Here is a 56344-nt window from a genome sequence, read left to right as displayed (position 1 = left end):
GCCCCGGCCCGCATACCGTCTGTGTCAGCCTGATCCATGGGAATGAATTTGCGGGCGCGATCGTGCTGGACCGGCTGCTGCGTGAGCGCATCCGGCCCCGCAGCGGGCGGCTTTCGTTCATTTTCGCCAATCCGGAGGCCATGCACCAGTTCAATCCCGATGACCCCACGCGCGCACGCTGCGTGGATGAGGACATGAACCGTGTCTGGTCCCCCGCCATGCTGGAAAGTGAACGGACATCGCACGAGCTCGACCGTGCGCGTGCCCTGCTGCCGGTCATCCTGACGGCGGACAGGCTGCTGGACCTGCATTCCATGCTGTGGCCGGGTGAGCCGCTGTTACTGTCCGGCATGTCCGGCCCGGGGCGGAAAATGGCGCGGCAGATAAAGGGGGTTCCGCTCAGCGTGGCCGATAACGGGCACCGCAACGGATGCAGACTGATTGATCACCCCCGCTTCAACGGGGGGCCGCACCCTGCGGCAGCCTGCCTGCTTGAAGCTGGCCAGCACTGGCATGGGGATACCGTCACCCGCGCCATGCAGGCGGTCCTGTCCCTGATCGGGCCATGCTGCAGGTTGCCGGTCAAGGCCACGGGTGGCACGCTCCCGCGGCGGCATATGGTGGTGACGGATGTGGTTACCGCCCGCACGGGCATGTTCCGGTTCGTCACCCCTTTTCCCAGCGGGATGGTACTGCCCACGGGGGGAACACTGGTGGCGCATGACGGTAGCGATGAAATCCGCACGCCCTATGACAGGTGCATGCTGGTCATGCCCAACCTCCGCCCCGCGCGCGGGCACACGGCGGTCAGGTTCGCCCGCGCCGTTCCCGCTGAAAGCGACAGTCCGGCCACCGGTCAGTAACCGGGGCCGGACCATCCGTCCATATCAGGCGTAGATGGGGAAGCGCGCGCACAGCGCCTTGACGCGCTGGTGGACGGCCTGCTCGGTGGCGGTGCAGCCTTCTTCCTCGCCGGACTTGGCAAGCGCGGTCAGCACCTCGTCGATCATGAGGCCGACTTCCCTGAACTCCGCCGCGCCAAAGCCGCGCGCCGTCGCCGCCGGGCTGCCCAGGCGGATGCCCGAGGTAATGGCCGGCTTTTCGGGGTCGAAGGGAATGGCGTTCTTGTTGGCGGTAATGCCCGCACGCTCAAGGCTGCGCTCGGCCGCACGGCCGGTCACGCCCTTGGGCCGCAGGTCAACCAGCAGCAGGTGGCAGTCCGTGCCCCCGGTCACGATGTCAAAGCCGCTGCTGACCAGCGTCTCGGCCAGGATGCGGGCGTTGCTGGCCACGGCTTCCTGATAGGCGCGGAAGTCGGGGCGCAGGGCCTCGCCAAACGCGACGGCCTTGGCGGCGATCACATGCATGAGCGGACCGCCCTGCAGGCCGGGGAACACGGCGGAATTGATCTTCTTGGCCAGAGCAGCGTCATTGGTCAGGATCAGTCCGCCACGCGGCCCGCGCAGGGTCTTGTGCGTGGTGGAGGTCACGACATGGGCATGCCCCACGGGCGACGGATACAGCCCGGCGGCGACCAGCCCCGCGAAATGGGCCATGTCCACCATGAGGTAAGCGCCGACCTCATCGGCAATGGCGCGGAAGCGGGCGAAGTCGATGATGCGGGGATAGGCCGAACCACCTGCAACGATCAGCTTCGGCTTCTCGGCGCGGGCAAGGCGCTCCATTTCCTCATAATCCAGCAGGCCGTCTTCCTTGCGCACGCCGTACTGAACCGCCTTGAACCACTTGCCGGAATAGTTGGGGGCCGCACCATGGGTCAGGTGGCCACCTGCGGCAAGGCTCATGCCCATGACCGTATCACCCGGGCTGACCATGGCCATGAAGGCCGCCTGGTTGGCGTTGGCGCCGGAATGGGGCTGCACGTTGGCGAACTCGGCGCCAAACATCTTCTTGACGCGCTCGATGGCGAGGGTCTCGACCTTGTCCACTTCCACACAGCCGCCATAGTAGCGGCGGCCGGGATAGCCTTCGGCGTATTTGTTGGTCAGAACGCTGCCCTGCGCTGCCATGACGGCGGCCGAGACCATGTTCTCGCTGGCGATCAGTTCAATCCCGTCACGCTGACGCTCCAGTTCCGCGCCGATGATCGCGGCGACATCGGGGTCGGCTTCAGTCAGGGGGGCGCGGAAAAACTGCTTCAGGTCAGTCTGGCTCATGTGGTCCGGCACCGTTATGATTCTCCATTCATTGGATCAGCTGCCATATCCGGCTTGGCATGCGGAGATGACACGTATGGAAACAGGCCTGCTATGTGCGCCATATCGTGGTGGTTAGACAACGCCAAAATGACGGAGACCGGCTGATTTGACTGCAGTTCCTTTTCCCGCCCCCATGCGGAGCGGCATATGAGTGCAAACGGAACCACCAGCCTTGCGCACGCATTGCTGCGCAGGCTGCCCATCTCTCCCCCGGCGGACAATACCGGACTGAAGCGCGTGCTCGGCGCGGGCAGCCTCATGGCGCTGGGCGTGGGGGCTACGATCGGGGCGGGACTGTTCTCGCTTACCGGCATTGCGGCGGGCAGCAATGCGGGGCCGGCGGTGGTCATATCCTTTGCGCTGGCCGCCGTGGCCTGTGCGTTCGCGGGGCTGTGCTATGGCGAGCTTGCGGGGATGCTGCCATCGGCGGGCAGCGCCTATGTCTATGCCTATGCCACGCTGGGGGAACTGGCAGGCTGGATCATCGGCTGGGACCTGGTGCTGGAATACACGGTGGGCGCATCGGCGGTGTCCGTAAGCTGGGCGCGGTACATGCGTTCCCTGCTGGACGGGTGGGGCATCCATCTCGCGCCACGGCTCATGGCCTCCCCGTTCGAGGTTGTGGGCATGCGTAACGGCCAGCCCGTGCATGGACTGGCCAACCTGCCCGCCGTGTTCATCATCATGGCGCTCTCTGTGCTGCTCATGCGCGGGATTTCTGAATCCGCGCGGATGAACACCGTGGTGGTCGTGATCAAGCTTGCGGTCATCGCCGCCGTCATCGGGTGCGGCCTGCCCTATATCCGGGTGGAGAACTATACCCCCTTCATCCCGCCCAATACGGGCACGTTCGGGCAGTACGGGCTATCGGGCATCCTGCGCGCGGCGGGGACGGTGTTCTTTGCCTATCTGGGGTTTGACGCGGTCTCGACCGTGGCGCAGGAAACGCGCAATCCGGGCCGTGACATGCCCATCGGCCTCATGGGCAGCCTCGTGATCTGCACGGGGGTCTATATCACCTTTTCCTTCGTGCTGACCGGGCTGGTCAACTATCACGACATGATTGGCGATGCCGCCCCCGTGGCCACCGCCATTGACCACACGCCCTTTGACTGGCTGAAGCCCCTGGTCAAGCTGGGTGTCGTCTGCGGGTTCCTGTCGGTCATCCTTGTCTTGCTGCTGGGGCAGAGCCGGATTTTCTTCGCCATGGCGCGCGACGGGCTGCTGCCGCCCCTGTTCGGCCGGGTCCATGCGGGCTGGGGCACGCCGGTTGCCTGCCACCTGTTCTTCATGGCGCTGACCGGGGCGCTGGCCGCCTTCCTGCCCATCGAACAGCTTGCGCACATGACATCCATCGGCACGCTGCTCGCCTTTGTCATCGTGTGCGTGGGCGTGATGGTGCTGCGCGTGCGTGAACCCGAGCGCCCGCGCGCCTTCCGCGTGCCGGGCGGCAGGGTCATCCCCATTGCGGGCATAGTGTGCTGCCTTGTCATGATGGTCTCGCTCGACGGGCTGACCTGGCTGCGGCTGGTGGGGTGGCTTGCGGTGGGCATGGTGGTCTATGCCGCCTATGGCCTGCGGCACAGCCGGCTGGGGCGGGTCATACCTGCCATGCGGCACGAGCGCTGACCGCGCCGCATTACGGCATCATAATTTGGCGGTACGTGCCGGGCGGAGCATAGTCGCCCCTTCCTAACTGGAGTTGGATTGGACATGAGTATCGGTCAGTTTCCCCACGTAAGGCTGCGGCGTAACCGGCACGACCGGTTCACACGGCGGCTGGTATCCGAAAACACGCTTTCGACCGATAACCTGATCTGGCCCGTTTTCGTGACCGAGGGTACCAACTCGGTCACCGATGTCGCCTCCATGCCGGGTGTGCAGCGTGTCAGCCTCGACCGGCTGGCCGCGCATGTGGAACCCGCGGCAAACCTCGACATCCCGGCCATCGCCCTGTTCCCCATCACGCCCACCGACCTGCGTGATGAAAGCGGCACCGAGGCCACCAATCCCGACAACCTCATGTGCCGCGCGGCACGCCTGCTGAAAAAGGAATTTCCTGAAATCGGCCTGATCGGTGATGTCGCGCTCGACCCCTATACCAGCCACGGCCATGACGGGCTGATCGAGGATGATTACGTGGTCAATGACCCGTCGGTCGATATTCTGGTCACGCAGGCCGTAAACCAGGCGGCGGCCGGGATCGACATCATCGCCCCATCAGACATGATGGACGGGCGCGTGCGCGCCATACGCGAGGCACTGGACGCCACGGGCCTGCCCAACACCCGCATCATGTCCTACGCCGCCAAATACGCCAGCGCCTTCTACGGCCCGTTCCGTGACGCGCTGGGTTCGGGCGGATTGCTGAAGGGTGACAAGAAGACCTATCAGATGGACCCCGCCAACAGTGACGAGGCCCTGCGTGAGGTCGCCCTGGACCTGCAGGAAGGCGCCGACATGGTCATGGTCAAGCCCGGCATGCCCTATCTGGATGTGATCCAGCGCGTGCGGCAGACATTCTCGGTCCCGACCTTCGCCTATCAGGTCTCGGGCGAGTACGCGATGCTGATGGCCGCCATCCAGAACGGCTGGCTGGACCGTGAGCGCGCCATCATGGAAAGCCTCATGTCCTTCCGCCGCGCGGGCGCCAATGGTGTCCTGACCTATTTTGCCCCCGAGGCGGCACGCCTGCTGCGCGCGTGATCCGGGCCTGAAAACCACGCGAAAGCATGCGTTCATGGCCGGATAGTTGATGCCTGCAACAGGAAGAATATGGTATCCTTTGGGAACGGCCGTCCGTTTTTCCTGTTTGCAGGACTGCCGTTTCACGTTTCCGGCTGGTGAGAGCGCATGACATACACATCGCCACGGCATCCGCAGCTATTCTACACCACGGCGCCCATGCCCTGCCCCTACCTGCCGGGGCATCTGGAGCGCAAGGTGGTGACCGAAATCGGTGGGGCGGAAGCCGTGCCGTTCCACAACCGCCTCTCCCGTGCGGGTTTCCGCCGCAGCCACACCATCGCCTACGCCCCGGTCTGCGCCAACTGCACCGCCTGCACGCCCATCCGCGTGCCGGTGGAGCGTTTCAGCCCCAGCCGCACGCAGCTTCGCGTCATGCGCCGCAATGCCGGGCTGCACGGCTTTCCCGTCCCGCCACGCGCCACACCTGAGCAGTTCAGGCTGTTCAGCGCCTACCAGCATGTCCGTCATGATGGCGGGGACATGGCCTCCATGACCTTTCCCGACTACCGGGCCATGATAGAGGACACGCCGGTCGAGACCTTCATGATCGAGTTCCGTGATCCCGAAGGCGCCCTCGCCTGCGTGGCGCTGGTGGACCAGCTTGATGACGGGCTTTCCGCCGTTTACGATTTCTATGACCCGACATTGCAGCGCCAGTCGCTTGGCACGTTCGCCGTGATGCGTCTGGTCGAATATACGCGCTCGCTGGGTCTGCCCTACCTGTATCTGGGCTACTGGATCAGTGAGAGCCGGAAAATGGCCTACAAGGCACGTTTCCGTCCCGCCCAGATCATGACACGCGGCGTGTGGCATGACCTGGACCTGACGGAATATGCCAGACAGCAGGCACACCAGAGCGCCTTCCTGCCCGATGGGCTGTTCCCCGCGCCGCAGTAACCCCTAGCCGCGCGGCTTGCGGGTTGCCCATGCCGGGGCGTTCCGGCCTACATCCGCGCGTTTGCCCATGTAGTCGCGCAGGTCGGCAAAGGTGCGGCGGCGCGCCGGGTCGGGCCAGGACAGGCCATCCGCCGCCGTGAAGACCACCGCGTCACGCAGGCCGCCTTCCTTGTATTTCTGCAAGATCACGCCAAGGCCACGCCCCATTTCGGGCAACTGGTCGAGCGGGAAGACAAGCATGCGGCGGTTCTGGCCAAGGACAAGCACATGGTCGCCCACGGCAGGTGTGCAGATCAGGGCACTTTCCGCTTCCTTCAGGTTCAGTACCTGCTTGCCGGTGCGCTTTTCCGCCGTCATGGCCGTTTCCGCCACGATCATGCCCCGACCACTGCTTGAGGCCAGCAGGCGCTTGCGACTGTCATCGACCGGGAACATCGTGATGATGTCCTCGTCATTCGACAGGTCGATCATGAGGCGCAACGGCTGCCCGTCACCCCGGCCGCGTGGCAGGTCCCCTACGCGCAGCGTAAAGGCCCGGCCATCGGTCGCGAACACGCACAGGCGGTCATTGCTGTAACATTCGACCGACAGGCCGTGCGCGTCCCCTTCCTTGAACTTCATGGCCTGCAGATCCTGCCCGTGCCCACGCACGGTACGGACCCAGCCCTTTTCCGACAGGATGACCGTCACGGGATCACGCTCGACAGGCAGCGCCGCTTCCACATCAATTTCGACCGGCGCATCCGCCAGCATGCTGCGGCGCTTGCCCAGTGCACCACCGCCAAAGGTTTTCTGGATATCCCTGATCTCGGCGGCGATGCGTTTCCAGCGCAGCCCTTCCTGGTCCAGCAACCCCTGCAGCGCATCGCGTTCGGCACTCAGTGCGGCGTGTTCCTTGCGGATCTCCATTTCCTCAAGCCTGCGCAGGCTGCGAAGGCGCATGTTCAGCACGGAATCCGCCTGCAGTTCCGTCAGGCTGAACGCGGCCATGAGGGCGGCCTTCGCATCATCCTCCTCGCGGACAATGCGGATCACCTCGTCAAGGTTGAGATACACGGCCAGGAAGCCATCAAGAATTTCCAGCCGCCGGTTCACCGCCACCAGACGGTTGGCGCTGCGGCGGACCAGAACCTCGTGCCGGTGATCGAGCCACGCCTGCAGCACATCCTTCAGGCCACGCACGCCGGGCACCTGATCGGCGCCTAGCACGTTCATGTTCAGGCCGAAGCGGCTTTCAAACTGCGTGGCGCGGAACAGGGTCTCCATCAGCACCGCGGGTTCGATCCCACGGGACTTGGGCTCAAGCACCAGCCGGATGTCGGTGGTGCTTTCATCACGGATATCGGCCAGAAGCGGCAGTTTCTTCTGTTCCATGAGATCGGCCACCTGCTCGATCAGGCGGGATTTCTGCACCTGATACGGGATCTCGGTCACCACGATCTGCCATGTGCCAAAGCGGCCCTGCTCGACTTCCCACTTCGAACGAATGCGGAAGGAACCACGCCCCGTTTCATAGGCGCGGGCTATGGCGTCACTATCCTCCACAATACTGCCACCAGTGGGAAAATCCGGGCCCGGCATGTGCTGGAGCAGTTCCGCCGTGGTGGTGGACGGCTTGCGGATCAGCGCCAGCGCAGCAGCACAGATTTCGCCCACGTTATGGGGCGGGATGCTTGTGGCCATGCCCACGGCAATGCCCGCCGCCCCGTTTGCCAGCAGGTTGGGGAAAGCGGCAGGCAGCACGACAGGCTCCTGCTCCTCCCCATCATAGGTGGGGCGGAAGTCAACGCTGTCCTCGTCAATCCCTTCAAGCAGGGCCTTGGCAACGGCGGTCAGGCGGGATTCGGTGTAACGCATGGCCGCCGCGTTATCACCATCGATCGAGCCGAAATTGCCCTGCCCCTCGACCAGCGGGTAACGCACGGCAAAATCCTGCGCCAGACGCACCAGCGCCTCGTACACGGAGGCATCGCCATGGGGATGGTACTTACCGATCACATCGCCCACCACGCGGGCGCATTTCTTGAACCCGGCGGAAGGGTCAAGCTTGAGCTGCTGCATCGCGTATATCATGCGCCGGTGCACGGGTTTCAGCCCGTCACGCACATCGGGCAGCGAACGCGACATGATGGTTGACATGGCATAGGCCAGATAGCGCTCGCTCAGCGCGTCGGCCAGCTTGGTGTCTTCAATATGTCCGGCTGATGTATCCACAGGCATGCGATCTTCCTCCCGCAGGTGAACAGATAGCGAAACTTTGGGGTTTGTCCAATGGTTGTCTTGCGCAGTGGCACAAAAGCGCCAGGGCCGGATTGTTCACTCCACCACGGGGGGCTGCGCAGCCGCATCCCCATCCGGCGGGTCTATGTCGGCCAGGCGCGCAATCATGTCCGCCAGCCTGCCGCGTGCTTCCGGCACCGGGCGGTGGCGCTGCCCGAAGGCATCACGCCGCAGGAAATGACCGGACAGGCATAAGCCATCGTACCAGTCCCGTGGCGTGCCGGTCTGCTCGGGATGGCGCACGAAGGCGGGCAGCGGGAGCAGGCGTGAACGCCACTCCCCGACCCGCGCATCCGATACCGCGCGCCCCGTACGTGGCGAGACCCATGCCAGATCATCCTGCCCGCCCCCCAGGGCGCACCGACTCAGATCCAGCCCGAAACCAAGCTCGGACAGCAGCAGGAGTTCCCACTGCACGATTTCAGGCATGGCGGCCTCCGCCGCCCATTGCGGGTCAAGGCTGATCCGCGCCAGCAGGCTGGTCAGTCCCTGGAATATGGCAGGATGCGGCTCGCGCTCGGGCAGGCAGCCATCGGCCAGCGCGCATAACGAGGCCAGCATGGCCAGCGGCAGCGGATGATCGAGCAGCCGCGCGCCCGAGGCATGGACCGTCTCGGCCGTCATGTTGCCAAGCTGTTCGGGCAGGCGCACGGTCCAGCGCGCACGCACAAGGTTTCCCGTCTGCCATACAGCGCGGCCCCGGCTGGATGAGCCCCCACGGGCCAGGCCGTGATACAGCCCATATTCCCCCGTGAGCACATGCACGATCGCGCTGCCTTCCCCATACGGGGTGGCTGAAAGCACAAGGGCGGGTGCCTCCCATTCCATCAGGAAGCACCCGCCCTTGCAGCGATAAACCCGGAAACCGGCAACAGGATCAGTTGCCGGCCGCCTTTGCCACCTCGGCAGCAAAGTCGTTTTCTTCCTTCTCGATGCCTTCACCAAGCTGGAAGCGGTCAAAGCCGGTCAGCTTCGCGCCTGCCTTTTCCACGATCTTGCGCACGCGGCTTTCACCATCATGCACCCAGACCTGCTCCAGCAGCACCACTTCCTCGTAGAACTTGCGGATACGGCCATCGACCATCTTTTCGATGATCGCATCGGGCTTGCCCGAAGCCTTGGCCTGCTCCACCAGCACCGCGCGCTCACGCTCAAGCGCCTGCGGGTCAACGCTGTCCACATCCAGCGCAGCCGGGCGGGTTGCGGCAACATGCATGCCGATGCGACGGCCGAGGTCTTCCATCGCCTCGCTGGCGGTCGGGGCCTCAACAGCGGCCAGCACGCCAATCTTGCCCAGACCGGGGCTGACGGCGGAATGCACGTAGGTCGCGACCACACCCGAGGGCACGCTCAGCACGTGCGCACGGCGGATGGACATGTTCTCGCCAATGGTAGCGATCAGGTGCGTCAGTTCATCGGCAACGGTGCGACCGCTTTTCAGCACGGCGGCCTTCAGCTTTTCCAGATCGTCGCCAACGCTCAGGGCCGCATTGGCCACTTCGGAGACGAAGTTCTGGAAATGCTCGTTACGGGCCACGAAGTCGGTCTCGGCATTGACTTCGACCATGGCGGCCTTCTTGTCAGCCTGCGCCACGCCAACCAGACCTTCCGCCGTAACGCGGCCGGACTTCTTGGCGGCGGCCGAAAGGCCCTTCTTGCGCAGCCAGTCGATCGCGCCTTCGATGTCGCCTTCGGCCTCGTTAAGGGCCTTCTTGCAATCCATCATGCCTGCGCCGGTCTTCTCACGAAGTTCCTTGACGAGGGCTGCGGTAATTTGCGCCATTATCCTGATACTCCTCACGACAGGCGCACGCCCCGCATGACTGCAGGGCGTGTCCTTGCTGTGTCAGTTACGCCGGGGGCGTGTTCAGCCCATGCCGGCGTTCATTTTCATTCCGCGCTTGCGGCAGCTTCCGTCACGGCCGTTTCCACGGCGGGGTCGATCGGCAGTTCCTCGGACGCACCGAAGTCCTCGCCCGACGCACCCAGCTCGGCGGAGATACCGTCCAGAACAGCGGACGAAACCAGCTCGCAATACATGGCAATGGCGCGGATCGCGTCATCATTGCCCGGGATCGGATAGGTCACGCCACGCGGGTCGGAGTTGCTGTCCAGCACCGCCACGACCGGGATACCCAGCTTGTTGGCTTCTTCAACCGCCAGCTTTTCCTTGTTCGTGTCGATCACGAACAGGATGTCCGGCAGGCCGCCCATTTCCTTGATGCCGCCGAGCGAACGCTCCAGCTTCTCACGGTCACGGGTGATGTCCAGGACTTCCTTCTTGGTCAGGCCCTGGGTGCCGTTTTCCAGCATTTCGTCAATGCCGCGCAGGCGCTTGATCGAACCGGTGATGGTCTTCCAGTTCGTCAGCATGCCGCCCAGCCAGCGGTGGTTGACGTAATACTGGCCGCAACGCTTGGCGGCTTCGGCCACCTGATCGGCAGCCGCGCGCTTGGTGCCGACGAACAGCACGCGGCCACCACCGGCCACTGTGTCACGGATCGCCTTGAGCGCACGGTCCAGCATGGGAACGGTCTGCTGCAGGTCGATGATGTGGACCTGGTTGCGCACGCCGAACAGGAACGGCGCCATGCGCGGGTTCCAGCGACGGGTGTGGTGACCGAAATGCACGCCGGCTTCGAGGAGCTGGCGCATGGTGAATTCTGGCATTGCCATGTCGGATTCAATCCTTTGTCTGGTTCATCCTCCGTGAAGCACGCCCGTTTTTACGGACACCAGAGGTATTGGCTTCACGTGCGAATTGGCCCCACGCGCGGGGCCGTGGCGGGATATGGCCGGTTTTGGCGCGGATTGCAAGCACCGTAATGCAGGTGGCAGGTATCGTGATGCAACTTTCCCGCACAGCGCGCATTATGTGCCTTCACGAGCAAAGGACTGATTCGCAATGACAATTACGAAATTCGGCACGGCACACTGGTCTGGTGGACTGAAAGACGGCAAGGGCGAGGTCTCGACACAGAGCGGCGTGCTCGAACAGCAGCCCTATGGCTTCAACACCCGTTTTGAAGGCCGCCCCGGCACCAACCCCGAGGAACTGCTGGGCGCTGCCCATGCCGCCTGTTTCGCCATGGCGCTGTCGGGTATCCTGGGGGGCGCGGGGCTGACCGCCACATCACTGGAAGCAAAATCGGCCATCGTGCTGGAAAAGCAGGGCGAGGGATTCGCCATCACCAGCGCGCACCTGACGCTGGAGGCCGAAATCCCGAATGCGACGGAAGAACAGTTCAATGAACTGGCGCAGAAGGCGAAGGCCGGCTGCCCCGTCTCCAAACTGTTCAACGCCACGATCACGCTGGAAGCCCGGCTCAAGACCTGAGGAACGGGCGCAACGGGAGCCGCTACAGGCTCCCCACCTGCCCCCGGTGGCGCAGCAGGTGGTCAGCCAGCACGCAGGCCATCATCGCCTCGCCCACCGGCACGGCCCGGATGCCCACGCACGGGTCATGCCGCCCCTTGGTCATCACGTCCACATTCTCTCCCTCCCGCGTGACGGAGGGAACGGGTGTCAGGATCGAACTGGTCGGCTTGACCGCAAAACGGACGACAACAGGCTGTCCGGTCGAGATACCCCCCAGCACGCCACCGGCATGGTTCGAGCCAAAGCGCAGGCTACCGTCTTCCATGCGCATCGGGTCGGCATTTTCCTCACCCGTCAGGCTGGCGGCGGCAAAACCTTCCCCTATTTCCACGCCCTTGACGGCGTTGATGCTCATCATTGCCATGGCAAGATCGGAATCGAGCTTGCCATAAACCGGCGCGCCAAGGCCCGCGGGCACGCCTTCGGCCACGACCTCGATCACCGCACCGATGGACGATCCCTTTTTACGGATACCGGCCAGATATTCTTCCCATACCGGCAGCATTTCGGCATCGGGGCAGAACAGCGCGTTGGTGGCGGCCAGATCCCAGTCTAGCCGGTCGCGGTTGATGGCATGGGGACCAACCTGCACCAGTGCACCGCGAATACGCACGCCATCACCCAGCACCCGGCGCGCCACGGCACCGGCCGCCACGCGCATGGCCGTCTCACGCGCCGATGAGCGCCCGCCACCCCGATAGTCACGTATGCCGTATTTCATGTCATAGGCGACATCGGCATGACCGGGCCGGTAGCGGGTGGCGATATCGCCATAATCACGCGAACGCTGGTCGGTATTGTGAATGAGCAGGGAAATGGGGGTGCCGGTCGTCTGCCCCTCGAACACACCGGACAGGATCTCGACTTGGTCGGCCTCCTGCCGCTGGGTGGTGAACTGCGACTGGCCGGGCCTGCGGCGGTCCAGCCAGGGCTGGATGTCCGCCGCGTCCAGCGCGATGCGCGGCGGGCAGCCGTCAATCACGCAGCCAATGGCCGGGCCGTGGCTTTCGCCCCACGTGGTGACGCGGAACAGATGGCCGAAGGTATTGTACGACATGACGGCAGGTTTCCCGCGCTCAGTTACCCGCGACCGTAATGTCCGGTGCGGTGGGGTTTTTCATGCCGACAATGTGGTAGCCGGAATCGACGTGGTGGATTTCGCCCGTCACCCCGCCCGACAGGTCGGACAGCATGTACAGCCCCGCCCCGCCCACTTCTTCCAGCGACACATTGCGTTCCAGCGGGGAATTGTACTGGTTCCACTTCAGGATATAGCGGAAATCCCCGATCCCGTTGGCCGCCAGCGTCATGACCGGACCAGCCGAGATGCCGTTGACACGGATGCCCTCGCCACCAAGGTCCACCGCCATGTAGCGCACCGATGCCTCCAGCGCCGCCTTGGCCACGCCCATTACATTATAGTGCGGCATGACCCGCTCGGCGCCCAGATAGGTCAGCGTGAGCAGCGAGCCGCCGGGGTTCATGATGGCGGCAGCACGACGGGCGACGGCGGTGAAGGAATAGCAGGAGATGTCCAGCGCCTTGAGGAACGCCTCACGCGGGGTATCGACATAGCGCCCGCGCAGGAACTGCTTGTCCGCCCAGCCGATGGCGTGAACGAGGAAGTCGATCTTGCCCCATTCCTTTTCAATGGCGGCGAAGGTTGCGTCCATCGCGGCGTCATCGGTCACGTCGCACGGCAGGACCAGCGTTGACCCCACGGTCTCGGCCAGCGGGCGCACGCGCTTGCCCAGCGCCTCGCCCTGGTAAGTGAAGGCGAGTTCACCCCCCTGCTCGGCCACGGCGCGCGCGATGCCCCATGCAATCGAGCGGTCATTCGCAACCCCCATCACAAGTCCCCGCTTCCCTTTCATCAGTGTTCCCTTGACGGAGATTCTGGGCGCGCCGTCTGACATGCTGGTTTCCTTAATGATAAATGACGGATGAAATTTTGGCCTCGTGGTTGCACAAGCCGTCGTTTCGGACAAGATGCCGAATGCCGTAATTGTAGCGAATATTCGTCACGCGGTAACTTACCTTATGTTTCCATATGTTTCGTATGGCGGCCACGACGGGCTTGCGCGCCGCCGGTTACGAGACAGACAGCCATGCGGAACCTGAAGTTCATGACCCTTCCCCTTATCAACCCGGATGCGGACCCGTTTGACCTGTTCGATGCGTGGATGCGCGATGCGGTCGCGCATGAACCCAACGACCCGAACGCCATGGCGCTGGCCACGGCCACGGCGGATGGCAGGCCATCGGTGCGCATGATCCTGCTCAAGGGCGCGGACCGGCGGGGCTTCGTGTTCTACACCAACCTCAACAGCCGCAAGGCCGATGACCTGATGGCCAACCCGCATGCGGCACTCCTGTTCCACTGGAAGAGCATCCGCCGCCAGATCCGCATAGAAGGCCCGGTCGAGCCCGTCAGCGCGGCGGAGGCCGATGCCTATTTCGCCAGCCGCAGCCGCATCTCGCGCCTGGGCGCCATCGCTTCCAACCAGTCCCACCCGATGCCGGACCGTGCCGTGTTTGAAAAGGCCATCGCGGATCTGGAAGCCCGCTACCCCGAACCCGACGCGGTCATTCCGCGCCCCGCCAACTGGACCGGCTTCCGTGTCGTGCCCCGGCATTTCGAATTCTGGCAGGACCGCCCCTACCGCCTGCATGACCGGGTGGTCTGGGACCGCGACGGCGAAGGCTGGGACGCGCAGCGGCTTTATCCGTAAACCCAGAACTTAACGCCGCCTGATCCGTTTTCATATTTCAGGGGCGGGCTGTCCGCCTGCCCCTGCTGGATACAGGCAGGAGGTGTTTTGATGTGCGTGCGGAGTATATTGCTGCCACTTGGCAGTACGAACCACGCAGAAAGCGCGCTGGAAGTGGGTGGCCAGATCGCACGCATGTTCGACGCGCATCTTGCCGTGCTGCATGTCGGCACCGACATGCAGGAAATCGGCCCCCTGATGGGCGAGGGCCTGTCGGGCGCGATGATGGAGGACATGATCAGCGCGGCGCTGAAGGAAAGCGCCACCCACCTGAAGGCCGTGCGCAGGATGTTCCATGATTTCACCCGCCGCGCGCATATTCCCGTCCTGTCGGGCAACGCCCCGTCCGTGCTGCCCGACGCGCCACGCGGCCCGACCGCCAGTTTCATCACGCACAAGGGACACACACGCAGCGTAGTCGCCTTTCAGGCCCGCATGTCGGACATAGTGGTCGTGCGCCAGCCGGACCCGGAAGGTGATGTCGCCTCGTCCGACACATTGCACGCGGTCCTGTTTGAAAGTGGCCGTGGCGTCATCATCGTGCCGCCCGACGCGCCCGCCAGCATCGGGCAGCGCATCTGCATCGGCTGGAACGGCACGTGCGAGGCGGCATCCGCCGTGCATCACGCCATGCCGCTGCTCCGCCGGGCCGAAGCCGTCCAGATCCTGTTCAGCCCCGCCTACCAACGCCCCGGTCCGGAAGCCCGGGATGTGGCGGCCTATCTGGCCCTGCACGGCGTAAACGCCACTATTCACAAATTTGGGAGTGATTATCGCCCGGTGGGTGAGGACATGATGGCCGCGGCCCATGCCTTCGGGGCGGATATGGTGGTGATGGGCGCTTACTCCCACTCCCGCCTGCGGCAGATGATACTGGGGGGCGTGACCCGGCATGTGCTGGAAAACAGCACTATTGCGGCCCTCATGAGCCGCTGAACCCGCGTTGTTCCCCCATTGCGCGCAGGCCGTGGGGGACATGCCTGCAATATGCGCATAAAAGTGTATGAATGTGGCGCGGTCCCTTGATTTTACGACCGGCGGGGATTAGGTGTGCGGGGAAAGAACGCCGTAACCTAGTGTAAAACCCGACATAGGGAAGATTATGCGCATTAACGCGGATATTGTGGCCGAACTGAAGCAGGCAGGCGAGAACGCATCCGACGTGCTGCGTGTCGCCCTGACACGGCTGCGCGGGCGCATCGCGCTGGTTTCCTCCTTTGGTGCGGAATCCGCCGTCATGCTGGCGCTGGCGGCGGAAATCGACCCCGCCGTGCCGGTCCTGTTCCTCGAAACCGGACAGCATTTCCCCGAGACGCTGGCCTACCGGCAGGAACTGGCCCGCGTGCTGGGCCTGAGCGATGTGCGCGACCTGCACCCCGCGAAAAAGCAGGTCGAAAACCGCGACCCCGAGGGCCAGCTCTGGGCCTTCGACCCCGATGCCTGCTGCATGCTGCGCAAGGTCGAACCGCTGGATGAGGCGATCATTCCCTTTGACGCATGGATTACCGGGCGCAAGCGTTCACAGGCCGCAACACGGCAGAACCTGCCGGTGGTCGAGGACGGGGGGAACGGCAAGATCAAGATCAACCCCCTCATCACCTGGACCCCGCGCGAACTCGATGCGGAAATGACGCGCCGCAACCTGCCGCGCCACCCGCTTACGCTGCGGGGCTACCCCTCCATCGGGTGTGCGCCGTGCACGCGCCCCGTGGGCGAAGGCGAGGACCCGCGCCAGGGACGATGGGCCGGACAATCCAAGACGGAATGTGGTATCCACGTCCGGGAGATTGGCTGATACCGGGTTCACCATTTTCATCGGCCCGGGCCGGGCCGCCTGCTTTTCCTGTTTTCTTTCCTGTTATGGAAGGTGTGTAATTCCATGGACGATCTCGACCAACTTGAGGCCCAGAGTATCTTCATCCTGCGTGAGGCCTACCGGAAGCTGAAGCCGCTGGCGATGCTGTGGTCGCTGGGCAAGGATTCCAACGTCATGATCTGGCTGGCGCGCAAGGCCTTCCTTGGCCGCGTCCCCTTCCCGGTCATGCATGTGGATACCGGCAAGAAATTCCCGGAAATGTACAAGTTCCGCGATGAATACACCAAGAAATGGGATCTCGAGCTGCTGCTGGGCGACTGCCCGCCGGTTGAGGACATCGACCCCACCCTGCCGCCCGCAGCACGTTCCGCCGCGCGCAAGACGGCAGGCCTTGCCGCGATGATCGACAAATACAAGCTGGCGGGCGTGATCGCGGGCATCCGCCGTGACGAACAGGCCACCCGCGCCAAGGAACGCGTGTTCAGCCCCCGTGGCTCGGGCCACAAATGGGACGTGCGCAACCAGCCCCCCGAGTTCTGGGACCAGTACGCCACCCCGCATGAACCCGGCATGCACGTGCGTGTCCACCCCCTGCTGTCATGGCGCGAGATCGACATCTGGCGTTATATCGAGCGCGAGAACATCCCGCTGGTTGACCTGTATTTCGCGAAAGACGGCAAGCGTTACCGCTCGCTGGGCGATCAGGACATCACCAGCCCGGTCGAGAGCAACGCCGTAACGGTGGCGGAAGTGATCGCGGAGCTGGAAACATCCCGCACGTCCGAGCGCGCCGGTCGCGCCATGGACCATGAATCCGAGGATGCTTTCGAGCGCCTGCGCGTGGCTGGCTATCTCTGAGCGGACAGGACGGAGTTACAAGATAATGAGTACATCGATCCCTGCCCCGCAGGAAGCCGCCACCCCCATCGTGATCGTAGGCCATGTCGATCACGGCAAGTCCACGCTGATCGGCCGCCTGCTGTATGATACGGACAGCCTGCCCGAGGGGCGCGTGGCGCAGATCATCGAATCCAGCAAGAAGCGCGGCCTCACGATTGAATGGAGCTTCCTGCTCGACAGCCTCCAGATCGAGCGTGACCAGGGCGTTACGGTTGATTCCACCCGCATCCCCTTCCGTCTGGGTGAGCGTCAGTTCGTGATCGTGGACGCGCCGGGCCACCGGCAGTTCCTGCGCAACATGATCACCGGCGCGGCCGATGCCGAAGCCGCCGTGCTGGTCATTGATGCCAACGAAGGCGCGCAGGAACAGACCCGCCGCCACGCGATGCTGCTGCGCCTGATCGGCATCCGCCACGTGATCGTGCTGATGAACAAGGTCGATATCCTCGACTACGACCAGCACAAGATCGAGAAGGCCGAGCGCGAGGTCACCGAACTGCTGCGCCAGCTCGAGATCGAGCCGACCGTGTTCGTTCCCGCTTCCGCGCGTGAGGGCGACAACATCGCCAGCCGTTCGGACAGGATGGCATGGTACAAGGGGCCCACCCTGACCGAGGCGCTGGCCCAGGTGCCCGCGCCGTCTTCACGCGCCGACCTGCCGCTGCGCCTGCCGGTGCAGGATGTCTATCGCTTCGACAGCAAGCGCGTGGTGGTGGGACGCATCGAGCGTGGCCGCATCCGCGTGGGTGACGAGGTTGTGGTGGGCACCCACGGCGCACGTGCGCGCATCGCCACGATCGAAAGCTGGCACACCGCCCCGCAGGTCGCGGCCGTTGCCGGGCAGTCCGTGGCCGTAACGCTGGAGCCGGACGTGATTCCCGACCGTGGGGATTTCCTGTTCCCGGCATCCGATGCGCCGCTGCGGGCCGCGCGTATCCGCACGCGCCTGTTCTGGCTGCGCCAGGAACCGCTGCGCGTGGGTGAGAGCTTCAAGCTGCGCCTCGCCACGGCGGAGCATCAGGTCACCGTCGCCGCCATCGATTCCGTTGTACGACTGGAAGACCTGACCGAGCACCCCGCCGAGGAAGTGCCGCCCGAGGGCTTTGCCGAGATCACGCTCGCGGTTTCCGAAACCATGCTGTTCGACCCCTTCCTGCCGGGCACGGCGGATGGTCGCGGCGTGCTGGTTGACCGCAACCAGCAGATCGTGGGCGGTGCGCCGCTGGTGGGCGTGGCCGAAAGTGTCGCGGGCCGCAACGCCATCCACCCGACCGGCAGCGGTGTTTCGCTGTGGGACCGCGCGCAGGCCAAGGGCCACCGTGGCGGTGTGTTCTGGATGACGGGCCTGCCGGGTGCCGGCAAGAGCACGCTGGCGCGCGCGGCTGAAAACCGCCTGTTTGCCCGTGGCGTTGATGTGTCGGTGCTGGATGGGGATACGCTGCGTGCGGGCCTGTGCTCGGACCTTGGCTTTTCCGAGGCTGACCGGCGCGAGAACGTCCGCCGTGCGGCGGCGGTGGCACGGATACTGGCGGAAAGCGGTCAGGTCGTGATCGTGGCGCTGATCTCCCCCACCATTGCGGACCGTGAACTGGCACGCCAGATCGTGGGCGAAGGTTTCCATGAAATCTTCATCGACACCCCGCAGGCGACATGCGAACAGCGTGACCCCAAGGGTCTGTACGCGGCGGCCCGCGCTGGCAAGATTGCCGGGTTCACCGGCATCGACGCCCCGTACGAGGCCCCCGTGGACCCGGCCCTGCGGCTGGAGACAACACAGCAGGGCAGCGATGAAACCGCGGCCCGGCTTGCATCCTTCATCGGGGATGCGATCCGCATTGACAATGCGGCGGGACGCCAGCGCTCCTGAACATAAGGGCCTGCCCACGCAAGCGGGCAGGCCCCAGCAGGACAGGACCGCACGGGTGCGGGCGTTATAGGAACCAGTCGCGGCAGACCAAGCCTGCCGCCTGAATAGGAAACGGTTCAGAAGTGGATGTCAGGAACAACCGCCGGGATTTGACCGGTACAAGCGTCATTACGGCCAACCGGCTGCTTGATGGCCGTATCGTCTGGCTGACCGCAACCGGGTGGTCGGAGGCGATCAGTCATGCCCGCATCATTGACAACGCGGATGTGGAAGCAACCATAAAGCAGTGCCGCGCCGCACCCGATGCCCGGCAGGTTGTCGGCATTTACGGCGTGCAGCTTGACCCGGCGGCGGCGGGCATCACCCCCCTGACGGTGCGCGAGCGCATCCGCGCCTTCGGGCCGAGCGTCCACCCTGAATTCGCTCCCGTGGAGACATCCCATGTCCGCTAACACAGCGTCCCTGCCGGTCGGGCGGTATGCCTATGACCAGGTGGACCGCACCTTCCTGTCCCAGCGCGTGGCCCAGTTCCGCGAGCAGGTGAACCGCCGCATCGCGGGCCACCTGACCGAGGATGAATTCAAGCCGCTGCGCCTGATGAACGGGCTGTACCTCCAGCTCCATGCCTACATGCTGCGCGTGGCCATTCCCTATGGCATGCTTGGCGCGGACCAGATGCGCGCGCTGGCGCAGATCGCACGCACCTATGACCGTGATTACGGCCACTTCACCACCCGGCAGAACATGCAGTTCAACTGGATCAGGCTGGAGGACACGCCGGACATCCTCGAACGGCTGGCCGACGTGGACATGCACGCCATCCAGACCAGCGGCAACTGCATCCGCAACGTAACGTGCGATGAGTTTGCCGGTGCCGCCGCCGATGAACTGCTGGACCCGCGCATCCATGCCGAGATCCTGCGCCAGTGGTCCACGCTGCACCCTGAATTCACCTTCCTGCCGCGCAAGTTCAAGATCGCGATCAGCGGCAGCCCGCATGACCGCGTGGCCGCGCGTTTTCATGACATCGGGCTTGTCGCCCGTCCCGGCCCGCAGGGGCGGCCGGTATTTGACGTGTTCGTTGGCGGCGGGCTGGGCCGTACGCCCATCATCGGCGTGCTGCTGCGCGACAACCTGCCCGAGGAAGACCTCGTGGCGTATCTCGAGGCCATCGTGCGCGTCTATAACGCCTATGGCCGACGCGACAACATGTACAAGGCGCGTATCAAGATCCTCGTGCAGGCACTGGGGGTCGAGGCATTCCGTGAGAAGGTGGATGCCGAATTCGCGCTCATGAACCGGGCCGATTACCGTCTGGACCCCGCCATTGTTGATGGAATCAGGGCCAGGTTCGGAATCCCGGCACTTGAGGCCCCGGCGGATGCGGCGGACAGGCTTGCCGCCGACCGCAAGGCGGATGCGGCATTTGACCGCTGGGTGCGGACCAACACCCACCCCCACCGCCACCCCGGCTTCACCAGCGTGGTGATTTCCATCAAGCCCGATGGCGGCATCCCCGGTGATGTCACGGCGGACCAGATGGACGTGATCGCGGATCTGGCCGATGGCTGGTCGTTTGGCGAAATACGCGTCACCCACATGCAGAACGTGGTGCTGGGCCATGTGCGCAAGGACCGGCTGCGTGAACTGTGGCTCAAGCTGGTCGCCGCCGGTCTGGGCACGCCCAATATCGGGCTGGTGGGCGATATCATCGCCTGCCCCGGGCTGGATTACTGCTCACTGGCCAATGCGCGGTCCATCCCCATTGCGCAGAAACTGAGCGCACGCTTTGCCAATGCCGAACTGCAGGAGCGTATTGGCAAGCTGCACATCAACATCTCGGGCTGCATCAATGCCTGCGGGCATCATCATGCGGGGCATATCGGTATTCTGGGCGTGGACAAGCGCGGCGAGGAATTCTTCCAGCTCACGCTGGGCGGCTCGGCTAGCAATGACGTGGCCATCGGTCAGATCATCGGCCCGGCCCTGCCGGAAGATGAAACGGTTGACGCCATTGCCCGCCTGATTGACGCCTATCTGGTGCTGCGGACCGAAGGCGAGCAGTTTATCGACACATACCGGCGCCTTGGCGCCGCCAGCTTCAAGGACGCCGTTTATGCCCCTGCTTGAAAATGGCCGCATTACGGAAGACAGGTGGACAGAAGCGGTTGAGGGTGCGCCTCTGCCTGATGGCGCGGTGATCGTACCCCTCGACCGGCTTGAGGAAGGGCTGGCCCGCGCGGGTCAGGCCCCGCTGGGCGTCGCCATCGGGCCGGATGTGGATGTGCGCGAACTCCATCATGTCCTGCCCCGGCTGGAACTGGTGGCGGTCACGTTCGCCACGTTCCGCGATGGCCGGGCCTTTACGCAGGCACGTGCGCTGCGTGAACACCTGTCCTTCACTGGCGAGATCCGCGCAATCGGCAAGCCGCTGCCCGACCAGTACGAGTTCATGCTGCGCTGTGGCATCACCACCGTAAAAACCGAGCGGGCGGAAGATGTGTCGGTGTGGCAGCAGGCGCATGAAATCATTTCCATCGCCTACCAGCCCTCCACCCTGCATGAACGCAGGGAAGGCCCGGGCCTGCGCCGCTTCCTGGGCTGAAACCCGCAGGAAGGCCAGACCGGACATGCCGCGTGCATGCGCCGGTTTCCTTCCCGCCCGTGCCGGAAGACGGAATACATATCCTTTTCCGGCATCATGAGGCGTGTTACCGCAGGGTTATGCGCCTTCCTGTCTTTTCCCTGATACAGGCATGACCCGTTCCGCCCGACTGCGGCAGCGCGCGTGCGGTGCCATTCTTGGGGCCGGGTGGCGCGGTCTGGCCATGCTACTGGCCCCGGCGCTGCGCCTTAACCTGCGGCTGCGGGTACGGCGCGGCAAGGAAATCGCTGCCTGCCTGCCGCAGCGCCGCGGTTTTGCCCAATGCCCACGGCCATCCGGCCCGCTGGTCTGGCTGCATGCCGCAAGCGTGGGCGAGACGGTGGCGGTCGTGCCCGTTATCGCGCAGGTTCTCCTTACCCGCCCGTCACAGCATGTCCTGATCACGACCGGCACCATCTCGGGTGCGGAAATCCTGCATGCCCGCCTGCGTGACCTGCCGGGTCATGAACGGGTCCACCATCAGTTCGCCCCGCTGGACGTGCCGCGCTGGGTTGCGCGGTTCGTGGATTTCTGGCGGCCTGATGTGGCCGCACTGGTGGAAAGCGAACTCTGGCCCAACCTGATCGCGGCCTGTGTTGCGCGGCGCATTCCGGTCGCCCTGCTCAGCGGGCGGATGTCGGATCGCTCACTGGCGGGATGGCGCAGGGCGGCATGCCTGCTGCACCGGATGCTGTCCAGCCTCGCATGGGTCATGGCCCGCAGCACGGAAGACGCCCGCCGCCTGCTGCAAGGCGGCGCGAACAGGATCGACCTGATCGCGGACCTGAAGGATGCAACCGGCCCCCTGCCCTATGACGCAGCGGCGCTGGACGAACTGCGCCGCACCCTTGCCGGGCGACCGGTCTGGATCGCGGCTTCGACCCATCCGGGCGAGGAGGCGGAAATCCTCCACACCGCCGACCTGATCCGGCAGGCCATGCCCGATGTGCTGACCATCATCATCCCCCGTCACCCCCAGCGGGGCGCGGAAGTCGCCGCCCTGTCCGACAACCCCATACCCCGCCGCTCGCTAGGGCAGGCTCCCACGCCACGGGACGCAGTATGGATATGCGACACGCTGGGCGAGACCGGCCTGTTCTACGCCCTAACCGCCCCGGTACTGCTGGGCAACAGCCTGCCCGGCTGTGCCGGTGGTGGCCACAACCCTGTGGAACCCGCACGTGCGGGCTGCGCGCTGGCCAGTGGGCCGAAGACGGATAATTTCCGTCAGGCCTATGCCCGGCTGGGCGACAGCGTGCGCCATGTCACGACCGCACAGGACATTGCGGCATGGGTTCTCTCGCTGCTCAGGCAGGAAGATGCGCCCGAAGCCGCAGGTGCTGCTGCCCGCCGCCATGTGCTGCCCGACCCCGATATTGCCCGGCAGGTGGCGCAGGCCCTGATTGCACTGGGCCGCACCTGATGCGCGCGCCTTCATTCTGGTGGCAGGCACCTGAACATGCCGGACTGGCTGCGCGCCTGCTTTCGCCATTTGCTTACCTGTATGCGCAGGGTACGGCCCGCCGCCTGCGACAAGCGGGATGGAAAGCGCCGGTCCCCGTACTGTGCTGCGGCAATATCAGCGTGGGCGGAACCGGCAAGACACCGCTGGTGCTGGATCTGGCCCGGCGCGCCATTGCACGCGGGCGCAGGCCCGCCATCCTGTCCCGTGGCCATGGGGGACGCGTCGCGGCCGGAACACGGGTCGATCCCACACGCCACTGCGCAGCCGACGTGGGTGATGAACCGCTGCTGCTGGTCCGCATCGCGCCATGCTACGTGGGCGCGGACCGTGCGGTTACGGCACGCATGGCCATAAGGGATGGCGCAGACTGCCTGCTTATGGATGACGGGTTCCAGAACCCCACACTCCAGCAGGACATGAGCCTTGTGGTGGTGGATGGCCAGACGGGCTTTGGCAACGGGCGCGTCCTGCCCGCAGGCCCCTTGCGTGAACCCGCCATGGTGGGGCTGGCGCGGGCCAGCGCGCTGGTCGTGATCGGTCCCGACCGGCTGGGTATCGGGGCTTCCGCGCCTTTCGCCCTGCCCTGCCTGGCCGCCACGCTGCGCGAGACGACGGACAATGTGCCGCGTGACATGCCGGTCATCGCCTTTGCCGGAATCGGGCGGCCCGCCAAGTTTTTTGACGGGCTGGCCCGCTGTGGCATCGAGCCGCTCCGCTGTCTCGCCTTTGCCGACCATCATGTCTATACCGCAGCCGAGCGCGGGCGACTGCTGGCGCTGGCGGCGAAATGGAACGCCAGCCTCGTCACGACCGAGAAGGACGCCGTACGCCTGCCCCCGCCCTTTCGCGCGCAGGTGCACACGGTCGGTCTTCAACTGGCATGGGCCACTCCGGCCATGCCGGAACACATACTGGAGCAATGGCTGGGCAGGACGGAAAACGGATGACGGACAAACCTTCCCTACCCCCAACCCGGCAGATGCGACTGGAAGCATTGCTGGTGCGCTGGCTTGTAGCCCTTTTCCGCCGCATCGGCCCGGTCCGGGCTTCCAACCTTGGCGGATGGCTGTGCCGCACGGTGGGACCACGGCTGCCCGTATCCCGCATCGCGGATGCCAACCTGCGCATGGTCATGCCGGAACTTGATGCCGGGGCGCGCCAGCGCATCATCCGCGACATGTGGGACAATATCGGCCGCAATGCCGGTGAATTCCCGCACCTGTCCACCCTGCCACACAATCCGGCCAGCGGGCCGGGATGGGATGTGGTGGGGGAAGAACACCTCCGCGCACAGGCGGCGCGGGGCGGACCGACCATTTTCGTATCAGGCCATATCGGCAACTGGGAGATGCTGCCCCCCGCCGTGGCGCGTTACGGGCTGCCGTTCTCCTCGTTCTACCGTGCGCCCAACAATCCGCTGGTCGATACGATCCTGCGCGACCTGCGGGATCAGGCCATGGGCCAGCCGGTGCCCCTGTTTGCCAAGGGGGCGCATGGAGCACGGGGGGCGCTTGCGCATATTCTCAGGGGCGGACACCTGGGCATGCTGGTGGACCAGAAGATGAATGACGGCGTGGCCGCCCGGTTCTTCGGCCTGCCCGCCATGACGGCAGGTGCCATGGCGGCCATGGCGATCAAGCTGCGCTGTCCGGTCATTCCCGGTTATGTGGAGCGGCTGGGACCGGCACGGCTGCGTATTCATGTTCACCCGCCCCTCGACCTGCCCGCCAGTGGCAACCGCGCACAGGACCAGATGAACCTGACCCAGATGGTCAATGACTGGCTTGAAAGCACGATACGCCAATATCCGGGCAGTTGGCTGTGGCTTCATCGCCGATGGAATGAGCAAGTGACCAATAAAGTGCCCAATAATTAACCATTTAAATCAGGATTTATTGTTTTTTTGTCACAGCCGCCCATTTCTGCCTCTTTCTTCGGCTTTTCCTGTCAGATTTAGTTTGGCAAGCCAGCCATGCGCCAATAGCATGTTCTTACATTGTCACGCCACGACAGGTCAGAGAGCCAGAAAAATGAGCATGATGGATCAACGGGATTTCACGAACAAAGTTGTGTCCCTGCGGCAGGGTTTTCTCCCTCGTCACCGCGAATACCTGATGCGCTGGCTACAGGCCGGCGCGTGCATGGGCCTCTGTGATGCCGACATCACCAGCCATAACGAACATGATGAACCGGACATCGAGCATGTGCTGGTCTGGGTGCGTGAAAACGCCAACCCGGCCTACATGATCCGGCCCGAGGGGATGGGGTGGGTTCTGATCGACCAGATCCGCAACCACCCGCTGGCAACCTATCGCAGCTTTGAAGCCGCGCTCCACGCCATCCGCCCTGTCCTGTCCTGCGGCGCGACCGCCGCAGCCTGAAGCGAAAGCCATGGGCGGAATGATGCTTTCCGCCCGGCTCCCTGCCTAATTGGTGTCGCGGCCCAGCTTGCCAGCGGGGGGCGCGACCATGACGCTGCCACCACTGGGCAGGATCTGGAACACGGCAAGGTCACGCCGGGTCTTTCCATCGGCCGTGAAGCCGAACACACCATCCACACCACCAAAACCATCGGGCCGTGTCAGCGCCTGCACAGAATAGCCATTGGTGCTGCCAGCGGGACGATTCTGGTCCAGCGTTTTCACCAGCGCTGCCGCGTCATAGGTCAGGTCCGCCAGTGGCGTGGGCATGTGGTGATAGGTGGCCATGAACTGCTGGATGAAGGCCTGTCGGCTGGCCGGATCAGGCGCGGCGTACCAGGCCCCCTGCAGCGCGGACAGCTTGCTGGCGAACGCACCCCACAGCCCCGGCCCCATGATCTGTACATGGGCGCTGTCCACATGCATCTGCCCCAGCGCATTGATGATCATGCCCAGTTGCAGCCCGGTATCGCCCAGAAGCAGGGCATCGAAGGGCGCGGGCGGAATATCCTTGGCAATGTTGAGCGCGGGCGGCAGCGTGGTGCTGTCCTGCGTGGATTGCGGCAGTTGCGCGCCATCGGGGTTGATGGGGTCCAGCGCCTCGGACGCAGGCAGCGATTCGATGGCCTTGTTGGCAGCCTTTTCCGCCGGATCGGGCTGCGGCACGGTCGCGATGCGGCTGTCATAGGCAGATAGCGTGTTCAGGTTGGCGGTGATCGTGTTCTGCGTGCCGTCATGGAACATGATCTGGGGTGCCTGAAGGCCATTTTCCTCACAGACCTGCGCCAGCGCCTGCCCCAGCGCATGGCCGAGCCGGTTATCGGGCAGGAAGGCCGCAAAATGCTGCCTGCCCTTCTGCATGGCGAGCGCGACCATGCGGCGCACCTGTTGCTCTGGCGCAATGCCCAGCGTCCACACATCGGGCTGCGCCACAGACATGTCACTGGTAAAGGCCAGCATGGGGATGCTGACGGGCGCGGTGACGGCGGCGGCCTGCGTTGTCTCATTGGCGGTAAGCGGCCCCAGGATCAGGCCATCACCCGCAGCGATGGCGGCCTTTGCCGCAACAGCTGCCCCCCCGCCCACGGCGGCGGTGTCATGCACATCCAGTGTCGGGGCGGTGGGTGTGTTCATGGCCATGCGGGCGGCGACAAGCATTTCCTGCCCCAGCCCGGCGTTGGGGCCGCTCAGCGGCAGGAGCACGCCCACATTGCGCCCCGCCGTGGGGGCCGCGACATGGGTGGGCCGGTGCGGCGTGGATTCGCACGCGCTCAGCGTGGCCATGGCCAGCCCCGCCAGCAATAAGCGCTTGCATGCACGACGTGGAGAGGCAGAATCAACATCCTGTCCTTGTATCCGGGTTCCGAATGTCTGACGCCTCATCTTCCTCGCCTTCAAAATCTGACCACATCGTACATAGCGGAGAATGCACCGCCCGTCATGCCGGGAACGCGGATGAAACCGTTTCGGTTCAGCTTCAGGATGGGGAACTGGTCCTTGTTGCCACACCAATCGGTAATCTGGGCGATATCAGCCGCCGCGCAATCGAGACGCTGGCCGCCGCCGACCTGATCCTGTGCGAGGACACGCGCACCAGCGCGCGCCTGCTGCGTGAATATGGCATCCGTACCCGCACCCGTCCCCTGCACGACCATAATGAAGAACAGCAGATTCCCTTCCTGCTGGACGAACTTGCCGCAGGTCGGCGCATTGCCGTGATTTCGGATGCGGGCACGCCGCTCATGTCCGACCCCGGCTACCGGCTGGTGCGCGCCATCATTGCCGCCGGGGGGCGGGTCAGCGCCGTGCCGGGGCCCAACGCGGCAGTCATGGCGCTGACCCTGTCCGGCCTGCCGCCGCATCCCTTCATGTTCTCGGGCTTCCTACCCCCGCGTGAGGCGGCGCGGCGCGAGGTGCTCTCACAACTGCACGCGGCGGAATGTGCGGGCCTGTCCGCCACCCTGATCTGGCATGAAGCCCCACACAGACTGGCGGAAATGCTGGCGAGCCTTGCCGCCGTCATGGGCGGCGCACGTCCCGCCGCCGTGGCGCGTGAACTGACCAAACGCTTTGAGGAGGTACGGCGCGGCACCGTGGCGGAGCTTGCCGCCCATTATGCCGAAAACCCGGCCCGGGGCGAGATTACCGTGGTGCTCGGCCCCCCGCTGCGCGATGACAGCACGGCCAGTGACCTGGACACCCAGTTGCGCGCGGCATTGCAGACCCTGTCGGTCAAGGATGCGGCGGCACTGGTGGCGGGCATAACCAGCCTGCCGCGCCGCACGGTCTATGCCCGCGCGTTGGAACTGGCGCGCGGAATGGACTGATCCGCCGCCTGCCCTGCCCTCCCCAATGCCGCCTTTTTGAAAACGGGCGGCATCCAGGAGTCCTGATTATTATCCGTCAGTGTTCGGGCAGGTCGGTGTTGAACAGCGAATCCGGCGGCATGGCCCCGCCGGTATGGATATCGAGCAGGTCAACGCGCGTGGTTTCCTGCTGGGCATCCTGAATGATCCAGCCGCGCAGCAGCAGCGGGCTGTCATGGAACAGCAGGGTCAGGCTGCCATCACCGGGGGAATCGGTGCGGACCACCGTGATGTTCAGCGCATTGCCATCACGCGACAGGCCGGTCACGGTCACATCGCCCGAAAGCTGGAGATGCGGGCGCAGCAGCAGCCCCAGCGGCGTCTTGTCCATGGGCATGGTGGTGGTCTGGTCCAACTGGCTGTCATTGAACACGACCTGATCATGATTGGCCACCAGCAGCAGGGGGCTGGGCGGATCATACTCGAACCGCATGCGGCGATTCGCCCGGTCTATCCATGCGGTGCCGGTTGTCTGCTTGCCATCGGGTGCGGTCTGGCGGAAACGGGCCTTGAGCAGGCTGATCGCGTCCAGATGGTGTTCCACGCGTTCCAGCAGGGCATGGTCCTGATCGGACGCACCAACCGCCATCTGCTCCTGCGCCCCGGCGGGAGATGCGTGCATGACGCCAATGGGCAGGCAGGCCAGCGCACAGGCGGCGGCGGGGCGGAGGAATTTCATCATGGCGGGAGGCAATCCATACAGAATGGTACCTGCCCAGTCGTGCCCCAACATGCAAGCAAGATCAAGGCAGCCGGGTCAGGAACTGCCGATCAGCACACCCGCGACAAAGACCAGCAGGCCACCGATCACGATCTGCACCACGGCCGAGCCGAATGGCGTTTCCTGATAACGCCAGCGTATCCACGAAATCGCAAAAAGTTCGATCACCACCACGATCACCGCGGCGATCATCGCGGCCGAGAAGTCATTGATCAGGAACGGCAGCGTATGCCCGATCCCGCCCGCCGTGGTCATAAGGCCACAGATCAGACCACGCAGCACCGGCGCGCCCCGGCCCGACAGCTTGCCATCATCGGACAGTGCTTCGGCAAAGCCCATGGAAATCCCGGCCCCGACCGATGCCGCCATGCCCACCAGAAAGGCGTTCCATGGCAGGTGGGTCGCGAATGCGGCAGCAAAAACGGGCGCCAGCGTGGAGACCGAGCCATCCATCAGCCCCACAAGGCCGGGCTGGACAATCTGGAGCACGAAACGGCGGCGGGCACCTTCATCCTCGGTATCGCGCCGGTCATCAGGCAGGCGGTCACGCTCGATGGCGCTGGCGGTCTCGCCGTGCTGGTCCTCCGCATGGGCAAGGTCACCCAGCAGCTTGCGCGTTGCCGCATCCACCGTGCGGCGGGCGGCCTGGCGGTAGAAACGCGCGGCATCCATCTCCATCTGCCGGGCGTGGCGGCGCACGGCCTCGATACCCAGCGCCTGCACCTGCCACGCGGGCTTGCGCACCATGAAACCGGAAATGTCCTGCCTGCGGATCAGCGGGATATGGGGGCCGAAACGCCGGACATACAGGTCAATCAGCGTCCGGCGGTGTTCGTTCTCCTCCACCGTCATATCGGTAAATATGCGGGAGGTATCGGGATAGTTTTCCCTGATGGCGTAGGCGAAATCCGCGTAGATGCGTGCGTCCTCCTCCTCATTGGAGATGGCGAGCGCGAGGATTTCCTGATCTGACAGGGACGAGAATTTACGCATATTTCAGTCTATGCATAAATTCCCCTGCCATCTCAACAACATTATACTGAATACAACTGACTATCAGTTGTAACAATCAAGTAAATAGACCGGAATTGATTATGCTTCTCGATCACATTACCGGGCAATGCAGGAATATGCCGGAAAAAACCGGCTTCTAACCCCCTACTCTACTTGAAACGCAGGGATCACACCGCCGCTTCGGTAAAGATATGGGTCACATCGCCCTGCCAGCGGCCATGATAGGCGGCAAGCCAGCTTTCTGCCTGCGTGGGGCCACCGGCCGCGATTTCATGCAGGGGGGCGAGATGATGCGTCTCGTCACGTCCCTGCGCATCGCGCCGGGCGCGGGCGCGCAGGCCATCGGTTGCCAGTGCGATCATGCGCGCCGCCAGCGGGCGTAGGTTCCCCTGTCCCCATGGCGCATCCAGCCCGGCGCGCGGCACTTCGGCCCGCAGCGCGATGTAGTCGTCCAGATCGTGCTCCAGCACCAGTTCCTCGGCTGCGTGCAGGGTGGCCTCATCATACAGGAGCCCGGTCCACAATGCCGACTGCGCCAGCATCATGGCCGGCGATCCGGCATCCGCGCCGCGCATTTCAAGGAACTGCTTGAGCCGCACATCAGGGAACGCGGTTGTCAGGTGGTCCTCGAAATCCCCGATCGTCGGGCGCTGGCCTTCCAGTCCCGGCGGGCAATGCCCGTCCAGCCATGCGCGGAAGGAACTGCCCGCCACATCAATCATCCGCCCCCCACGGGTGACGAAATACATCGGCACATCCAGCAGCCATTCCACATAGGCGGCAAAGCTGAACCCGTCGCGCAGGAACTGGCGCGGCATGCCCGCACGTGCATTGTCGGTATCCGTCCACACCCGCGCGCGGTTGGACATGAAGCCATTGGGGCGTCCCTCATAGAACGGGGAACTGGCGAACAGCGCCGTCGCCACCGGCTGCAGGGCCAGCGAGACACGCATCTTGCGCGCCATGTCCGCCTCTGACCCGAAATCGAGATTGACCTGTACGGTGCAGGTGCGCAGCATCATGTCCAGCCCCAGCGTGCCCACGCGCGGCATGTAGTCGCGCATGATGGCGTAGCGGCTCTTGGGCATCCACGGAATGTCGGCGCGGCGCGCGGTGGGGTGGAAGCCCAGCGGCGCGAAACCGATGCCCAGCGCGGCGCAGACCGGGCGGATGGCGGCAAAATGCTGCGCCATTTCCGCCGCCGTTTCATGCAGCGTGCCCAGCGGCGCGCCAGAAAGCTCGAACTGCCCGCCGGGTTCCAGCGATATGGAAGCCCCCTTCGCATCCGCCATGCCCTTGAGGCCGATCAGCGCATCGCGGTCGATGATTTCTTCCCACCGCCTGCCACTTTTTTCCCCCGCCAGGGCCTGCAGCAGGGCCTCGATCCCCTGCGGGGCGTAAGGCGGTGATGACCACGCCCTGCGCTGCGGGCTGGCGGCGGCAGGCAGCACGAAGCCGAATTTTTCATGTTCCGTGCCGATCCGCCATTCCGACCGGGCGCGCGCACCTGCCGCGAGTACGCCGACCATCTGCTCAAATGATTCGATTACGTCTGAATTGTGCGCGCCGGGATTCGACATGGCGGGGGCAATATCCTCAAATAACAGTCAGATTAGGGCTGGCGGCAGGCCGGAATGCGTGCCGGATAAGGGACTGGATACTTACAAGCCTGTACCACATACGGCGTCGAGACCAGCCCCGACAAGAGCCAGCGCCGCTGCCGCCGCCGTATCGGCCCGCAGCACGAGCGGCCCGAGCGACAGCGGGCGCACGAATGCAAGCCTGCGCAGCATGTCGTGTTCACGCGGTGAAAATCCCCCTTCCGGGCCGATCAGCACGCCGTCCCCCACCCGTGGCGCAGGCGGGGTAGCCTGCCGCCCGGTGCGTTCAAGGGCTGCGAACAGGGCCACATCCGCAGGCCATTGTGAAAGCACTTCCGGCAGCGGAAGAAGCGGGTCGATACCCGGCACGTCCAGCCGTTCGCACTGTTCGGCGGCTTCACAGGCGATACTTTCCAGCCGGGCGGCATTGAGCCGGTGGGTGTTGGTCCGTTCGGTCACGACAGGACAGAAACGCGTCACCCCCAGTTCGGTGCCCATGCGGATCACCGTTTCCGTCGCATCGCGCTTGAGGGGGGCGAACAGCAGGCGCAGGCCTGCGGTCGGCGCGGGCGGGCGACTCTGTTCCACCAGCCGGATGCTGCACCGGTCACGGCGCAGGTGCGCGATCTCGCCCCGCCACGCCCCGTCACGCGCGTTGAAAACCTCCACCTCCGCCCCGGCCTGCTGGCGCATCACCGTGCCCAGGTAATGGGCCTGCCCCGGCGCGAGGTCAATCTGGCCCTCCGCCTCCATGGGGTCGGTATGCGCGGGGGATATGAACAGTCGCGGGCAGTCTCTCATGCCGGGCAGCAACCTTTCGCGGTTTGTCATGTACATCTGGCCATCTGTCCCCGGCCAGCCTTGACCCGGCGGGGAGTTCCGGCCCATCTGTTTCGCCATTAGCAGCCATGGGGCGTTGCGTCATCGGCAAACCCTGCCCCACCATTACTATTCCGCAGCCAAGGAGTTGCCTCGTGAACCAGACTGTTCCCCATACCGATATCCGGGTGGATGGCTGGATTGGCCGCCTGCCCGCACGCCTGCGGCCCTATGCGCTGCTGGCGCGGCTGGACCGGCCCATTGGCACGTGGCTGCTGTTCCTGCCCGGGGTGTGGGGCATCATACTGCCTGCGGGCGTGCCCGTGTCGCAGCGGATTTTCCTGATCGTGCTGTTCGGCATCGGCAGCGTGGTCATGCGGGCGGCGGGCTGCGTGGTCAATGACATGTGGGACCGTGACATTGACCGGCAGGTGGCGCGCACGGCGGGCCGGCCGCTGGCCTCGGGCGCGCTGTCCATGCGCGAGGCGGCGCTGTTCCTGGCCGCGCTGCTGCTGATCGGGTTCAACATCCTGATGAACCTCAACACCCTTTCACAGATATTGGGGGCGTCCTCGCTCATTCTGGTCGCACTTTACCCGCTGGCCAAGCGGGTGACATGGTGGCCGCAGCTTGTCATGGGCTTCACCTTCGGCTTTGGCGCGCCGCTGGGATACGCGGCGGCGGCGGACCGGGTCGATGCGGCGCTGTGCGCGCTCTATGCCGCGACCATTGTCTGGCAGCTTGGTTTCGACACCATATACGGCTTTCAGGACATGGAGGATGACGCCCGCATCGGCGTACGCTCCACCTCCCGCCTCATGGCCGGTCATGCCCGGTTGTTCGTGGGTACGTGCTACGTGCTCACGCTTGCGGGGCTGGCGGCAGCAGGCGCGCTTGCCCATGTGGGGTATGGCTTCTGGCCCGCGCTGCTGCTGCCCGCCGCGCTGCTGGGCTGGCAGGTGCGTGCGCTACGCGAGAACGATCCCGCCACCTGCCTGCGCCTGTTCCGCTTCAACCGTGAAACGGGACTGGCGATCGCCCTTGCCCTGCTGGTGGGTGGCCTTACGCGCTGATATGCAGGGCGCGCTCCAGGAACCGGCGGGTCATTTCCATGCCCAGTACGAAAAGGTCCGGGTCAAAGCGGTGCCCCTCATCACGCAGGAAGGCATGCTGGGCATTGAACTCATGCCATTCATAACGGCTGCCCGCGTTTTCCAGCGCCTCACGGATCATCTGCCGCCCTGCGACCTGTTGCCCATGGCCAAGCGTGCGGGAATGGATATCGGTGGCGTAGAAGCACACACCTGCCCGCACGCGGGCATCAAACGCCGCGCGAAAGGCCAGATGCCCGCCCAGACAGACCCCCATTGTGGCCAGCGCACCGGTGCAGTGGGGGCTTGCCGCCAGCCAGTCCAGCGCGGCCCGGGCATCATGGTCATAGGACGCAAGCGGTTTTTCATATTTCAGGAAATTGCCGCGATCGGTTCCGGGCCTGTCATAGGCCAGCACGGTTCCGGCGGCTTCATATTCATGATAGACCTCAGGTACGCACACGACATAACCCTGTCCCGCCATCATCACCGCAAGCCTGCGGATGGGCGCGGTGACCTGATAGATCTCGGAAAAAAGTACAATTCCGGGAAAACGCCCTTCGGTGGCGGGCCGGAAGATGTGTAACCGCATCAGGCCCGAGGGGGTGGGAATATCAGCCGTTTCATCGGAATGGATAATCATGACGGTGATCCTGTTTCCTGCCGCAAAGGCGCACGATAACAGCCCGCACGCGGCTTACCGATAGGGATTGACAGGGAAAATGTGTAATTTCAGGTCCTAAATACGGGCCGTTTTTGTTCAATTATTGCGCAAAAAAGAGGTTCATGCGTTGACATATCCCTTCATCAACGTCCTGTATGGGGCATGAATTTGTTACAGAAACCATAATGTCATCGCTATTTGCATTCTCCCTCGCCACGCTGGCGATCATCTCCGTCATCGTGCTGATCGCCCGGTTCAAGATCAATCCGTTCATCGTGCTGTTCTCGGTATCGCTGGGTCTGGCCCTGTGCGCGGGCATGCCGCCACAGAAGGCCATAGCCTCGTTCGAGAGTGGGGCTGGCCGCGTTCTGGGCCATGTGGCCACCGTCATCGCGCTGGGCACGATGCTGGGCAAGATGCTGGCGGAATCGGGTGGGGCGGACAGGATTGCCGTCACGATCACCCATATGGCGGGCAAGAAACGCATTAGCTGGGCCATGATGGTCATTGGCCTGCTGGTGGGGCTGCCGGTGTTCTTTGAGGTCGGCTTCGTGCTGCTGATCCCACTGGCCTTCACCCTGGCGCGACGTAACAACGTGCCATTGCTGATGCTCGCCCTGCCACTGGGGGCCGCGCTGTCGGTCACGCACGCCATGATCCCGCCGCACCCGGCCACGCTGCTGGCGCTGTCGGCCTATCATGCCGATATCGGGCGGACGATCCTGTGGGGCATCATCATCGGCACACCGGCGGCGGCGATTGCGGGGCCGATATACGCCCGCTTCATTTCCAGCCGGATCGGCCCGGTGCAGGCCAGTGCGCTGGAAGCGCAGTTCGTCAACCACGAGCTGCCTGAAAGCATGCCCGGATTCGGCATTACGGTGCTGACCATCATGTCGCCCGTCATCATGATGCTGGTCGGCTCGATGGCCGATTTCATGGCCCCGGCCCATTCGGCGCTGAACACCTCGCTGCATTTCATCGGCAATACGGACATTGCCCTTGCGGTGGCGACCCTGCTGTCCTTTCAGGTATTTGGCACGGCCCGTGGCTTCAACCGCGAGACGATCCTGAAATTCACCAATGACTGCCTCGCCCCCACCGCGCTGATCATGCTGCTGGTGGGCGCGGGTGGTGGCTTCGGTCAGGAACTGGTGGATAGCGGCGTGTCTTCCGCCATTACCAGCCTGGCCGTGGGGGCGCATGTGCCGCTGCTGGTGCTGGCGTGGCTGCTGGCCGTCGTGGTGCGCGTGGCGACCGGGTCGGCCACGGTGGCCATGAGCACGGCAGCGGGGATTGTCGGCCCGATCCTGCTGCGCACACATTCGGCCTCGCCAGAGCTGATGGTGATCGTGACCGGCGCAGGTTCGGTCGCCCTTGGCCCGCTGAATGACGCCGGGTTCTGGCAGATCAAGGAATATCTGGGCCTGTCCGTGGGCCAGACCATCAAGACATGGTCGGTGATCGAGACACTGATTGCGGTGCTCGGGCTGGTCTTCGCGCTGCTGCTGTCGCTGGTGGTGGGGTAGCTTCCCCCGCCCCGGCAAGACTTACCTACGCGGCGCTGTCCCGAGTTCGGTGCTGGCCATGCACGTGACCCCGTCCGCCGTCAGGCCAGCAAGGACCGTGTCGGGCGCCGCCAGTGCGCTGCGGCAGGCATCATGCAGCACAACCGTGTCAAAGCCTGCCCGCCGCGCATCACGCGCGGTGTGGGCCACGCAGTAATCCAGCGCCACACCCACGATGAACACGCGGGCGATCCCCCGCTCCCGCAGCAGCCCCGCCAGCCCGGTCCGGTGCTGGTGGTCATTGTCCTCAAAGGCTGAATAGCTGTCGATATCGGGATTCATGCCCTTACGCAGCACAAGCCCGATAGGGGCCTGATCCAGCGCGGGCGAAAGTTCTGCCCCGGCCGTGCCCGCCACGCAATGGACCGGCCACGTGCCCGGCCCCTCACCAAACGAGACATGCCCCGCCGGGTGCCAGTCCTGACTGGCCACGACCAGACCGAATGGCAGGCGGGAGAGATCGTTGATCAGCGGCACAAGCCCGTCCGCCCCGTCCACGGCCAGCGCGCCGCCGGGCAGGAAATCGGTCTGCATGTCAATAATCAGCAGGGCGTCGGTCGGGCCGATGGCGGGCATGGATCATCCTCCGGGGCGGACAAGGCCGCCCCATACGGGCGGCCTTAGCGTTCTTTCGCGTACGGATTGCTGGACGCACGCAGCAGCAGCCGGATGGGCGTGCCGGGCAGGTCGAATGTCTCACGCAGCCCGTTGACCAGATAACGCTGGTAATCCTCAGGCAACTGGTCCGTGCGCGTGCCGAACACGATGAAGGTCGGCGGCCGGGCCTTGGCCTGCGTGATGTAGCGCAGCTTGAGCCTGCGCCCGTCCACCAGCGGCGGCGGATGGCGCGAGACCATCATCTCGAACCAGCGGTTGAGCGCGCCGGTCGGCACGCGGCGGTTCCAGACCTCATATGCGCGGCGCACGGTGGGCAGCAGCTTGTTGATGCCCGCTCCGGTCATGGCGGAGAAGGAGACGACCGGGATACCGCGCATCTGCGCCAGCGAGGTCTCGATCCGGTCACGGATGGCCTGCCGGGTCTCGGCCCGGTCCTCCACCGCGTCCCACTTGTTCAGCGCGAGAACGCAGCACCGTCCCTCACGCTCGATCAGGCGGGCGATCTGGAGATCCTGCTCATGCACGCCCAGCGTCGCATCCAGCACGAGGATGACGACCTCGGCCATCTTCAGCGCCTCGATCGAGGCGGAGACGGACATTTTCTCCAGTGTTTCGTCAATGCGGGCCTTGCGGCGCAGCCCCGCCGTATCGACAAGCTGGATCGGCCCTTCATCGTCATTGAGCATGACGGCGATGGAATCACGCGTCAGCCCCGGCTCGGGGCCGGTAATCATCCGCTCCTCGCCCAGCAGGCGGTTGAGCAGCGTGGACTTGCCCGCGTTGGGCCGCCCCACGATGGCTAGGCGCAGCGGGCCGGGCGGGCGGACATCTTCTTCCTCCTCCGCGCTTTCGGCCAGCACGCGGCGGTCGCGGCGGGTCAGCTTGTGTACCGGCGGCAGGTCGGTGGGCGGCAGGCGGTCCACGATTTCGGCCATGAGGTCCGCGACCCCCTCGCCATGTTCGGCGGAGATGGCCAGCGGCGCGCCCAGCCCCAGCGAGAACGCCTCCATGGCGGCGGCGGCTCCCTGCCTGCCTTCCGCCTTGTTGGCGATCAGCAGCACCGGGCGGCCCTGACGGCGCAGCCAGTTGGCGAAATGTTCATCAGCCGGCGTAATGCCGCTGCGCGCGTCAATGCAGAACAGGACCAGATCGGCCGTGGCCACCGCGGATTCGGACGAAGCCCGCATACGCCCGTACAGCGTATCGGGCGCGGCCTCTTCCAGCCCGGCGGTGTCAATGATGCGGATGGCGCGACCGCGCACGGTCGCCTGCCCTTCCTTGCGGTCGCGGGTGACACCGGGCGTATCCGCCACAAGCGCCTGCCTGCGCCCGACAAGCCGGTTGAAAATGGTCGATTTGCCGACATTCGGCCTACCGGCGATCACGACAACCGGCAGCGCATCCACTGGCGCGGATGGAAAAGATGAACTCACTGCGGCAACTCTCTTTAACTGTAGGCTCTAAGGTAGCCGTTATTGTCCATCAGCAACAGCAGATTATCGACCACGATGGGCGCCGTCGTAACCTGTGTCGGCAGGGTATGGAGGGATTCGATATGCCCCTGCGCCGGGTCAAGGATCGCAACACCATTCGCGGGCATGCTCGAGACAAGCACCAGCTTGCCGCCCGCCAGGATGGGACCATTCCATACCACGCCGCGCTTCTGCTTGTCGGCATTTTCGTAGCGGCGCAACTGGGTGATCCAGCGCACATGCCCCGAAAGCCGGTCAAGGCAGGCCACCTGCTCATCCATGGAAATGAGGAATATCCAGTCCCCGATCACCACTGGCGTGTTCTGGCCGGAAATGCCGCGCTCCCACAGCCTGCGGCCCGAGCGCATGTCGATCGCGACCAGAACCGCGCCGGTGCTGATGGCGTAGGCGGTGCCATCGGTAATGACCGGCATGCCATGGACACATGAAAAATCAATCAGCGCCTGCTGCCCGTTGGTGCTGCCCAGCGTGTCGGCCCACACGACCTCACCACCCTCGGCGCGCAGGGCCACAAGGTCGCCCGAGCCGAAGCCCGCCAGCACGACCCCGTCCGCCACGGCCGGGGCGGGCTGGCCATAGATGACCGTATCGGCCGAGGTGGCGGCATAGGTCCACAGGATATTGCCGTTCTCGGCATCGAGGCTGAACAGGTGTTCATCAATGGTGCCGAAGAACAGCCGCCCGTTGACGATGGTGGGTGCCGAGCGGCCCGGGGTCTGGATATTGACGCGCCATTTCAACTTGCCATGTTCCACATCCACCGCCAGCGCCTGGCCAACGCCATCGACGATGTACAGCGTATCGCCATCGACCGTAATGCCGCCGCCAAGGTTGTTGGACATCATCTTGCGCGGCTTGGGGTTGTATTCCCACAGCTTGTGCATGCCCGGCCAGCGGAAGGCACGGACCACGCCCTGTGCGTCAGCCACGAAAATCCGGCCGTTCTGCACCACCGGCGTGGCCTGTATGATGCCGCGCCCGCTATCGCCCAGCGCGACATAGGACAGGATTTCCGGCTCGGAATTACCGGCCCCGATGTCGTGGCTCCACTGGTGCCGCATCTGGCCGCCCCAGGCGATGTTCACGCCTGCATGGTCGGGACTGAGGCCCGATTGCGGCCATGCGTTCACAGTCACCTGCGCGGGGATGGTGACGGCCTGCGTCTCATCCGGATCAACCGTCAGCCCCGCCACCGTGTGCAGCACGTCCGAACGCTGGCCAATGAGCAGCTGCGTCTTCTTCTTGCCGCCACTGCACGCAGCCAGCGCGGGAAGCAGCGCCGCCCCCGCGCCCAGCAGCGCATGGCGGCGGCTCAGGCATGGTTTCATGGTCTTTTCGTCCATCCGCTTCACACTAGCCATCCGTGCCGCCTCCCAGCATCTGCAGCATGGCCTCGGCGCGGCTGCGCACACCGTCGGCCACGCCCATATCCATGCTCAGGCGCTCATAGCGGGCGCGGGCATCCGTTTCCTTGCCCGCGCGCAGGTCAAGCAGGGCCTCGGCCTCGATCGCCTGGCCACGCCATGGCTGGTCCGCCGCGTCCAGCACCGCAAGGCGGGAGCGGAGGGTGGCAGGGTCGCCACTGTCAATCTGGTGCTGGACCCATAACAGGCTGGCCAGTGAGGCGATGACCCGGTCGGTTGCCTGATCGCGCGATACCTCATCCCACAGCGCCAGGGCGCCGGGCGTATCACCGCTACCGGCCAGCAGGGCGGCGCGCTCCATCCGCGCGAGCATGCGCAGCGGAGGCCGGGCCTTGCCGTCAAGCGCCTCGAGGGCCGCCAGAGCACCTTTCTGCCGTGTGCTCAGCGGTGTGACGGTGCCGGCGGGCATGTCGGGCGCGCGGGCGGCGTCACGCATCGCGGCGAAATAGGATGCCGAAACCGCCGCATCCGCCTTGTGCGCCCGCGAAAGGGAGTACTGCCACCCACCGGCCCCGATACAGATTGCCGCCACCGCAACACCCGCAACCACCAGATAACGCCGGGCCAGTGCCCGGATACGCTCGGCACGGATTTCCTCATCGACTTCCGTGAAGATGTCGTCAGCCACGTTCCTGTCGTTCCCTGCTCGCTGGCGCGGTGCGTGATGCATCGCGCATAAAGATTGTCGGCCCCAGCATACCGGGCCTGAAACGGCACGGCAAACCGCCCTGCCCCATTACCGGGGTTTTGCCGTCATTGCGTCCGTCCGATCACATAGACCGGCCCGTTTGCCACCGCCAGCGGTAAGCGGGCGGGAAATGCAAAAAGATGGGGTTTTACCCGCCCGCGTCCTGCCGTTCCCGCAGCAGTTCGCACGCCGCGCGCGTCACCTCGTCCACGCCCAGCCCCTCCATGGGGGCATGACCCGCCGGGCCGGGTGCGACAACGGCGCGCGCCCATGGGCCGGAGGGCGCATATTCCGCAGCCCGGCTGCGCCCGAACAGGCCAAGGGTGGGAATACCGCACGCGCCAGCAAGGTGCATGAGCCCTGAATCATTGCCAATGAACAGCGTGCATCGCGCCAGCAGGGCCGCAACCTGTGACACCGACAGCCCGCCGCCCGTATCCAGCGCATTAGGCAGGGCCGCCAGCACCGGTGCTGCCCGCGCACGTTCCGCAGGCCCCGGCCCGTACAGCACGACCGCCCGCAGGCCCGGGTCCGCCGCGCGCAGGGCCGCGAACACGGCCACGAAGCGTTCGGCGGGCCAGATCTTGCCATCCCAGTTGGCGGTCGGCCCCAGCGCGACCCAGCGCGTGCCCGCCGCCAGCATATGCCCGGCCTGTGCGCGTTCGGCCGCACTGGTCCATGCGACCGGCAGCGGCGGCGGATCGAGGCCGAGCAGGCCGCCAATATGGGCCACCCGCCGCCCCGGCCTGCGCCCCCCGCGCATGACGTACCGCCTGCCCACGCGCAGGAAGTAGCTCACCACCGAGCCGCGCAGGTCAACGCAGATGTCCCACCTGCGCCCCCGGCATGCCTGCCACAGCTCCAGCCAGTGCCGGTTATGCGGGCGCTTGACCATTTCCACGGTCCTGACACGGCGCGGCATGTGCGCGAACAGCCCGGCGGCCACCGGCCCGCACGCAATGGTGAAATCGGCCTGCGGATAGCGCCGCAGCAGTTCATCCAGCACGCCGGTGGACAGGACGGCATCTCCCAGCCGGGTGGAGGTAATGAACAGGATGTGCATTTTACGCCGCCAGTCAGGTTTCACGGATGTAGCGCCCCCTCTTACCCCTTGCCTCGCGGCGCGGACATGGCCAGATTACCGATATGGCCAGAATTGCTCATCTTCCTGATCGCGCCGTGCTGAGTGTCTCCGGGGCGGATCGCGTGTCCTTCCTGCAGGGGCTGGTGTCCAACGACATGACGACTGTCTCCCCCGGCAAGGCGGTGTGGACGGCATTCCTGTCGGCACAGGGAAAATGGCTGGCCGATTTCTTTGTCTTTGCCGACCCCGAAGGCGTGCGCCTGCTGCTGGATTGTGAGGCCGGACAGGCCGACATGCTGCGCCAGCGCCTGTCACGCTACCGCCTGCGCGCGCAGGTCGAGATCGGGGAGACCGGTTACGCGGTGCATGCCGCATGGGGCACGGACGTCACCCCGCCCGAAGGCTACCCCGCCGCCCCTGACCCGCGCCTTGCACAGGCGGGCTGGCGCTTCCTGCTCGGCCATCCCGCCCCGTCCGCCACGGCGGATGATGTCGATTATGACCGCCACCGGCTGGCGCTTGGCCTGCCCGATGGCTCGCGTGACTGCGAAAGTGACAGGACCCTGCTGCTGGAAGCCAATTTTGACCAGCTCAATGGCATTTCCTGGACCAAGGGCTGCTATATGGGGCAGGAACTGACGGCACGCACGCGCTACCGGGGGCTGGTACGCCGCCACCTGCTGCCAGTTGCGGCGGAACGTGAACTCCCGCCACCGGGCACGCCCATCATGTCCGACACGGCCACTGCGGGGGAAATGCGTTCCTCCCGCGATGGGGCGGGCATGGCGATGATCCGTACGGACCATATCAACGATACCGGCCTGACCGCCGGGGGGCACGCCATTGCCGTGCATGTGCCCGAATGGTTCAGCCTGCCCGCCAAAAAGGCACAATAACCAAAGGCCGGACAGCCATGCCCATCCGGGCATGTGCCCAGTCGGGCTTTCTCCCGATATTCAAGGTAAAATCCATGTCCTACACGCCGCCGGACCCGGCCACCCGTTCCGCCATGATCGATCGGGTCAAATTCAATGCCGACGGGCTAATTACCGCCGTAGCCCAGCAGCATGACAGCGGCGAGGTCCTGATGCTCGCCTGGATGAATGCCGAGGCACTGGACGAAACCCTGCGCACGGGCCGGGTATGCTACTACTCACGCAGCCGTGGCGGCCTGTGGCGCAAGGGCGAGACATCTGGCCAGGTACAGAAACTGGTGGATGCCCGCCTGGACTGTGACCGTGACGCGGTCCTGCTTGTGGTTGACCAGACAGGGGTTGCCTGCCACACGGGGCGGCGAAGCTGCTTTTACAATGCGCTACGTCCCGAAGGGATTGTGGAAATCACGCAGCCGGAAGTGGCGGCGGAAACGCTTTATGGCAAAGGCTAGGGAATCCAATGGCGCAAGATGAAGAAAGACGGGAGCAGATCGGCAAGCTCATCTGGATCGGGATCATGGTGGTGGGCACGCTGATCATGGGGTTCATCATGCTGCGCAATGAACTGCATGCCCTCGTCACGGAAAACGAGGCGCCGCGCCCCGCCGCCACTGCCCCCGCCGCGCCGGACGCCCCGCAGGCTACGCCCCCGCGGCAGGACGCACAGCCAGCAAATCCATGACCTCAAGCGCCGCCGCGGTGGCCGGGTCCTGACCCGGCCCACGCAGGCTGGCGCGGATATGCGCAAAACCAGCGCGTTGCAGGCGGCGGCTGGTTTCATCACGTAAAAGCCGCTCGACCGTGGCCGCCAGGCGTTCGGGCGTGCAGTATTCCTGCAACAGTTCCGGCACCAACCTGTGGCCGGACAGCAGGTTCACCATAGCGACGTAGGGCACGCGAATCAGCCGCCGCGCCATGGTTGCCGTTACCGGATTGACACGGTAGGTCACGGCCATCGGCACATCCGCCATGGCCAGTTCCAGCGTGGATGTACCGGATTTGGTCAGCGCGGCATCGGCTGCGGCAAAGGCATCATGTTTGTCATTTACATCGGTGATGACAAGCGGCTTGACCGGCCATTTCGCCACGCCCCGGCGCACGATATCGGCAATGACGGGAGCCACGGGCACAACCGGCACGATACCCGGCATGCTGCGTTGCAGGTGGGCCAGCATCCGCCCATAGACCGGCAGCAGGCGTGGGGCCTCCGACCGGCGGCTGCCGGGCATGAGCACCAGCACGGGCGCGCCGTCTGCTATGCCATGGCGGACGCGGAACGCCGCCCCTGATCCCTGATCCGCCCCGGACTGGATGACCGGATGGCCGACAAAGCGCGCCTCAAGCCCGTGCCGGGCAAAAAATTCCGGCTCGAAGGGCAGCAGGCACAACATCCGCTCCCACAACCCCGGAAATTCCTTTACCCGGTGTTCGCGCCAAGCCCAGACCTGTGGGGCCACATAATGCAGGCGTGGAATGGATAGCGGCGCGATCCGGCGCAGCAGGCGCAGGGTAAAGCCGGGACTGTCAATGGTTATGACCAGATCAGGCCGCAGCCGGGTAATGTTCCTGACCGCCTGGTCCAGCCTGCGCGAGAGATGCCGCAGCCGGGGCAGCACTTCCAGCAATCCCATCACCGCAAGGTCGCGCAGCGGGAACAGGCTGTGCAATCCCTGCGCGTGCATATGTTCACCGCCAATGCCCGCAAACCGCAGGTCGGGCCGCATATGCCGCAACGCCGCCATAAGGCGACCGCCCAGCACGTCACCGCTGGCCTCCCCCGCCACGATCCAGATAAGGGGGCCGGAGGGAGACGGCGGGGGGTGGGAAGAAGATCCTGTCATGCCCAACCGGCTTATCGCGTCATATGGGCCAGCGCAAATGCCGCGTGCCCAGAGCGATACGTTATGGGCAGGGATGTGGCATGAAAGACCATTCCCGCCGCTTCATGTCCCGCCTGGCGAAAAGCCGTCCGTCCCGTTCAGTGCGTGTCCAGCACCGCCCGCATGCTGGTGCTGATCTCAGCAGGCAGGGGCACGTAACCCAGCGCGCGCGCCGCATCACCGCCATGCTGCATGGCCCAGTCAAAGAAGGCCCGCACTGCCCTGCCCTGCGGCGTGGCCGCCCGGTCGAGGGGAACCAGCACATAGGTCGCCGCCATGATGGGCCATGCGCCCGCACCTTCCCCATCCAGCACATCGGCGGAATGGGTGGCGTCCTGCGCCCACCGGGCCGAGGTTACGGCGCGGCTGAAGCTTTCGGGGTCAGCCGCGACCAGATCACCATGCCGGTTGCGCAGTTCCACCATGGGCATGTGGTTGCCTGCCGCATAGGCATATTCCAGATAACCGATGCTGCCTTCGGTATTGCGCACGGCGGCGGCCACGCCATCGTTCCCGCGTGCGCCTTCGCCCGCTGGCCATTCAATGGACGTGCCACGCCCCTCCTCCGCCGCCCAGCGTGGCGACACGCGTGCGAGGTAGGAGGTGAACACAAAGGTCGTTCCCGACCCATCGGCGCGCCGCACCGGGGCGACCGGCATGGCAGGCAGGGTCATGCCCGGGTTTTCCGCAACAATCCGCGGGTCGTTCCACATGGTGACGTCACCGGCGTACAGCCGCGCCAGCAGTTCCCCCGTCAGGTGCAGGTGCGCGGTATCAACACCGGGCAGGTTCACGACCAGAACGATCGCGCCCAGCACCGTGGGAAACTGGAGCAGGCCGTTCTGCGCCAGTTGCTCCGCGTTCATCGGGGCATCAGACGCACCAAAATCCACCGTGCGGGCCCGGACCTGGTTCTGCCCCGCGCCGGAGCCGATGGTCTGGTAGTTCAGGCGGATATCCATGGCATGCGATACCCCTTCCCCCCACGCGCCATAGATCGGTGCGCCAAAGCTGGACCCCGCCCCGATGATCTCGGTAGCATGGGCCGAAAGGCAGGACGTGCCCAGCAGCGCCACCAGACCAAGGCCCGCCCGCCGGATGGCGCGCCATGCCCGGCCAGCGCGCACCGGGCCGCGATCAGCCACGCAGGGCCGCATTGCAGCTTTTATGCGCAGCGGCGACCACACGGTCACAGACAGCTTCGATTTCCGCATCGGTCAGGGTCCTGTCCATCGGCTGGAGGGTGATTTCGACACCCAGTGATTTGTGACCGACCGGAACCTTGTCGCCTTCATAAACATCAAACAGGCTGACCGCGACAATCAGGTTACGCTCGGCCCCCTTCACGGCCCTGAGCAGCTTTTCCGCCGCCACGTCGGTCGCGACGACAAAGGCGAAATCGCGCTTGAGTGGCTGGAAAGCCGACAGCGCGGGGGGAGCCTTGCGCCTGCGCTTGGGTTCCGGCACCGCATCCGGATACAGCGTGAACGCACAGACCGGCACATCAATCCCGCGCCGGGCCAGCAGGGCCGGATGCAACTGCCCGAAATGCCCCAGCACCAGCTTCGGTCCCTGCCGGATCACACCGGAACGGCCCGGGTGGTAATAGGACGGGGCATCAGCCGTGATGCTGCACCCTTCGATCGCCGCGCCCATGACCGCCAGCGCGGCAAGCGCGTCGGCCTTGACCTGCCACAGGTCAACCGGCTGTGCGGGCTGGCCGGGCAGCCGGGCGGAATGACCGCTGCGGATGCCTGCCGCAACCAGCTTCTGGCCATCGGCGTCAAAGCCGGGTCCGACCTCGAACAGGCCAAGGTCGGGATAACCGCGCGCCGCATTGCTTTTGACCGCCGCCAGCAGGTTGACCAGCGGTGTCGGGCGCATCTGGTCCAGATCGGCCGCGATGGGATTGAGCAGGTGCAGGTCGGGCGGCGCATCGCCGAACTCGACAGCCTGATCCAGCGCCACGAACGAAAAGCCTACCGTCTCCAGCAATCCGCGCGCGGCAAGCTCACGCCGCAGGCCGGAAATACGGGCCTGCCGCGGGGTCAGGGCAGCGGTGGGCACCGCGCCATGCACCGGCAGCGAGACGGCGGGCACGCTGTCCAGCCCGCGCAGGCGCAGGATTTCCTCGACCAGATCCACTTCCGGGTCGATCGCCGCAGCGCCCTGTGCTGCCGCCTGCACGCGTGCGGCAGGCAGGTTAGCCCCCTGGTCCAGCAGCAGAGGTGTTGCGATGTCGTTGCGCCATGAGGGCACATCCACCACGACATGGCGGCTGTCGCGCTCACGCACGCCAAAGCCCAGACGCTCCAGCAGGTGAACGGCCTGATCCGACGCCACGGCAAGGCCACCCAGCGTTTCCAGCCGTGCGAATTCCAGATGCGCCTGCCGCTGCCACGCAGGCTCCTGCCCGGCGGAGACGACACTGCCCGCCTCACCACCGCACAGTTCAAGGATCATGCGCGTGGCGGCTTCCAGCGCCGCAGGCGGCAGGGCCTGATCCACGCCGCGTTCGAAACGCTGGCGGGCATCGGAATGCAGGTTATGCCGCCGTCCGGACAGGGCAATGGCCACGGGATCGAACAGCGCACATTCCACGAATACATTCGTGGTCGTTTCACTGACGCCGGTTTCCGACCCGCCCATGATCCCGGCAAGCGACTGCACACCCCGGCCATCGGCAATGACGCAGTCATCCGGTGTCATGACATGTTCGCTGCCATCAAGGGCCACGAAGCTCTCGCCAGCGCCACGGCAGATGGTAAGCTCAGTGCCCATCAGCTTGTCCGCATCGAACACATGCAGCGGGCGGCCAAGGTCAAAGGCGAAGAAATTGGTAATGTCCACCAGCGCCGAGACCGGGCGCAGGCCGATGGATTCCAGCCTGCGCTGCAGCCATTCGGGGCTTGGCCCGTTGCGGACGTTGCGGATGCTGCGCCCCAGCACCCACGGGCAGGCCTCGGGATAGGTGATGCGCCAGTTGATGGGGGTATCAAAATGCCCCTCGACCGTTTCGGTCATCCACGGGCGGAGTTCGCCCAGACCCGCCGCCGCCAGATCGCGCGCCACGCCACGCACGGCCAGCGCGTCGCCACGGTTGGGGGTGATGGCGATATCAATCACCGGATCATCCAGATCGGCAAACAGGGCGTAGGACTGTCCGGGCACGGTGCCATCCGGCAGTTCGGCAATGCCGTCGCTTTCAGCGCCCAGCCCCAGTTCACGCAGCGAACACAGCATGCCGCCGCTTTCCTCGCCCCGCAGCTTGCCCGCCTTGATGGTGATGCCGCTGGCAGGGATGAAGGTGCCCGGCGGCGCGAAGATCACATGCAGCCCGGTGCGCGCATTGGGTGCGCCGCAGACAACCTGCACACGCTCGAACCCCTCACCCGCATCGACCTGGCAGACGCGCAGGCGGTCGGCGTTGGGGTGCTGGGTGGCCTCGATGATGCGGGCGGTGCGGAACGGGGCAAGGATCGCGCCCCGGTCCTCGACCCCTTCCACTTCCAGGCCGATGGTGTTCAGCGTGGCACAGATTTCTTCCAGCGTCGCCGGGGTCTCAAGGTGTTCGCGCAGCCATGACAGGGAGAACTTCATTACTTACAGGCCTTCATGCAGCAGGGCGGGAGACAGGGGCGACGTGCCGTAATGGCGCAGCCAGCGGACATCGCTTTCATAGAACGAGCGCAGGTCCGGAATGCCATGGCGCAGCATGGTCAGCCGCTCGATCCCCATGCCAAAGGCAAAGCCCTGCCATTCGCGCGCATCCAGCCCGCAATTGGCCAGCACGCGCGGGTGAACCATGCCTGCGCCCAGCACTTCCAGCCAGTCACCGCCGGTGCCGATCTGGCCCGTCTTGCGCGACCAGCCGATGTCAATTTCCATGGACGGTTCGGTAAACGGGAAATAGGAGGCGCGGAAGCGCACCGGCAGGTCCGGCATCTGGAAAAACGCGCGCAGGAAGTCCGACAGGCAGCCCTTCAGATGGCCAAGCGTAATTCCCTTCTCGATCACCAGCCCCTCGCACTGGTGGAACATGGGGGAATGGGTAGCATCGTGGTCGGCGCGGTAGGTGCGGCCCGGCGCGATGATGCGGATGGGCGGCTCCTTGCCCAGCATGGTGCGGATCTGCACGCCCGATGTCTGGGTGCGCAGCACGCGCTCGGGCTGGCCCTCGGCCACGGCAGGCAGGTAGAACGTGTCCTGATCCGTGCGGGCGGGATGGTGCGCGGGCGTGTTCAGGGCCGAGAAGTTGTGCCAGTCGCTCTCGATATCCGGGCCTTCGGCAAGCTGGAACCCCATGGCGCCGAAAATGGCGGTCATTTCCTCGATGGTGCGGGTAATGGGGTGCAGCAGCCCCTCCGCCTGCGGGGCGCAGGGCAGGGTCACGTCCACGCGCTCGGCAGCGAGGCGGGCGTTCAGGGCGGCGGTTTCGAGTTCCTGGCCACGCGCCTCGATCAGGCGGGAAAGTTCGTCACGCAGGCGGTTGAGTGCGCCACCGCGCTGGCGGCGCGCATCTGGCGTCATGCGCCCGAGTTCCTTGAGCAGCGCGGTCAGCCGCCCCGACTTGCCCAGCGTGCCAACGCGCACCGCGTCCCATTCGCGCATGTCGGTCGCGGCAGCGAGTGCCTGAACTGTCTGTTCCCTCAGGGTTTCGAGATCGTCACTCATAGCACCTCGCGCTGGCTCCTGCCGGGCGGGCTGGCAGGAACCACCCGCCGGCGGGACCTGCCGGCGCGGGCCAGACCCGACACCTGAAACTGTACCCGCCGCCAACCAGAAAAGCGGCACGGGCATTGCATAAAAAACAAAACGGGCCGCCCGTTCGGACGACCCGTTTCGTGGACCTGTCGCCACACGGGCGTGGAACAGGGATCAGGCCAGAGCGGCCTGGGCCTTCTTCACGATCTCGGCGAAGGTTGCCGCATCGTCAAAGGCAATGGCGGCGAGGACCTTGCGGTCGATCTCGATGCCAGCCTTGTCCAGACCGTTGATGAAACGGCTGTAGGTCAGGCCATGTTCACGCACGGCGGCGTTGATGCGCTGGATCCACAGGGCGCGGAATTCACGCTTCTTGTTGCGGCGGTCGCGATAGGCATAGCGCAGCGCCTTTTCCAGGCGTTCCAGCGCGATGCGGTAATTGGTGGAGGAACGGCCCCGATAACCCTTGGAGAGCTCAAGAACCTTCTTGTGGCGGGCGTGGCTGGTTACGCCGCGTTTTACACGTGCCATATCTCAGCTACTCCTTATGCCAGACCGTAGGGGGCCCACTGCTTTACAGTGCGGCCGTCCATTTCCGTCAGCACCTGCGAACCACGGTTCGTGCGCTTCATCTTCTGCGAGCGGTTGATCAGGCCGTGACGCTTGTTGCCGGGCCCTGCCAGCACCTTGCCGGTCGCGGTGATCTTGAACCGCTTCTTGACCGATGACTTGGTCTTCATCTTGGGCATTTTCTTCTCCTCGGTTTACGTGCCTGCGTTCCTGCCGCGCCATTGTACATGACAGGGCGGGAACGCTACATTGCGGCCGGGCATGCCCTACAGGCCCGGACGCGCGAACACGCCCGCTATAGACAACCCCGAAGGCGCGATCAAGCCCCTTCCCTGCCGGTGTGCATTTTCCCCGGACCGTGCCCGCCACCGAAAGGGCAAGACGCAGGAAAACAACTTCAGCCCGTTAATATAATAATGATGCGCCGTGACGCCGCATGACCATTGACTTCCGCCCATGATGCCACGCAATCCATCATGAACCGTATCAGCACCATGGCTGACAATCATGTCGAGGAATACAAAATGACAGACCGCGTAGCATACATAACCGGCGGCAGCCGTGGCATCGGCGCGGGCATTGCCCGTGCGCTGGCGAAGGATGGCTATGATGTCGCCATCTCCTATGCCCGCAACGCCCAGGCAGCCGAGGAAACGCTGGAATCAATCCGCGCGCTGGGCCGCCGCGCCATTGCCATCCGCTGTGACGGCGAAGGTAATGGCAACCGCGCCGCCATACAGCAGGTCGTGCGTGAACTGGGCCGGATTGACGCGCTGGTGTGCAATGCGGGCATCTATCCCTATGGCGATGTGGCCGAGATGACGGATGAGCAGGTTGACGCCGTGCTGGGCCTCAATGTCCGCGCCGTGATGATCGAAACCATCGAGGCCGCACGCCACATGACCCATGGCGGCCGGATCGTGCTGATTGGTTCGACCTTTGCCGATCGTTCGCCCTTCCCCGGCATTTCGCTTTATTCCGCATCAAAGTCGGCGCTGAACGGCTTTGCCCGTGGCGCCGCGCGCGATCTGGGCCCGCGCGGGATCACCATCAACGTGGTCCAGCCCGGCCCGATCGACACCGACATGAACCCGGCGACAGGTGCCGCGGCGGACCTGCTGCGCAGCTTCATGTGCCACAAGGAATATGGGAAGGTCAGCGATGTCGCGGCCCTGGTTTCGTTCCTGGCCAGCCCGGCAGCCAGTTTCATCACCGGTGCGGCGATGACAACCGATGGCGGCCTCGCGGCCTGAACTACATTGCGTGCGGGCGGCAGATAGACCCGCCTGCACGCTTCCGATTTCTAACGCCTAACAGGCTGACGGCCGCCATCATTCAGGAGGCGGCACGATACGTAGTGGTCGGCCATGCCCTGCCGCCTGCTTGCGGGCACGGACCACGGCTGTATCCAGCGATGAGAGAAATGTGGAACGGTCCGCGCGTGTAAAGCCGCGCCCACCCTGCATGATCGCGCCGGTGGAGCGCAGGTCCTCCATGAGGTTACGCATCGCGAGCGCCATCCCGATCGCATCCTCATCCAGTACCCGCCCACGCGGGTCCAGCACACAGGCACCGCTTGCAACACATCGCGCGGCCAGCGGGATATCGGCGGATATGACAATGTCATGCGCCCGCACCTGTTCGGCAATCCAGTCATCCGCCACATCCATCCCCTGCGTCACCACGATCCGTTCGATCAATGGGGAGGACGGAACCGCAATCATGCGGTTTGACACGACAAATGTATGCAGCCCATGGCGCTGGGCAACCCGATAGGTCTCATCACGGACGGGACAGGCATCCGCATCAATGAATATCCGCGTCATGAGGCGCACAGACCCGCGCGCATCGGCACGCTACGGACAGAATGGCAGCATCGGGGACCAGGCGGCAGGTTGGGACATGACAACATGCCGCCTGTCCTATTCCGGCAGATGCATGGTTAGCAAGGACCAGAGGCAGACAGGACCATGGGCGGGGCATGGATTCCCATCCCCCGCCCACCGGACGGCCGTGAATATGCCATCATGTCCCGAAGTCACATTATCAGGCCATACGCGGCAGATCAGGCGTACAGATCAACGCCGTCCGCATCGCCCTGCGTGCCGGACTGCGCGCCGGTTCCACCCTGCGAGGAGGCGGAATTCGTGCCACCACTGGTGGTTTCGGAAATAATGTCGCCGCTGGAATCCTTGACGATGGTGGTAATTGACCCATCGCTATTGAAAACTTCACTCGTCGTCGTGCTTGAGGACGAGCTTGTTCCCGATGAAGAAGACGAAGACGATGAACTGCTGCCCGACGAAGATGTATCCAGCAGGCTGGCAAGAGAACCGCTACCAATATTCGAAACAGAAACGGACATATGAAACTCCCCTATTTGAATTTAATCCGATGAATTCAGGACATTGCCATGTCACGCTTCTTGTCTTTTTGTGTCAAGGCAGATCGGGAAATGTTTCATAAGTACACAAAAGCCCTGCCCGCCTGTTACAATTACTGTCAAATTCAGGAACCGGACAGGTCACGGCACTGCACGAATTACCGCAACACGATCCCGAACGCGCAATGGCAACCGGCAGAATATTGATTCGCGGCCAATCCCGTCCCGCCGATAACAGCCACGCTGAATCGACCCGAACGATCAGGACAAACCAAACGCATCAGCCCTTGATGGCTGCGGCAGTATCAGATTTTATTTTAGGGAAGTTTTGGCTGGGGGACCTGGATTCGAACCAGGGCTGACCGGGTCAGAGCCGGTAGTTCTACCGCTAAACTATCCCCCAGCAAGGAGAAAGCGGCGCGGTGCGCTGCGGTGATCAGGCATATAGCCGCCATGACTGAGCCGCGCAACCCCCCATATTGCTTTTATGCAAACTTTCTCTTTTGGCTTGCGTTTTATGCAGAACACTCAACACAATAGGTAATACCTCATCCATCAACGGGTTTTGGATGCACATGGTCCAGCAAACGCTCAGCGCGAAGACACGACAGCAGGGGCACCCGCCCCTTCTCTCCCCCGTGGCGCATCGCCGGGGCATGCAGGCACCACTTTACGCAGCCATTGACCTGGGCACCCATAACTGCCGCCTGCTCATCGCGCGTGCCAGTTCGCACGGCCTGCGCGTGATCGACAGTTTCAGCCGCGCGGTGCGCCTTGGCGAAGGGCTGCATCATTCAGGACGACTGGCCGACCCGGCCATGGAGCGCACGATGGCCGCGCTGCGGGCCTGTGTCGCACGCATGGGGCTGTATGACCTGCACGGCCACCGCGCCATCGCGACCGAGGCCTGCCGCCGCGCGGGGAACGGGCTGGATTTCCTCAGCCGTGTCCTGCACGAGACGGGACTGGACATCTCCATCATCTCGGCACGTGAAGAGGCGGAGCTTGCGCTCGCCGCCTGCACCTCGCTGCTGCAGGACAGTCGGGGCACAACCGGTCGTGGCCTGCTGTTCGACATTGGCGGCGGCTCGACCGAGATCGCATGGGCGCGAATCGACCGCCATGCCGGGCGGCACGACCTGTCGGGCTACGTGAGCCTGCCCGTCGGCATCATGACGCTGGGTGAGCGCGACGGCGCCGACATCTTTTCAGACAAGGGCTATTCCGCTGTCGTAGCGGAAATCAGCAACGTCCTGCGCGGGTTTGATGATGTCCACTGCATCGCCCGTGAGATCGTGCGCCAGAATGTCATGCTGCTGGGCACCAGCGGCACGGTCACGACACTGGCCAGCCTCGCACTGGGCCAGACACGCTATGACCGCACCCGCATTGATGGCACCACCCTGCCGGTGCCGCGCGCGCTGGGCATAATCGACGGCCTGCGCCGTGCAGGCATGGACGCGCTGGTCGCCAATCCCCTCATCGGGCCGGAACGCGCACGCTACATCATGCCCGGCTGCGCCATATTCGAGGCGATCGTCACCACCTGGCCCATGGCCGAGGTGACGGTGGCCGACCGGGGATTGCGTGACGGCCTGCTTTTACGCATGATCGGGGACCGTAAACGGCGTGGCGGTCTTTCCGCCGCACCGTCTTCCTTCCCCCTGTATAATCGCATGGAGCACCGGGTCAGTTCCTGACCGCGTCCCCTTATGAAACAGCGTTCCTCCACCCGCATACCGGGCAAGGCCCGTACCAGCAGCCTTACCCCCGGAGATGGCGATACCAGCGCCGATGGCCGGTCCGTACAGGCCAGCCGGACCAAGACCGTCACGGTCAAGAAGGCGCGCGGCCGCACCACCGCACAGCACCGCTGGCTGCAACGGCAACTGAACGACCCCTATGTGCAGGCGGCGCAGAAGCAGGGCTGGCGTTCACGCGCCGCCTTCAAGCTGATTGAACTGGACGACCGTTTCCACCTCATCCGCCCCGGTGCCCGGGTGGTGGATCTGGGGGCGGCCCCCGGTGGCTGGACGCAGGTTGCCGTCAAGCGCGGGGCGGCGGAAGTGGTCGGCGTTGACCTGCTGCCGGTGGACCCGGTTCCCGGCGCTACCATTATCGAAGGGGATTTCAATGACCCCGACATGCCGGACCGCCTGACCGAACTGCTGGGCGGGCGGGCGGATATTGTCATGTCCGACATGGCGCCCAACACAACCGGCCATGCCCCGACCGACCACCTGCGCATTATCGGGCTGGCCGAACTGGCGCTGGATTTCGCCACGCATATTCTTGCCCCCGGTGGCGCGTTCGTGGCCAAGGTGTTTCAGGGCGGGTCGGAAAAACAGATGCTGACGGCGCTCAAGGCCCTGTTCACGCAGGTGCGGCACGCCAAGCCACCGGCAAGCCGCAAGGAATCGAGTGAACTCTATGTCGTGGCGACGGGATTTCGCGGCCTGGACAAAGGGGAAGACTGACTTCCCCGTCGCACCCCCTCAAGGAATGTTCCGCTACCCGGAAAGAAGATTCAGGTAACGCCGCCTTTAAAGGAAAAGGCGGCGACCGGAGACATTTTCCTTGCCGCTCGGCAGGTTAATTCAGGCGGCTTTACGCATCCGTATGGTGGTCATCCCACAGCCACGCCGCCCCGCGCACGCCCGAACTGTCGCCATGGCGGTTGCGGACGATGGGCGTGCGGCAGTCCGGCGTAATGATGTAGCGGCGCATGAGATGGGGCACGCGCTCGTACAGCGTATCAAGGTTGGATACGCCGCCACCCAGCACGATCACGTCGGGGTCCATGAAATTGATCGCCATGGCGCAGGCCCGCGCCATGCGGTCCATGTAACGGTCCAGCGCGCCGATTGCCGTAATATCCCCGGCAGCCGCTTCCTCCTCGATATGGGCAGCACTGCGGTGGCCCGGACCTTTCCAGTCCTGCGCCAGCGCGGAACCGCTCAGGAAACGCTCCATGCAGCCCTCATTGCCGCAGAAGCATTTGGGCATGGGGAATTCCTCAATCCGCGGCCAGGGCAGCGGTGTATGCCCCCATTCCCCCGCAATGTGATTGCGCCCGATCAGCAGCTTGCGGTCGATCACGATCCCGGCCCCCATGCCGGTGCCGATGATCACGCCAAACACGCTGTGGAACCCGGCCCCCGCGCCATCAATCGCTTCCGACAGGGCGAAGCAGTTGGCGTCGTTCTCGATCCGCACCTCACGCCCCAGTGCGGCGGACATGTCACGGTTCAGGGGCTGGTTGTTCAGCCATGTGGCATTGGCGTTCTTGATCACGCCGATATCGGGGCTGATGGAACCGGGAATCCCGATTCCGACCGTGCCCGTTCCACCCAGTTCAGAATCCACGCCATGGATCAGGTCACACATGGCCTGAATGGCCGCGGTGTAATTGCCGGGATTGCTGATCCGCCGGCGGATCAGTTCGGCCCCATCCATGCCCAGTGCGGCGATCTCGATCTTGGTGCCGCCAAAATCTATTCCGATACGATAGGAGCCCATCCGGAGTCTTTCTTTCATCATGATCTTATCAATGGCACGTTTTCTTTTATGATCGTACCCACACGGAACATCAAACCCTGTTGTCCGGGCATGGCTGCCCACCACGAGGAGACAAGGCCCCATGAGTGAGATCCTGCTAGACGCACGCGGGCTGACCTGTCCACTTCCCGTACTCAGGGCAAACCGCATGCTGCGCACCCTCGCACCGGGCGAGCGGCTGCGCGTCATCGCCACGGACCGGGCTTCCGTCGCGGATTTCCAGGCTTTCTGCCGCGAGACCGGCCACGCGCTCATCGCCTTCGGGGAGGAAGGCGGCACGCTCTCCTTCGTCATCCGCCGCAGGCCCGAGCCCGAGGCCCCGCAGCCCGCGGGCGACACCCCCGCCCCGGATGCCCGGCAGGCGTAAAACCAGTTGTCCCCTTGGCAGGATGCCCCTCAAGGATGTAATGCGTCCGCCAGCTACGTTATTGCAGGAAGCACCGCGCGCCGATGACAGATGACCTGACCAACCTTTCCTTCGAGGACGCACTGGCCGAACTTGAGGCCATCGTGCGGCAGCTCGAGGTGGGCCAGCTCAGGCTGGAGGACGCCATCACGTCCTACGAACGCGGCGCGGCCCTGCGGCAGTACTGCCAGAAGAAACTGGACGAGGCAGAGGCCCGCGTTCAGGCGATTGTCCAGCGTGCGGATGGCACGCTGGAAGCAAAACCAATGGATTGATGCGCCAGATGAGCCAAACAACAGCAACCTCGTCCCAAACAGACGGTACGGATCGCATGGTCCGTCTGCGTGCATCCATGTCCGCGCGCGCCACGGCGATCGAAGCGATGATCGACCGTCTCCTCCCCCGTGTCGAAGGGGGCGAGGCCCGCCTGATCGACGCCATGCGCTATGCAACGCTGGGCGGAGGCAAGCGCCTGCGCGGCTATCTGGTGGCCGAGGTCGCCAGCCTGTTCGGCGTCAGCCCCGAAGGCGCGGACCGTGTCGCCGCCTCGGTTGAGATGCTGCATGCCTATTCACTGGTGCATGATGACCTGCCCGCCATGGATGACGACGACCTGCGCCGTGGCCAGCCCTCCACCCACCGCAAGTTTGACGAGGCCACGGCCATCCTGGCGGGTGACGCGCTCCAGACCTCGGCGTTCGACATTCTCGCCAATCCCCTGACCCACGCCAGCGCGGAAGTGCGCGTGAGCCTGGTCCGCGCCCTGGCCGAGGCCTCGGGCGCTGCCGGCATGGTGGGTGGCCAGATGATCGACATGGAGGGCGAAGGCCGCGCCCTGTCGCTGGAGGAAGTGGCCCGCCTGCACGCGCTCAAGACCGGCTGCCTCATCCGCTACTCGGCCGAGGCCGGGGCCATCCTTGGCCAGGCGAGCGATGACGTGCGCAGGCGCATCTCCGCCTATGGCCGTGACCTTGGCGCCGCGTTCCAGATTGCCGATGACGTGCTGGACGCCACCGCCAGCGCCGAGGAACTGGGCAAGACCGCAGGCAAGGACGAAGCTGCGGGCAAGTCCACCTACGTCGCCCTGCTGGGCGTGGAAGGGGCCGCGAACGAGGCGAAGCGCGTCGCGGCGCAGGCGGAATCCCATATCGACATCTTTGGCCCCGAGGCTGATCGCCTGCGCGATCTGATCCGCTACGTGGTCGAGCGCAGGAACTGATTGACATGACCGACAGCAATACGCCTTCCGCGATCCCGACGCTGGGGCGCTATGCGCAGCTTGACCGCGTCCGCATGCCGCATGACCTGCGCAACCTCTCCGTTGAGCAGCTGAAGCAGCTTGCGGAAGAAC

The 56344-nt window shown here is 64.7% G+C and carries 56 protein-coding genes and 1 tRNA gene (1 of these 57 cut by a window edge); 29 read left to right on the top strand and 28 right to left on the bottom strand.

The window, feature by feature from the left end; genetic code table 11:
• On the top strand, window positions 1-863 hold the 3' portion of the coding sequence (locus DY926_RS05490; RefSeq protein ID WP_186336089.1) for a M14 family metallopeptidase. It extends 172 nt beyond the left edge of the window; 863 of the gene's 1035 nt are visible here — the last part of the coding sequence; its start codon lies beyond the left edge, outside the window; it ends in the stop codon at window positions 861-863.
• A 24-nt stretch (window positions 864-887) separates the two neighbouring features.
• On the opposite strand, the gene glyA is transcribed toward DY926_RS05490, so the two are convergent.
• A complete protein-coding gene (gene glyA / locus DY926_RS05485; RefSeq protein WP_116702440.1) occupies window positions 888-2177 on the bottom strand; it encodes a serine hydroxymethyltransferase in 1290 nt (429 codons plus the stop codon).
• Between the two features lie 189 nt (window positions 2178-2366).
• On the opposite strand from glyA, the gene DY926_RS05480 reads away from it, so the two are divergent.
• From DY926_RS05480 to DY926_RS05470, 3 genes are all read left to right on the top strand, one after another.
• Window positions 2367-3848 carry an amino acid permease gene (locus DY926_RS05480; RefSeq protein ID WP_186336088.1) on the top strand — a complete coding sequence of 494 codons (1482 nt, stop codon included), beginning with the start codon at window positions 2367-2369 and terminating at the stop codon, window positions 3846-3848.
• Between the two features lie 84 nt (window positions 3849-3932).
• On the top strand, window positions 3933-4925 hold the full coding sequence (gene hemB, locus DY926_RS05475) for a porphobilinogen synthase (protein WP_116702438.1): 993 nt from the start codon (window positions 3933-3935) through the stop codon (window positions 4923-4925).
• 147 nt (window positions 4926-5072) lie between these two features.
• Complete coding sequence (locus DY926_RS05470; RefSeq protein WP_116702437.1) at window positions 5073-5864, top strand: arginyltransferase; 792 nt, start codon at window positions 5073-5075, stop codon at window positions 5862-5864.
• Window positions 5865-5867: 3 nt separating this feature from the next.
• Here the strand turns inward: DY926_RS05470 and parC are convergent, their stop codons facing one another.
• From parC to rpsB, 4 genes are all read right to left on the bottom strand, one after another.
• On the bottom strand, window positions 5868-8084 hold the full coding sequence (gene parC, locus DY926_RS05465) for a DNA topoisomerase IV subunit A (protein ID WP_116702436.1): 2217 nt from the start codon (window positions 8082-8084) through the stop codon (window positions 5868-5870).
• Window positions 8085-8180: 96 nt separating this feature from the next.
• The gene (gene recO / locus DY926_RS05460; RefSeq protein ID WP_116702435.1) at window positions 8181-8972 is read right to left on the bottom strand and encodes a DNA repair protein RecO; all 792 of its coding nucleotides are present in this window, start codon (window positions 8970-8972) and stop codon (window positions 8181-8183) included.
• Window positions 8973-9021: 49 nt separating this feature from the next.
• Window positions 9022-9927 (bottom strand): translation elongation factor Ts, encoded by a 906-nt coding sequence (gene tsf, locus DY926_RS05455; RefSeq protein WP_116702434.1) that lies wholly within the window; start codon window positions 9925-9927, stop codon window positions 9022-9024.
• Window positions 9928-10034: 107 nt separating this feature from the next.
• Window positions 10035-10820, bottom strand: coding sequence for a 30S ribosomal protein S2 (rpsB, locus tag DY926_RS05450; RefSeq protein ID WP_116702433.1), 786 nt, complete (start codon window positions 10818-10820; stop codon window positions 10035-10037).
• 229 nt (window positions 10821-11049) lie between these two features.
• Between rpsB and DY926_RS05445 the strand changes: the two genes are divergently transcribed.
• Window positions 11050-11481 carry an OsmC family protein gene (locus tag DY926_RS05445; protein WP_116702432.1) on the top strand — a complete coding sequence of 144 codons (432 nt, stop codon included), beginning with the start codon at window positions 11050-11052 and terminating at the stop codon, window positions 11479-11481.
• A gap of 22 nt (window positions 11482-11503) precedes the next feature.
• Here the strand turns inward: DY926_RS05445 and aroC are convergent, their stop codons facing one another.
• Entirely contained in the window at window positions 11504-12580 is a 1077-nt protein-coding gene (aroC, locus tag DY926_RS05440) for a chorismate synthase (RefSeq protein WP_116702431.1), read from the bottom strand.
• Between the two features lie 19 nt (window positions 12581-12599).
• Complete coding sequence (gene fabI, locus DY926_RS05435; RefSeq protein WP_116702430.1) at window positions 12600-13439, bottom strand: enoyl-ACP reductase FabI; 840 nt, start codon at window positions 13437-13439, stop codon at window positions 12600-12602.
• 210 nt (window positions 13440-13649) lie between these two features.
• Here fabI and pdxH point away from each other — a divergent pair, with 210 nt between their 5' ends.
• The 12 genes from pdxH to DY926_RS05375 all read left to right on the top strand — a co-directional run bounded on the left by pdxH (window position 13650) and on the right by DY926_RS05375 (window position 25367).
• Entirely contained in the window at window positions 13650-14255 is a 606-nt protein-coding gene (gene pdxH, locus DY926_RS05430) for a pyridoxamine 5'-phosphate oxidase (protein WP_116702497.1), read from the top strand.
• Between the two features lie 90 nt (window positions 14256-14345).
• Window positions 14346-15230, top strand: a complete 885-nt coding sequence (locus DY926_RS05425; protein WP_116702429.1) for a universal stress protein — start codon at window positions 14346-14348, stop codon at window positions 15228-15230.
• A gap of 166 nt (window positions 15231-15396) precedes the next feature.
• Entirely contained in the window at window positions 15397-16089 is a 693-nt protein-coding gene (locus tag DY926_RS05420) for a phosphoadenylyl-sulfate reductase (RefSeq protein ID WP_116702428.1), read from the top strand.
• Between the two features lie 84 nt (window positions 16090-16173).
• On the top strand, window positions 16174-16968 hold the full coding sequence (gene cysD / locus DY926_RS05415; RefSeq protein WP_116702427.1) for a sulfate adenylyltransferase subunit CysD: 795 nt from the start codon (window positions 16174-16176) through the stop codon (window positions 16966-16968).
• A 25-nt stretch (window positions 16969-16993) separates the two neighbouring features.
• Window positions 16994-18877, top strand: a complete 1884-nt coding sequence (cysC, locus tag DY926_RS05410) for an adenylyl-sulfate kinase (protein ID WP_116702426.1) — start codon at window positions 16994-16996, stop codon at window positions 18875-18877.
• A 122-nt stretch (window positions 18878-18999) separates the two neighbouring features.
• Window positions 19000-19329, top strand: coding sequence for a DUF2849 domain-containing protein (locus DY926_RS05405; RefSeq protein ID WP_116702425.1), 330 nt, complete (start codon window positions 19000-19002; stop codon window positions 19327-19329).
• Entirely contained in the window at window positions 19319-21007 is a 1689-nt protein-coding gene (locus DY926_RS05400) for a nitrite/sulfite reductase (protein WP_116702424.1), read from the top strand. Before DY926_RS05405 ends, DY926_RS05400 begins: the two co-directional genes overlap by 11 nt.
• Entirely contained in the window at window positions 20994-21482 is a 489-nt protein-coding gene (locus DY926_RS05395) for a DUF934 domain-containing protein (RefSeq protein WP_116702423.1), read from the top strand. Before DY926_RS05400 ends, DY926_RS05395 begins: the two co-directional genes overlap by 14 nt.
• Window positions 21483-21633: 151 nt before the next feature.
• Window positions 21634-22944: a 3-deoxy-D-manno-octulosonic acid transferase gene (locus tag DY926_RS05390; RefSeq protein ID WP_116702422.1), complete on the top strand. Its 1311-nt coding sequence runs from the start codon at window positions 21634-21636 to the stop codon at window positions 22942-22944.
• Window positions 22944-23933, top strand: a complete 990-nt coding sequence (gene lpxK / locus DY926_RS05385) for a tetraacyldisaccharide 4'-kinase (protein WP_116702421.1) — start codon at window positions 22944-22946, stop codon at window positions 23931-23933. The genes DY926_RS05390 and lpxK overlap by 1 nt, the downstream gene beginning before the upstream one ends.
• Window positions 23930-24862 carry an LpxL/LpxP family acyltransferase gene (locus tag DY926_RS05380; RefSeq protein WP_116702420.1) on the top strand — a complete coding sequence of 311 codons (933 nt, stop codon included), beginning with the start codon at window positions 23930-23932 and terminating at the stop codon, window positions 24860-24862. The genes lpxK and DY926_RS05380 overlap by 4 nt, the downstream gene beginning before the upstream one ends.
• Before the next feature lie 160 nt (window positions 24863-25022).
• On the top strand, window positions 25023-25367 hold the full coding sequence (locus DY926_RS05375; RefSeq protein WP_116702496.1) for a hypothetical protein: 345 nt from the start codon (window positions 25023-25025) through the stop codon (window positions 25365-25367).
• Between the two features lie 45 nt (window positions 25368-25412).
• On the opposite strand, the gene DY926_RS05370 is transcribed toward DY926_RS05375, so the two are convergent.
• On the bottom strand, window positions 25413-26690 hold the full coding sequence (locus tag DY926_RS05370; protein ID WP_241503074.1) for a penicillin-binding protein activator: 1278 nt from the start codon (window positions 26688-26690) through the stop codon (window positions 25413-25415).
• Window positions 26691-26773: 83 nt separating this feature from the next.
• Here DY926_RS05370 and rsmI point away from each other — a divergent pair, with 83 nt between their 5' ends.
• Complete coding sequence (gene rsmI / locus DY926_RS05365) at window positions 26774-27733, top strand: 16S rRNA (cytidine(1402)-2'-O)-methyltransferase (RefSeq protein WP_116702495.1); 960 nt, start codon at window positions 26774-26776, stop codon at window positions 27731-27733.
• A gap of 76 nt (window positions 27734-27809) precedes the next feature.
• On the opposite strand, the gene DY926_RS05360 is transcribed toward rsmI, so the two are convergent.
• The 4 genes from DY926_RS05360 to DY926_RS05345 all read right to left on the bottom strand — a co-directional run bounded on the left by DY926_RS05360 (window position 27810) and on the right by DY926_RS05345 (window position 31909).
• Window positions 27810-28451, bottom strand: coding sequence for a LolA family protein (locus DY926_RS05360; RefSeq protein ID WP_116702494.1), 642 nt, complete (start codon window positions 28449-28451; stop codon window positions 27810-27812).
• 78 nt (window positions 28452-28529) lie between these two features.
• The gene (gene mbfA, locus DY926_RS05355; RefSeq protein ID WP_116702418.1) at window positions 28530-29486 is read right to left on the bottom strand and encodes an iron exporter MbfA; all 957 of its coding nucleotides are present in this window, start codon (window positions 29484-29486) and stop codon (window positions 28530-28532) included.
• Between the two features lie 188 nt (window positions 29487-29674).
• Complete coding sequence (locus DY926_RS05350) at window positions 29675-31087, bottom strand: glutamate--cysteine ligase (RefSeq protein WP_116702417.1); 1413 nt, start codon at window positions 31085-31087, stop codon at window positions 29675-29677.
• Window positions 31088-31168: 81 nt separating this feature from the next.
• Complete coding sequence (locus DY926_RS05345) at window positions 31169-31909, bottom strand: 16S rRNA (uracil(1498)-N(3))-methyltransferase (RefSeq protein WP_116702493.1); 741 nt, start codon at window positions 31907-31909, stop codon at window positions 31169-31171.
• 173 nt (window positions 31910-32082) lie between these two features.
• Between DY926_RS05345 and ubiA the strand changes: the two genes are divergently transcribed.
• Window positions 32083-33000, top strand: coding sequence for a 4-hydroxybenzoate octaprenyltransferase (gene ubiA / locus DY926_RS05340; RefSeq protein WP_116702416.1), 918 nt, complete (start codon window positions 32083-32085; stop codon window positions 32998-33000).
• Here ubiA and DY926_RS05335 read toward each other — a convergent pair.
• Complete coding sequence (locus DY926_RS05335; RefSeq protein WP_116702415.1) at window positions 32990-33661, bottom strand: dienelactone hydrolase family protein; 672 nt, start codon at window positions 33659-33661, stop codon at window positions 32990-32992. The two genes, ubiA and DY926_RS05335, sit on opposite strands and share 11 nt — an antisense overlap.
• Before the next feature lie 206 nt (window positions 33662-33867).
• Here DY926_RS05335 and DY926_RS05330 point away from each other — a divergent pair, with 206 nt between their 5' ends.
• Window positions 33868-35211, top strand: a complete 1344-nt coding sequence (locus tag DY926_RS05330; RefSeq protein ID WP_116702492.1) for a GntT/GntP/DsdX family permease — start codon at window positions 33868-33870, stop codon at window positions 35209-35211.
• A gap of 21 nt (window positions 35212-35232) precedes the next feature.
• Here DY926_RS05330 and DY926_RS05325 read toward each other — a convergent pair whose 3' ends face one another.
• The 5 genes from DY926_RS05325 to DY926_RS05305 all read right to left on the bottom strand — a co-directional run bounded on the left by DY926_RS05325 (window position 35233) and on the right by DY926_RS05305 (window position 40536).
• Window positions 35233-35826 carry a nicotinamidase gene (locus DY926_RS05325; protein ID WP_116702414.1) on the bottom strand — a complete coding sequence of 198 codons (594 nt, stop codon included), beginning with the start codon at window positions 35824-35826 and terminating at the stop codon, window positions 35233-35235.
• Window positions 35827-35870: 44 nt separating this feature from the next.
• On the bottom strand, window positions 35871-37301 hold the full coding sequence (der, locus tag DY926_RS05320; RefSeq protein WP_116702413.1) for a ribosome biogenesis GTPase Der: 1431 nt from the start codon (window positions 37299-37301) through the stop codon (window positions 35871-35873).
• A gap of 14 nt (window positions 37302-37315) precedes the next feature.
• Window positions 37316-38689, bottom strand: coding sequence for an outer membrane protein assembly factor BamB family protein (locus DY926_RS05315; protein ID WP_116702491.1), 1374 nt, complete (start codon window positions 38687-38689; stop codon window positions 37316-37318).
• A gap of 25 nt (window positions 38690-38714) precedes the next feature.
• Entirely contained in the window at window positions 38715-39413 is a 699-nt protein-coding gene (locus DY926_RS05310) for a hypothetical protein (protein ID WP_116702412.1), read from the bottom strand.
• A 208-nt stretch (window positions 39414-39621) separates the two neighbouring features.
• Window positions 39622-40536, bottom strand: coding sequence for a glycosyltransferase family 9 protein (locus tag DY926_RS05305; RefSeq protein WP_116702411.1), 915 nt, complete (start codon window positions 40534-40536; stop codon window positions 39622-39624).
• 83 nt (window positions 40537-40619) lie between these two features.
• On the opposite strand from DY926_RS05305, the gene ygfZ reads away from it, so the two are divergent.
• The 3 genes from ygfZ (at window position 40620) to DY926_RS05290 (ending at window position 42174) form a co-directional block, all read left to right on the top strand.
• Window positions 40620-41453, top strand: a complete 834-nt coding sequence (ygfZ, locus tag DY926_RS05300) for a CAF17-like 4Fe-4S cluster assembly/insertion protein YgfZ (protein ID WP_116702410.1) — start codon at window positions 40620-40622, stop codon at window positions 41451-41453.
• Between the two features lie 74 nt (window positions 41454-41527).
• Window positions 41528-41944: a phosphoribosyl-AMP cyclohydrolase gene (gene hisI, locus DY926_RS05295; RefSeq protein ID WP_116702490.1), complete on the top strand. Its 417-nt coding sequence runs from the start codon at window positions 41528-41530 to the stop codon at window positions 41942-41944.
• Between the two features lie 8 nt (window positions 41945-41952).
• On the top strand, window positions 41953-42174 hold the full coding sequence (locus tag DY926_RS05290) for a hypothetical protein (protein ID WP_116702409.1): 222 nt from the start codon (window positions 41953-41955) through the stop codon (window positions 42172-42174).
• On the opposite strand, the gene lpxB is transcribed toward DY926_RS05290, so the two are convergent.
• From lpxB to rpmI, 6 genes are all read right to left on the bottom strand, one after another.
• Window positions 42134-43333: a lipid-A-disaccharide synthase gene (lpxB, locus tag DY926_RS05285; protein ID WP_116702408.1), complete on the bottom strand. Its 1200-nt coding sequence runs from the start codon at window positions 43331-43333 to the stop codon at window positions 42134-42136. The genes DY926_RS05290 and lpxB overlap by 41 nt on opposite strands.
• A gap of 137 nt (window positions 43334-43470) precedes the next feature.
• A complete protein-coding gene (gene pstS / locus DY926_RS05280; RefSeq protein ID WP_116702489.1) occupies window positions 43471-44529 on the bottom strand; it encodes a phosphate ABC transporter substrate-binding protein PstS in 1059 nt (352 codons plus the stop codon).
• Window positions 44510-46972, bottom strand: a complete 2463-nt coding sequence (pheT, locus tag DY926_RS05275) for a phenylalanine--tRNA ligase subunit beta (protein WP_116702407.1) — start codon at window positions 46970-46972, stop codon at window positions 44510-44512. The genes pstS and pheT overlap by 20 nt, the downstream gene beginning before the upstream one ends.
• Before the next feature lie 3 nt (window positions 46973-46975).
• On the bottom strand, window positions 46976-48046 hold the full coding sequence (pheS, locus tag DY926_RS05270; RefSeq protein WP_116702406.1) for a phenylalanine--tRNA ligase subunit alpha: 1071 nt from the start codon (window positions 48044-48046) through the stop codon (window positions 46976-46978).
• A gap of 204 nt (window positions 48047-48250) precedes the next feature.
• A complete protein-coding gene (rplT, locus tag DY926_RS05265) occupies window positions 48251-48607 on the bottom strand; it encodes a 50S ribosomal protein L20 (RefSeq protein WP_003620466.1) in 357 nt (118 codons plus the stop codon).
• 14 nt (window positions 48608-48621) lie between these two features.
• A complete protein-coding gene (gene rpmI, locus DY926_RS05260; RefSeq protein WP_007400447.1) occupies window positions 48622-48825 on the bottom strand; it encodes a 50S ribosomal protein L35 in 204 nt (67 codons plus the stop codon).
• Between the two features lie 345 nt (window positions 48826-49170).
• Here rpmI and DY926_RS05255 point away from each other — a divergent pair, with 345 nt between their 5' ends.
• The gene (locus DY926_RS05255; RefSeq protein ID WP_116702488.1) at window positions 49171-49899 is read left to right on the top strand and encodes an SDR family NAD(P)-dependent oxidoreductase; all 729 of its coding nucleotides are present in this window, start codon (window positions 49171-49173) and stop codon (window positions 49897-49899) included.
• Between the two features lie 78 nt (window positions 49900-49977).
• On the opposite strand, the gene DY926_RS05250 is transcribed toward DY926_RS05255, so the two are convergent.
• From DY926_RS05250 to DY926_RS05240, 3 genes are all read right to left on the bottom strand, one after another.
• Window positions 49978-50472 (bottom strand): YaiI/YqxD family protein, encoded by a 495-nt coding sequence (locus DY926_RS05250; protein ID WP_116702405.1) that lies wholly within the window; start codon window positions 50470-50472, stop codon window positions 49978-49980.
• 239 nt (window positions 50473-50711) lie between these two features.
• Window positions 50712-51011, bottom strand: coding sequence for a hypothetical protein (locus DY926_RS05245; RefSeq protein ID WP_116702404.1), 300 nt, complete (start codon window positions 51009-51011; stop codon window positions 50712-50714).
• A gap of 347 nt (window positions 51012-51358) precedes the next feature.
• Window positions 51359-51432 (bottom strand) — tRNA-Gln (locus tag DY926_RS05240).
• A 166-nt stretch (window positions 51433-51598) separates the two neighbouring features.
• Between DY926_RS05240 and DY926_RS05235 the strand changes: the two genes are divergently transcribed.
• Window positions 51599-52729, top strand: coding sequence for a Ppx/GppA phosphatase family protein (locus DY926_RS05235; RefSeq protein ID WP_116702403.1), 1131 nt, complete (start codon window positions 51599-51601; stop codon window positions 52727-52729).
• Window positions 52730-52741: 12 nt separating this feature from the next.
• Window positions 52742-53506, top strand: coding sequence for an RlmE family RNA methyltransferase (locus DY926_RS05230; RefSeq protein WP_116702402.1), 765 nt, complete (start codon window positions 52742-52744; stop codon window positions 53504-53506).
• 130 nt (window positions 53507-53636) lie between these two features.
• Here DY926_RS05230 and DY926_RS05225 read toward each other — a convergent pair whose 3' ends face one another.
• Entirely contained in the window at window positions 53637-54548 is a 912-nt protein-coding gene (locus DY926_RS05225) for an ROK family protein (RefSeq protein WP_116702401.1), read from the bottom strand.
• Window positions 54549-54669: 121 nt separating this feature from the next.
• Here DY926_RS05225 and DY926_RS05220 point away from each other — a divergent pair, with 121 nt between their 5' ends.
• The 3 genes from DY926_RS05220 (at window position 54670) to DY926_RS05210 (ending at window position 56212) form a co-directional block, all read left to right on the top strand.
• On the top strand, window positions 54670-54954 hold the full coding sequence (locus DY926_RS05220) for a sulfurtransferase TusA family protein (protein WP_116702400.1): 285 nt from the start codon (window positions 54670-54672) through the stop codon (window positions 54952-54954).
• 83 nt (window positions 54955-55037) lie between these two features.
• Entirely contained in the window at window positions 55038-55268 is a 231-nt protein-coding gene (locus DY926_RS05215; RefSeq protein WP_102323502.1) for an exodeoxyribonuclease VII small subunit, read from the top strand.
• Window positions 55269-55276: 8 nt separating this feature from the next.
• Window positions 55277-56212, top strand: coding sequence for a polyprenyl synthetase family protein (locus DY926_RS05210; RefSeq protein WP_408886032.1), 936 nt, complete (start codon window positions 55277-55279; stop codon window positions 56210-56212).
• Window positions 56213-56344: the final 132 nt, after the last annotated feature.

It is taken from the genome of Komagataeibacter melaceti (assembly GCF_003403295.1).
Lineage (GTDB): Bacteria > Pseudomonadota > Alphaproteobacteria > Acetobacterales > Acetobacteraceae > Komagataeibacter > Komagataeibacter melaceti.
Note: the sequence above shows the minus strand (reverse complement) of the source record. Positions and strands in the feature narration are given on the sequence as shown.

Coding starts and splice junctions, on each gene's coding strand:
- glyA (WP_116702440.1), bottom strand. CDS start 2,177: ATGAGCCAGACTGACCTGAAGCAGTTTTTCCGCGCCCCCCTGACTGAA.
- DY926_RS05480 (WP_186336088.1), top strand. CDS start 2,367: ATGAGTGCAAACGGAACCACCAGCCTTGCGCACGCATTGCTGCGCAGG.
- hemB (WP_116702438.1), top strand. CDS start 3,933: ATGAGTATCGGTCAGTTTCCCCACGTAAGGCTGCGGCGTAACCGGCAC.
- DY926_RS05470 (WP_116702437.1), top strand. CDS start 5,073: ATGACATACACATCGCCACGGCATCCGCAGCTATTCTACACCACGGCG.
- parC (WP_116702436.1), bottom strand. CDS start 8,084: ATGCCTGTGGATACATCAGCCGGACATATTGAAGACACCAAGCTGGCC.
- recO (WP_116702435.1), bottom strand. CDS start 8,972: ATGGAATGGGAGGCACCCGCCCTTGTGCTTTCAGCCACCCCGTATGGG.
- tsf (WP_116702434.1), bottom strand. CDS start 9,927: ATGGCGCAAATTACCGCAGCCCTCGTCAAGGAACTTCGTGAGAAGACC.
- rpsB (WP_116702433.1), bottom strand. CDS start 10,820: ATGGCAATGCCAGAATTCACCATGCGCCAGCTCCTCGAAGCCGGCGTG.
- DY926_RS05445 (WP_116702432.1), top strand. CDS start 11,050: ATGACAATTACGAAATTCGGCACGGCACACTGGTCTGGTGGACTGAAA.
- aroC (WP_116702431.1), bottom strand. CDS start 12,580: ATGTCGTACAATACCTTCGGCCATCTGTTCCGCGTCACCACGTGGGGC.
- fabI (WP_116702430.1), bottom strand. CDS start 13,439: ATGTCAGACGGCGCGCCCAGAATCTCCGTCAAGGGAACACTGATGAAA.
- pdxH (WP_116702497.1), top strand. CDS start 13,650: ATGACCCTTCCCCTTATCAACCCGGATGCGGACCCGTTTGACCTGTTC.
- DY926_RS05425 (WP_116702429.1), top strand. CDS start 14,346: ATGTGCGTGCGGAGTATATTGCTGCCACTTGGCAGTACGAACCACGCA.
- DY926_RS05420 (WP_116702428.1), top strand. CDS start 15,397: ATGCGCATTAACGCGGATATTGTGGCCGAACTGAAGCAGGCAGGCGAG.
- cysD (WP_116702427.1), top strand. CDS start 16,174: ATGGACGATCTCGACCAACTTGAGGCCCAGAGTATCTTCATCCTGCGT.
- cysC (WP_116702426.1), top strand. CDS start 16,994: ATGAGTACATCGATCCCTGCCCCGCAGGAAGCCGCCACCCCCATCGTG.
- DY926_RS05400 (WP_116702424.1), top strand. CDS start 19,319: ATGTCCGCTAACACAGCGTCCCTGCCGGTCGGGCGGTATGCCTATGAC.
- DY926_RS05395 (WP_116702423.1), top strand. CDS start 20,994: ATGCCCCTGCTTGAAAATGGCCGCATTACGGAAGACAGGTGGACAGAA.
- DY926_RS05390 (WP_116702422.1), top strand. CDS start 21,634: ATGACCCGTTCCGCCCGACTGCGGCAGCGCGCGTGCGGTGCCATTCTT.
- lpxK (WP_116702421.1), top strand. CDS start 22,944: ATGCGCGCGCCTTCATTCTGGTGGCAGGCACCTGAACATGCCGGACTG.
- DY926_RS05380 (WP_116702420.1), top strand. CDS start 23,930: ATGACGGACAAACCTTCCCTACCCCCAACCCGGCAGATGCGACTGGAA.
- DY926_RS05375 (WP_116702496.1), top strand. CDS start 25,023: ATGATGGATCAACGGGATTTCACGAACAAAGTTGTGTCCCTGCGGCAG.
- DY926_RS05370 (WP_241503074.1), bottom strand. CDS start 26,690: ATGGCCACGCTGAGCGCGTGCGAATCCACGCCGCACCGGCCCACCCAT.
- rsmI (WP_116702495.1), top strand. CDS start 26,774: ATGTCTGACGCCTCATCTTCCTCGCCTTCAAAATCTGACCACATCGTA.
- DY926_RS05360 (WP_116702494.1), bottom strand. CDS start 28,451: ATGAAATTCCTCCGCCCCGCCGCCGCCTGTGCGCTGGCCTGCCTGCCC.
- mbfA (WP_116702418.1), bottom strand. CDS start 29,486: ATGCGTAAATTCTCGTCCCTGTCAGATCAGGAAATCCTCGCGCTCGCC.
- DY926_RS05350 (WP_116702417.1), bottom strand. CDS start 31,087: ATGTCGAATCCCGGCGCGCACAATTCAGACGTAATCGAATCATTTGAG.
- DY926_RS05345 (WP_116702493.1), bottom strand. CDS start 31,909: ATGAGAGACTGCCCGCGACTGTTCATATCCCCCGCGCATACCGACCCC.
- DY926_RS05335 (WP_116702415.1), bottom strand. CDS start 33,661: ATGATTATCCATTCCGATGAAACGGCTGATATTCCCACCCCCTCGGGC.
- DY926_RS05330 (WP_116702492.1), top strand. CDS start 33,868: ATGTCATCGCTATTTGCATTCTCCCTCGCCACGCTGGCGATCATCTCC.
- DY926_RS05325 (WP_116702414.1), bottom strand. CDS start 35,826: ATGCCCGCCATCGGCCCGACCGACGCCCTGCTGATTATTGACATGCAG.
- DY926_RS05315 (WP_116702491.1), bottom strand. CDS start 38,689: ATGAAACCATGCCTGAGCCGCCGCCATGCGCTGCTGGGCGCGGGGGCG.
- DY926_RS05305 (WP_116702411.1), bottom strand. CDS start 40,536: ATGCACATCCTGTTCATTACCTCCACCCGGCTGGGAGATGCCGTCCTG.
- ygfZ (WP_116702410.1), top strand. CDS start 40,620: ATGGCCAGAATTGCTCATCTTCCTGATCGCGCCGTGCTGAGTGTCTCC.
- hisI (WP_116702490.1), top strand. CDS start 41,528: ATGTCCTACACGCCGCCGGACCCGGCCACCCGTTCCGCCATGATCGAT.
- DY926_RS05290 (WP_116702409.1), top strand. CDS start 41,953: ATGGCGCAAGATGAAGAAAGACGGGAGCAGATCGGCAAGCTCATCTGG.
- lpxB (WP_116702408.1), bottom strand. CDS start 43,333: ATGACAGGATCTTCTTCCCACCCCCCGCCGTCTCCCTCCGGCCCCCTT.
- pstS (WP_116702489.1), bottom strand. CDS start 44,529: ATGCGGCCCTGCGTGGCTGATCGCGGCCCGGTGCGCGCTGGCCGGGCA.
- pheT (WP_116702407.1), bottom strand. CDS start 46,972: ATGAAGTTCTCCCTGTCATGGCTGCGCGAACACCTTGAGACCCCGGCG.
- pheS (WP_116702406.1), bottom strand. CDS start 48,046: ATGAGTGACGATCTCGAAACCCTGAGGGAACAGACAGTTCAGGCACTC.
- rplT (WP_003620466.1), bottom strand. CDS start 48,607: ATGGCACGTGTAAAACGCGGCGTAACCAGCCACGCCCGCCACAAGAAG.
- rpmI (WP_007400447.1), bottom strand. CDS start 48,825: ATGCCCAAGATGAAGACCAAGTCATCGGTCAAGAAGCGGTTCAAGATC.
- DY926_RS05255 (WP_116702488.1), top strand. CDS start 49,171: ATGACAGACCGCGTAGCATACATAACCGGCGGCAGCCGTGGCATCGGC.
- DY926_RS05250 (WP_116702405.1), bottom strand. CDS start 50,472: ATGACGCGGATATTCATTGATGCGGATGCCTGTCCCGTCCGTGATGAG.
- DY926_RS05245 (WP_116702404.1), bottom strand. CDS start 51,011: ATGTCCGTTTCTGTTTCGAATATTGGTAGCGGTTCTCTTGCCAGCCTG.
- DY926_RS05235 (WP_116702403.1), top strand. CDS start 51,599: ATGCACATGGTCCAGCAAACGCTCAGCGCGAAGACACGACAGCAGGGG.
- DY926_RS05230 (WP_116702402.1), top strand. CDS start 52,742: ATGAAACAGCGTTCCTCCACCCGCATACCGGGCAAGGCCCGTACCAGC.
- DY926_RS05225 (WP_116702401.1), bottom strand. CDS start 54,548: ATGGGCTCCTATCGTATCGGAATAGATTTTGGCGGCACCAAGATCGAG.
- DY926_RS05220 (WP_116702400.1), top strand. CDS start 54,670: ATGAGTGAGATCCTGCTAGACGCACGCGGGCTGACCTGTCCACTTCCC.
- DY926_RS05215 (WP_102323502.1), top strand. CDS start 55,038: ATGACAGATGACCTGACCAACCTTTCCTTCGAGGACGCACTGGCCGAA.
- DY926_RS05210 (WP_408886032.1), top strand. CDS start 55,277: ATGAGCCAAACAACAGCAACCTCGTCCCAAACAGACGGTACGGATCGC.